The sequence below is a fragment of the Zwartia vadi genome (assembly GCF_030410375.1).
Taxonomy (GTDB): Bacteria; Pseudomonadota; Gammaproteobacteria; order Burkholderiales; family Burkholderiaceae_B; genus Zwartia; species Zwartia vadi.
Genome location: NZ_JAUHHE010000013.1, coordinates 1 through 57,671 on the forward strand (window position 1 = coordinate 1; position 57,671 = coordinate 57,671).

General features: G+C 52.7%; 45 protein-coding genes, 1 tRNA gene and 1 pseudogene (1 of these 47 running past the window's edge). 21 read left to right on the forward strand and 26 right to left on the reverse strand.

Features of this window, described 5'->3' with window-relative positions; all coding sequences use genetic code 11:
- Window positions 1–160: 160 nt before the first annotated feature.
- From typA to scpB, 8 genes and pseudogenes are all read right to left on the reverse strand, one after another.
- Window positions 161–1,981 carry a translational GTPase TypA gene (gene typA, locus QWY27_RS11700; RefSeq protein ID WP_290198553.1) on the reverse strand — a complete coding sequence of 607 codons (1,821 nt, stop codon included), beginning with the start codon at window positions 1,979–1,981 and terminating at the stop codon, window positions 161–163.
- A 9-nt stretch (window positions 1,982–1,990) separates the two neighbouring features.
- Entirely contained in the window at window positions 1,991–2,806 is an 816-nt protein-coding gene (gene truB, locus QWY27_RS11705) for a tRNA pseudouridine(55) synthase TruB (protein ID WP_290198554.1), read from the reverse strand.
- A 25-nt stretch (window positions 2,807–2,831) separates the two neighbouring features.
- Window positions 2,832–3,233: a 30S ribosome-binding factor RbfA gene (gene rbfA, locus QWY27_RS11710; RefSeq protein WP_290198555.1), complete on the reverse strand. Its 402-nt coding sequence runs from the start codon at window positions 3,231–3,233 to the stop codon at window positions 2,832–2,834.
- A 10-nt stretch (window positions 3,234–3,243) separates the two neighbouring features.
- The gene (infB, locus tag QWY27_RS11715) at window positions 3,244–6,339 is read right to left on the reverse strand and encodes a translation initiation factor IF-2 (protein WP_290198556.1); all 3,096 of its coding nucleotides are present in this window, start codon (window positions 6,337–6,339) and stop codon (window positions 3,244–3,246) included.
- An 80-nt stretch (window positions 6,340–6,419) separates the two neighbouring features.
- Window positions 6,420–7,898, reverse strand: coding sequence for a transcription termination factor NusA (gene nusA / locus QWY27_RS11720; RefSeq protein ID WP_290198557.1), 1,479 nt, complete (start codon window positions 7,896–7,898; stop codon window positions 6,420–6,422).
- Entirely contained in the window at window positions 7,895–8,389 is a 495-nt protein-coding gene (gene rimP, locus QWY27_RS11725) for a ribosome maturation factor RimP (RefSeq protein ID WP_290198558.1), read from the reverse strand. Before rimP ends, nusA begins: the two co-directional genes overlap by 4 nt.
- A gap of 270 nt (window positions 8,390–8,659) precedes the next feature.
- Complete coding sequence (locus tag QWY27_RS11730; protein ID WP_435433479.1) at window positions 8,660–10,441, reverse strand: pseudouridine synthase; 1,782 nt, start codon at window positions 10,439–10,441, stop codon at window positions 8,660–8,662.
- Between the two features lie 704 nt (window positions 10,442–11,145).
- Window positions 11,146–11,763, reverse strand: a pseudogene (scpB, locus tag QWY27_RS11735) (SMC-Scp complex subunit ScpB); the annotation flags it as partial.
- A gap of 319 nt (window positions 11,764–12,082) precedes the next feature.
- Between scpB and QWY27_RS11740 the strand changes: the two are divergent.
- Window positions 12,083–12,159, forward strand: a tRNA-Met gene (locus QWY27_RS11740).
- 462 nt (window positions 12,160–12,621) lie between these two features.
- Here the strand turns inward: QWY27_RS11740 and QWY27_RS11745 are convergent.
- The 3 genes from QWY27_RS11745 to QWY27_RS11755 are packed head-to-tail and all read right to left on the reverse strand — an operon-like array spanning window position 12,622 to window position 16,440.
- Window positions 12,622–13,296, reverse strand: a complete 675-nt coding sequence (locus QWY27_RS11745) for a P-loop NTPase family protein (RefSeq protein ID WP_290198559.1) — start codon at window positions 13,294–13,296, stop codon at window positions 12,622–12,624.
- Window positions 13,296–14,090 carry an enoyl-CoA hydratase/isomerase family protein gene (locus QWY27_RS11750; RefSeq protein WP_290198560.1) on the reverse strand — a complete coding sequence of 265 codons (795 nt, stop codon included), beginning with the start codon at window positions 14,088–14,090 and terminating at the stop codon, window positions 13,296–13,298. Before QWY27_RS11750 ends, QWY27_RS11745 begins: the two co-directional genes overlap by 1 nt.
- Before the next feature lie 34 nt (window positions 14,091–14,124).
- Entirely contained in the window at window positions 14,125–16,440 is a 2,316-nt protein-coding gene (locus QWY27_RS11755; protein ID WP_290198561.1) for an acyl-CoA dehydrogenase family protein, read from the reverse strand.
- A gap of 94 nt (window positions 16,441–16,534) precedes the next feature.
- Here QWY27_RS11755 and QWY27_RS11760 point away from each other — a divergent pair, with 94 nt between their 5' ends.
- Window positions 16,535–17,227, forward strand: coding sequence for a nitroreductase (locus tag QWY27_RS11760; RefSeq protein WP_290198562.1), 693 nt, complete (start codon window positions 16,535–16,537; stop codon window positions 17,225–17,227).
- Between the two features lie 21 nt (window positions 17,228–17,248).
- Here QWY27_RS11760 and QWY27_RS11765 read toward each other — a convergent pair whose 3' ends face one another.
- The 4 genes from QWY27_RS11765 to QWY27_RS11780 are packed head-to-tail and all read right to left on the reverse strand — an operon-like array spanning window position 17,249 to window position 20,936.
- Window positions 17,249–18,139, reverse strand: coding sequence for an isocitrate lyase/PEP mutase family protein (locus QWY27_RS11765; protein ID WP_290198563.1), 891 nt, complete (start codon window positions 18,137–18,139; stop codon window positions 17,249–17,251).
- A complete protein-coding gene (locus QWY27_RS11770) occupies window positions 18,136–18,648 on the reverse strand; it encodes a LeuD/DmdB family oxidoreductase small subunit (protein WP_290198564.1) in 513 nt (170 codons plus the stop codon). Before QWY27_RS11770 ends, QWY27_RS11765 begins: the two co-directional genes overlap by 4 nt.
- Complete coding sequence (locus QWY27_RS11775) at window positions 18,645–19,928, reverse strand: 3-isopropylmalate dehydratase large subunit (protein ID WP_290198565.1); 1,284 nt, start codon at window positions 19,926–19,928, stop codon at window positions 18,645–18,647. Before QWY27_RS11775 ends, QWY27_RS11770 begins: the two co-directional genes overlap by 4 nt.
- A 15-nt stretch (window positions 19,929–19,943) precedes the next feature.
- Window positions 19,944–20,936: a Bug family tripartite tricarboxylate transporter substrate binding protein gene (locus tag QWY27_RS11780; protein ID WP_290198566.1), complete on the reverse strand. Its 993-nt coding sequence runs from the start codon at window positions 20,934–20,936 to the stop codon at window positions 19,944–19,946.
- Window positions 20,937–21,114: 178 nt separating this feature from the next.
- On the opposite strand from QWY27_RS11780, the gene QWY27_RS11785 reads away from it, so the two are divergent.
- The 4 genes from QWY27_RS11785 to QWY27_RS11800 are packed head-to-tail and all read left to right on the forward strand — an operon-like array spanning window position 21,115 to window position 25,148.
- Window positions 21,115–21,990, forward strand: a complete 876-nt coding sequence (locus QWY27_RS11785) for an HpcH/HpaI aldolase/citrate lyase family protein (RefSeq protein ID WP_290198567.1) — start codon at window positions 21,115–21,117, stop codon at window positions 21,988–21,990.
- Window positions 21,991–22,036: 46 nt separating this feature from the next.
- The gene (locus QWY27_RS11790; RefSeq protein ID WP_290198568.1) at window positions 22,037–22,999 is read left to right on the forward strand and encodes a Bug family tripartite tricarboxylate transporter substrate binding protein; all 963 of its coding nucleotides are present in this window, start codon (window positions 22,037–22,039) and stop codon (window positions 22,997–22,999) included.
- Between the two features lie 7 nt (window positions 23,000–23,006).
- Window positions 23,007–24,227, forward strand: a complete 1,221-nt coding sequence (locus QWY27_RS11795) for a CaiB/BaiF CoA transferase family protein (protein WP_290198569.1) — start codon at window positions 23,007–23,009, stop codon at window positions 24,225–24,227.
- A 48-nt stretch (window positions 24,228–24,275) separates the two neighbouring features.
- Window positions 24,276–25,148, forward strand: coding sequence for an amidohydrolase family protein (locus tag QWY27_RS11800; RefSeq protein ID WP_290198570.1), 873 nt, complete (start codon window positions 24,276–24,278; stop codon window positions 25,146–25,148).
- Between the two features lie 21 nt (window positions 25,149–25,169).
- Here QWY27_RS11800 and QWY27_RS11805 read toward each other — a convergent pair whose 3' ends face one another.
- Window positions 25,170–26,243, reverse strand: coding sequence for a 3-deoxy-7-phosphoheptulonate synthase (locus QWY27_RS11805; RefSeq protein WP_290198571.1), 1,074 nt, complete (start codon window positions 26,241–26,243; stop codon window positions 25,170–25,172).
- A gap of 120 nt (window positions 26,244–26,363) precedes the next feature.
- Between QWY27_RS11805 and dinB the strand changes: the two genes are divergently transcribed.
- The 5 genes from dinB (at window position 26,364) to QWY27_RS11830 (ending at window position 31,615) form a co-directional block, all read left to right on the forward strand.
- Window positions 26,364–27,512 (forward strand): DNA polymerase IV, encoded by a 1,149-nt coding sequence (gene dinB, locus QWY27_RS11810; protein ID WP_290198572.1) that lies wholly within the window; start codon window positions 26,364–26,366, stop codon window positions 27,510–27,512.
- Between the two features lie 118 nt (window positions 27,513–27,630).
- The gene (locus tag QWY27_RS11815; RefSeq protein WP_290198573.1) at window positions 27,631–29,040 is read left to right on the forward strand and encodes an amidase; all 1,410 of its coding nucleotides are present in this window, start codon (window positions 27,631–27,633) and stop codon (window positions 29,038–29,040) included.
- 27 nt (window positions 29,041–29,067) lie between these two features.
- Complete coding sequence (locus QWY27_RS11820) at window positions 29,068–29,976, forward strand: TauD/TfdA dioxygenase family protein (protein WP_290198574.1); 909 nt, start codon at window positions 29,068–29,070, stop codon at window positions 29,974–29,976.
- Window positions 29,977–29,980: 4 nt separating this feature from the next.
- Window positions 29,981–30,955: a Bug family tripartite tricarboxylate transporter substrate binding protein gene (locus tag QWY27_RS11825; RefSeq protein ID WP_290198575.1), complete on the forward strand. Its 975-nt coding sequence runs from the start codon at window positions 29,981–29,983 to the stop codon at window positions 30,953–30,955.
- An 87-nt stretch (window positions 30,956–31,042) separates the two neighbouring features.
- Window positions 31,043–31,615, forward strand: a complete 573-nt coding sequence (locus QWY27_RS11830) for a carboxymuconolactone decarboxylase family protein (RefSeq protein ID WP_290198576.1) — start codon at window positions 31,043–31,045, stop codon at window positions 31,613–31,615.
- A gap of 11 nt (window positions 31,616–31,626) precedes the next feature.
- Here the strand turns inward: QWY27_RS11830 and QWY27_RS11835 are convergent, their stop codons facing one another.
- A complete protein-coding gene (locus QWY27_RS11835; protein ID WP_290198577.1) occupies window positions 31,627–33,663 on the reverse strand; it encodes an O-linked N-acetylglucosamine transferase, SPINDLY family protein in 2,037 nt (678 codons plus the stop codon).
- Window positions 33,664–33,908: 245 nt separating this feature from the next.
- Here QWY27_RS11835 and arfB point away from each other — a divergent pair, with 245 nt between their 5' ends.
- The gene (gene arfB / locus QWY27_RS11840) at window positions 33,909–34,313 is read left to right on the forward strand and encodes an alternative ribosome rescue aminoacyl-tRNA hydrolase ArfB (RefSeq protein ID WP_290198578.1); all 405 of its coding nucleotides are present in this window, start codon (window positions 33,909–33,911) and stop codon (window positions 34,311–34,313) included.
- 65 nt (window positions 34,314–34,378) lie between these two features.
- Window positions 34,379–35,002, forward strand: a complete 624-nt coding sequence (locus tag QWY27_RS11845; RefSeq protein WP_290198579.1) for an LON peptidase substrate-binding domain-containing protein — start codon at window positions 34,379–34,381, stop codon at window positions 35,000–35,002.
- Between the two features lie 15 nt (window positions 35,003–35,017).
- Here the strand turns inward: QWY27_RS11845 and QWY27_RS11850 are convergent, their stop codons facing one another.
- Window positions 35,018–36,229 (reverse strand): pyridoxal phosphate-dependent aminotransferase, encoded by a 1,212-nt coding sequence (locus QWY27_RS11850; protein WP_290198580.1) that lies wholly within the window; start codon window positions 36,227–36,229, stop codon window positions 35,018–35,020.
- A gap of 211 nt (window positions 36,230–36,440) precedes the next feature.
- On the opposite strand from QWY27_RS11850, the gene QWY27_RS11855 reads away from it, so the two are divergent.
- From QWY27_RS11855 to QWY27_RS11885, 7 genes are all read left to right on the forward strand, one after another.
- Window positions 36,441–37,424: a Bug family tripartite tricarboxylate transporter substrate binding protein gene (locus QWY27_RS11855; protein ID WP_290198581.1), complete on the forward strand. Its 984-nt coding sequence runs from the start codon at window positions 36,441–36,443 to the stop codon at window positions 37,422–37,424.
- 131 nt (window positions 37,425–37,555) lie between these two features.
- Entirely contained in the window at window positions 37,556–38,947 is a 1,392-nt protein-coding gene (locus tag QWY27_RS11860) for an MmgE/PrpD family protein (protein WP_290198582.1), read from the forward strand.
- Window positions 38,948–38,986: 39 nt separating this feature from the next.
- The gene (locus QWY27_RS11865; protein ID WP_290198583.1) at window positions 38,987–40,006 is read left to right on the forward strand and encodes an aldo/keto reductase; all 1,020 of its coding nucleotides are present in this window, start codon (window positions 38,987–38,989) and stop codon (window positions 40,004–40,006) included.
- Window positions 40,007–40,099: 93 nt separating this feature from the next.
- Complete coding sequence (locus tag QWY27_RS11870; RefSeq protein WP_435433478.1) at window positions 40,100–42,268, forward strand: cyanophycin synthetase; 2,169 nt, start codon at window positions 40,100–40,102, stop codon at window positions 42,266–42,268.
- 60 nt (window positions 42,269–42,328) lie between these two features.
- Complete coding sequence (locus QWY27_RS11875; RefSeq protein ID WP_290198584.1) at window positions 42,329–44,539, forward strand: malate synthase G; 2,211 nt, start codon at window positions 42,329–42,331, stop codon at window positions 44,537–44,539.
- Window positions 44,536–46,002 carry a M20/M25/M40 family metallo-hydrolase gene (locus QWY27_RS11880; RefSeq protein ID WP_290198585.1) on the forward strand — a complete coding sequence of 489 codons (1,467 nt, stop codon included), beginning with the start codon at window positions 44,536–44,538 and terminating at the stop codon, window positions 46,000–46,002. Before QWY27_RS11875 ends, QWY27_RS11880 begins: the two co-directional genes overlap by 4 nt.
- A 78-nt stretch (window positions 46,003–46,080) precedes the next feature.
- A complete protein-coding gene (locus tag QWY27_RS11885) occupies window positions 46,081–47,817 on the forward strand; it encodes an N-acyl-D-amino-acid deacylase family protein (protein WP_290198586.1) in 1,737 nt (578 codons plus the stop codon).
- Window positions 47,818–47,846: 29 nt separating this feature from the next.
- Here the strand turns inward: QWY27_RS11885 and QWY27_RS11890 are convergent, their stop codons facing one another.
- From QWY27_RS11890 to QWY27_RS11915, 6 genes are all read right to left on the reverse strand, one after another.
- The gene (locus QWY27_RS11890; protein ID WP_290198587.1) at window positions 47,847–48,659 is read right to left on the reverse strand and encodes a 2-keto-4-pentenoate hydratase; all 813 of its coding nucleotides are present in this window, start codon (window positions 48,657–48,659) and stop codon (window positions 47,847–47,849) included.
- A 6-nt stretch (window positions 48,660–48,665) separates the two neighbouring features.
- Entirely contained in the window at window positions 48,666–48,971 is a 306-nt protein-coding gene (locus QWY27_RS11895) for a ubiquitin family protein (protein ID WP_290198588.1), read from the reverse strand.
- The gene (locus tag QWY27_RS11900) at window positions 48,961–51,237 is read right to left on the reverse strand and encodes a xanthine dehydrogenase family protein molybdopterin-binding subunit (protein WP_290198589.1); all 2,277 of its coding nucleotides are present in this window, start codon (window positions 51,235–51,237) and stop codon (window positions 48,961–48,963) included. Before QWY27_RS11900 ends, QWY27_RS11895 begins: the two co-directional genes overlap by 11 nt.
- A 2-nt stretch (window positions 51,238–51,239) precedes the next feature.
- On the reverse strand, window positions 51,240–51,716 hold the full coding sequence (locus tag QWY27_RS11905; protein WP_290198590.1) for a (2Fe-2S)-binding protein: 477 nt from the start codon (window positions 51,714–51,716) through the stop codon (window positions 51,240–51,242).
- 3 nt (window positions 51,717–51,719) lie between these two features.
- Window positions 51,720–52,589, reverse strand: a complete 870-nt coding sequence (locus QWY27_RS11910) for an FAD binding domain-containing protein (RefSeq protein ID WP_290198592.1) — start codon at window positions 52,587–52,589, stop codon at window positions 51,720–51,722.
- Between the two features lie 201 nt (window positions 52,590–52,790).
- Window positions 52,791–53,855: a Bug family tripartite tricarboxylate transporter substrate binding protein gene (locus QWY27_RS11915; protein WP_290198593.1), complete on the reverse strand. Its 1,065-nt coding sequence runs from the start codon at window positions 53,853–53,855 to the stop codon at window positions 52,791–52,793.
- Window positions 53,856–54,027: 172 nt separating this feature from the next.
- Here QWY27_RS11915 and QWY27_RS11920 point away from each other — a divergent pair, with 172 nt between their 5' ends.
- Window positions 54,028–55,536 carry a class I adenylate-forming enzyme family protein gene (locus tag QWY27_RS11920; RefSeq protein WP_290198594.1) on the forward strand — a complete coding sequence of 503 codons (1,509 nt, stop codon included), beginning with the start codon at window positions 54,028–54,030 and terminating at the stop codon, window positions 55,534–55,536.
- Window positions 55,537–55,581: 45 nt separating this feature from the next.
- Here QWY27_RS11920 and QWY27_RS11925 read toward each other — a convergent pair whose 3' ends face one another.
- Entirely contained in the window at window positions 55,582–57,117 is a 1,536-nt protein-coding gene (locus tag QWY27_RS11925) for a M81 family metallopeptidase (RefSeq protein ID WP_290198595.1), read from the reverse strand.
- A 20-nt stretch (window positions 57,118–57,137) separates the two neighbouring features.
- A protein-coding gene (locus QWY27_RS11930) for an ABC transporter substrate-binding protein (protein ID WP_290198596.1) crosses the window boundary here: on the reverse strand, window positions 57,138–57,671 show its end. 1,065 nt of this gene lie beyond the right edge of the window; 534 of the gene's 1,599 nt are visible here — the last part of the coding sequence; its start codon lies off the right edge, out of view; the stop codon is at window positions 57,138–57,140.

Consider the following 57,671-nt stretch of genomic DNA (forward strand, 5'->3'; position numbering starts at 1 on the left):
CCTTTTGTAGCCTCCGCCACCTGCTAAGTAATCATGAACTACTGATCTTTTAAATTCCTTTTCGTACTTCGCCATGAAAAACACCCCAAGAGTTGGATGGGTGTCCAACTTTTGGGGTGCAGTTCATAGGCTGCGTTTTTTTTACGCAAACTTGTCGTAGTTATGCGCCTTCACGGGACATCTTGCGACGCTCGTGTTCTTTGAGAAAGCGTTTACGTAGACGAATGCTCTTGGGAGTGACCTCCACCAACTCATCATCACTGATGAATTCAACTGCGTACTCAAGACTCATATCGATTGGAGGAACCAGACGCACTGCCTCATCGGTACCCGATGCACGCACGTTGGTCAATTGCTTACCCTTGATTGGGTTCACGACCAGATCATTGTCTCGGCTGTGGATACCAATAATCATGCCTTCGTAAACGGGATCATTGTGCGATACAAACATGCGACCGCGATCCTGTAGCTTCCACAACGCGTACGCAACGGCTGCTCCATCATCCTGACTGATCAGCACACCATTGCGACGTTCGCCAAGCAAACCTTCCTTGACAGGGCCGTACGCATCAAAAGTATGGCTCATCAGACCATTACCGCGCGTCATAGTCATGAAGTCGCCCTGAAAGCCGATCAAGCCGCGAGCTGGCACGCGATACTCAAGTCGGGTTCGTCCGCGACCATCGCTGACCATATCCAGCAACTCTGCTTTGCGCATGCCGAGCTCTTCCATCACGGCGCCCTGGGTGTTGTCCTCAAGGTCGATACTGAGATTTTCGTATGGTTCGAGCTTAACGCCGTTTTCTTCTTTAAAGACAACTCGTGGACGCGATACAGCGAGCTCATAACCTTCACGACGCATCGTCTCAATCAAAATCGTCAAATGCAACTCGCCGCGACCCGCAACCTCGAAAACAGTATCATCATCTGTGTCGCGAACACGCAATGCCATATTCGACTTCAACTCGCGATCCAGTCGCTCACGCAACTGACGGCTGGTCACAAACTTACCCTCGCGGCCAGCCAACGGGCTGGTGTTCACCATGAAATTCATGGTCAGCGTGGGCTCGTCAATTTTAAGCATCGGCAGACCTTCGACTTTATCCGGCGAACACAAAGTCGTTCCGATCGCGATGTCTTCAATACCATTGACCAACACGATGTCGCCCGCAATCGCGCTGTCGACGATTTCGCGCTCAAGACCTTTGAACTTTAAAACCTGATTGACGCGACCTTTGAAGGTTGCGCCGTCCGGTCCATTCAGACAAACTACATCCATGCCGGTTTTGACACGACCGCGACGGATGCGGCCAATACCGATTTTGCCAACATAAGTACTGTAATCAATCGAGGTAATCTGCAATTGCAACGGCGCATCCGGATCATCCTCTCGCATCGGAACGTATTCAAGAATTGCGTTAAACAGCGGGCGCATATCGCCCTCCCGCACATCTTCGGTTAGACCGGCGTAACCGTTCAAACCTGAAGCGTAGATGACCGGAAAGTCGAGCTGCTCTTCGGTGGCGCCAAGTTTGTCGAACAACTCAAAGGTCGCATTGATCACAAAATCACACCGCGCACCAGGACGATCAACTTTGTTGATTACCACAATTGGCTTGAGGCCAAGCGCGAGCGCTTTTTTGGTCACAAAGCGGGTCTGCGGCATGGGGCCTTCGACAGCATCGACAAGCAATAAGACACCGTCTACCATCGACAGCACACGCTCAACTTCACCGCCAAAGTCAGCGTGACCGGGGGTATCGACGATATTGATATGCGTACCCTCATACTCGACAGCACAGTTCTTCGAAAGAATAGTAATGCCACGTTCTTTTTCAAGATCGTTGGAATCCATCACGCGCTCGGTCATGCGCTCGTTTGAGCGAAAGGTACCGGACTGGCGCAAAAGTTGGTCGACGAGTGTCGTTTTGCCGTGGTCGACGTGGGCAATAATGGCAACGTTACGCAATGCGCGTGACATACAAATCCTTTAGTGAGTCTGAGCGGACACATCGTCCGCAGGTGATACATGAATGGAACCAGACAAAACACCGTCCGGGGAAGCTGTGCTTTTTTTCGCTGGCACAAGCTCAGCGGGTAAATCTTCCAACGCGATCAAAACACTTTCGGGTGTTTCCATCGTCTGCAATGTTTCGAGTGCGATCGCACGATCGAGAAAAAATGGGCCGACTTGCGTGCGACGCAACGCCGAAAGGTGAGCAAAACAACCAAGCGAGCGACCGATGTCCTGCGCCAGGGTTCTGATATAGGTCCCTTTCGTACACAAGACCTGTACTTCAGCCGACATCGGTGTCAAGTTCAGGAGTTCGAGCTGCTTGATCGTGATCTCTCTGGGTTCGCGCTCCAGCACAATACCTTGACGCGCATATTCATATAGGGGCTTACCGTCGCGCTTCAGTGCGGAGACCATTGGAGGGATCTGCATTTGCGTACCCATAAAGCTTTTCAAGACCGCGCGCAGAGCTTGCTCGGTCACGCCCGAAAATCCCGCACCCGCCTCACTCACTACAATGCCAGTCAAATCGCCAGAGTCTGTCTCACTCCCAAAGGTAATCGTTGCGCGATAGCCTTTGTCGGCACCAAGCATGGCGGCTGAAATTTTGGTGGCACGCCCCATGCAACACACTAGTAAACCCGTCGCAAAAGGATCCAAGGTCCCTGTGTGACCAGCTTTCTGAGCATCCATCGCATGTTTAGCGCGTTGAAGCGCGTGGTTACTCGACAACCCTACCGGTTTGTCCAGCAACAACACACCATCGAGCACGCGCCCGCGTCTTTTAGCCATCGTCTGTTTCCAAAAACGACAGCCCTTAAGGCTTGTCTTCAGGCTCGTCAGGGACGCCTGCGTATTGACCTGGCAAATTCGCCTGGTCAATCAGTGCAGACATCTCGATTCCACGCTTGAGACGTGGATCATGGAAGAAGTGAAGCGTAGGTACCGTGTGGATATGCAGCAACTTGTAAAGCTGGGAGTGAAACCATCCTGCTTTTTCGTTTAGCAAGGCTTGCGCATGTTCAGGTTCAGCACCAAGAACCGTAAAGTAAACCTTGGCGTGCGCATAGTCTGTCGTCAACTCTATCCCGGAAAGCGTGATCAATCCAGCGCGACTCATATCGATTTCGCGCTGAATAATGATGGCCAGATCTTTTTGGATCTGGTCAGCGAGCCTTAAATTACGGCCGGGAGAGGATTTTTGTTTATGACGACTCATTTAGTGGGCATTAAAGCGAGCGTGCCACTTCCTTAATTTCAAAAATTTCAAGTTGATCGCCAACTTGCAAGTCGTTATTACCACGCAAAGTGATACCGCAGTCAAAGCCAGATTTGACTTCCTTGGCGTCATCTTTGAAGCGACGCAAGGAATCGAGCCAACCAGTCCAGTGCACCACGTTGTTACGCAGCAAGCGAACCTGTGAATCGCGACGCACCACACCATCGGTTACCATGCAGCCTGCGACAGTACCTATTCGGGAAATCGTATAGACCTCGCGAATTTCAACCATGCCGATGACTTCTTCACGCTTTTCAGGAGCAAGCATGCCTGACATGGCCAACTTGATCTCATCGACAGCGTCATAAATGATGTTGTAGTAGCGGATATCGACACCGTTGGACTCCGCAAGCTTTTTAGAGCTGGCATCGGCGCGCACATTAAAGCCAATGATCACTGCACCCGAGGCAATCGCCAAATTGACGTCGCTTTCAGATACGCCGCCGACCGCAGCATGAACAACTTGGACACGCACTTCTTCGGTAGAAAGCTTGAGCAAGGATGCAACCAATGCCTCCTGGGAACCTTGAACGTCTGTTTTGACGATCAGTGACAAGGTCTGTGAACCCTCGGCAATATTTTCGAACATCGACTCGAGTTTTGCTGCCTGCTGGCGCGCCAGCTTAACGTCACGGAACTTACCCTGACGGAACAAGGCGATCTCGCGGGCACGACGCTCGTCAGCTAAAGACATCATCTCGTCACCAGCAGAAGGCACTTCGGTCAAACCTTGAATCTCGACTGGAATCGAAGGCCCGGCCGACTGAATAGGTTTGCCATTTTCATCCAACATGGCACGCACACGGCCATAGCTGGCACCAGCAAGGACCACATCACCGCGATTAAGCGTTCCGCTTTGAACCAGAATCGTCGCAACCGGACCGCGGCCTTTGTCGAGTCGCGCTTCGATCACGATGCCCTTGGCAGGCGCGTCAATCGCAGCTTTCAATTCAAGTACTTCTGCTTGCAGCAACACGTTTTCAAGCAGCTCATCAATACCCTGCCCAGTTTTGGCGGACACTGAAATAAAAGGCACATCTCCGCCGTACTCTTCCGGTACGACTTCTTCAACGACCAGCTCTTGTTTAACACGCTCAGGATTAGCGTCAGGCTTATCAATCTTGTTGACAGCAACGACAAGCGGCACACCTGCAGCTTTTGCATGATGAATCGCTTCTTTGGTCTGAGGCATCACGCCATCGTCAGCGGCCACAACCAAAATCACGATGTCCGTTGCCTTGGCACCACGGGCACGCATCGCGGTAAACGCCTCGTGTCCAGGCGTGTCGAGGAAAGTCACCATGCCACGCTCAGTTTGAACGTGATAAGCACCAATATGTTGTGTGATGCCACCAGCCTCACCCGAAGCCACTTTGGCGCGACGGATATAGTCCAGCAGTGAGGTTTTACCGTGATCAACGTGTCCCATTACTGTCACAACAGGGGCACGAGGAAATGACTGCACATCCTCGTGGGGTGCATTTTCATCAAGGAAAGCTTCGGGATCGTCCAGTTTGGCGGCAATCGCTTTGTGCCCTAACTCTTCGACAACAATCATTGCCGTCTCTTGATCGAGCACCTGATTGATCGTGACCATCTGACCGAGCTTCATCAGATGCTTGATGACCTCGCCAGCCTTAACCGACATTTTGTGCGCCAGATCGGCAACACTAATTGTTTCGGGCACATGAATTTCACGAGCAATAAATTCTACCGGGGCGGGCTCACGACGCTCAGGTGCCACATTGTTTGCACCACGTGCACCTTTTTTACCACCAGCTTTACTCTTTCCACCCGCACGCCAGCCTTCGCGACCAGGTGCGGCAGGCGCATCACGCTTTTCAGCAGGCTTTTTACGCGAGGCATCATCTGTCCATGTCGAGGCAATTTCGCCGGACTTGAGGACTTTTTTGCCTGGAGCGTCCACAGCACCATCTTTCTTGGCGCCTTTGGCGGCAGTGCCTGCAGCAGGCTTGTGCAAGGTGCCTGACAGTGCGGCAGCCTCGGGCTCGGGACGCACGACTTTACGCGGACGGTTCAGCATGTCTCGCAAGGCGGCAGCCTCAGCCTCGGATGCTCGACGCGCCTCATCCCGGGCATCGCTGTCAACAGGCATTGCAACATGAGCAGGTGGAACAGCACGCCCGCGCATTGACTTAACTGACTTGGCTGGCTCAACTTGCTTTTGTTGCACAGGCGCTGCGTGATCTGCGGCCTTGGCTGGCTGCACTTCGCTAGTTGAAGACGCTTCTGATCCGGTCAGCTTGGGTGAGGAAACCTCGTCAGTTGGGATCGATGGCTCAGCTACAGCCTTTGTACGGTCTGATGATGGCGCGGCATCAACGTGCTCGGCTACCGGTGCATCGGTCTTGGAAGGAGAGGTCTCGACTGCATTGGAAGATGTGACCTGAGCAGATGCGGGAACAGAATCCTCAACCGCTGCGGTCACGACTGGAGAGGAATCAACCGCGGGTGAAACTGTTCCAACAGGCTCAACGGCTTGCTCAGCAACAGCAGGCTCCGACTGGGCAGTTGGCTTGTCAGTTGCGGCAGAAGTCGAGAGCGTGTCACCAGCGGGCTCAGCACTTTGCACTGAAGTATCGACAGTCGCGGACGATGCGGCAGAAGTGCTTGTAACAGGCGTCGCAGCTGACAGCTCAGACGCACCAGTAGGCTGAGCGGTCTGAGGCGCCTCGCTCTGCGCAAGCCCCGCCGGTGAGGGCGTTGCAGTTGTTTCACCTAATTCAGGGGTGTCACGCTTGACGAATACACGTTTTTTACGCACCTCAACTTGAATCGTGCGCGAACGACCCGAGCCGTCAGCCTGGCGAATTTCAGATGTTTGGCGTCTGGTCAACGTGATCTTCTTGCCTTCGGTCGCACCATGCGAGCGACGCAACGACTCAAGCAAGCGAGCCTTGTCGCCATCAGTGACATTATCGTCCACTGAGTTGAGATCGACACCCGCAGCACGTAACTGATCTAACAGCACGTTGGCAGGCATTTTCAGCTCGATTGCGAACTGGGCGACAGTGTTACTCGACATTAGACTCTCTCTTACCTTTTTACAGCGTGACAACTTCAAGTGCGGGGTCGGCCAATGCCGCCCGACTGACTTTTAACTTTCTACTGATCTTCAAACCAATGTGCACGAGCAGCCATAATGAAATCACTGGCGGCCTTTTCTTCAAGTCCCGACATTTCAATCAACTCATCTGTCGCAAGCTCAGCGAGATCATCACGGGTTGTGACACCACCAGCAGCCAATTTGGCCACTAGCTCAGGCGTCATGCCCTCGAGAGACAGCAAATCCTGAGCCGTCTCGACACGCTCTTCCTGAGCAATCGCCTCAGTCAACAGCGCGTTGCGGGCACGCGTACGCAACTCGTTAATCGTATCCTCGTCAAACGACTCAATCTCGAGAAGTTCCTGCATCGGCACATAGGCTATTTCTTCGAGACCGGTGAAGCCTTCATCGATCAAGATGTCTGCAACCTCTTCGTCGACATCAAGACGGGACATGAACGTATTACGCAACTGCGCACGCTCAATTTCCTGTCTGTTATGGCTTTCTTCTGGTGTCATGATGTTGATCTGCCAGCCAGTCAGCTCGGATGCCAGACGGACGTTTTGACCTTTTGAGCCAATGGCTTTGGGGAGGTTTTCTTCGTCAACTACAACATCCATTGCGTGACGATCTTCGTCCACCACAATCGACTCGACGTTAGCTGGCGCCAGCGCACCAATCACAAACTCAGCAGGATCCTCGGACCACAACACAATATCGACCTGCTCGCCACCCAGCTCATTACGAACAGCGGTGACACGTGAGCCACGCATCCCCACGCAGGTACCGATAGGATCAATACGCTTGTCATAGGCTACGACCGCGATCTTGGCGCGCACGCCTGGATCTCGGGCCGCACCTTTAATCTCAAGCAATCCCTGTTCGATCTCGGGGACTTCATTTTCAAATAGCTGGCGAATAAAATCCGGAGCGGTCCGCGACAAGATAACCTGCTGTCCACGGGCAGTACGATCGACTTTCAATACCCAAGCGCGCACACGGTCGCCCACGCGCAGATTTTCCTTAGGAATCATTTCGCTACGCGGCAAGCGGGCTTCGATTTTGCCTGTCTCGACGATGACGTCGCCTTTATCCATGCGCTTAATGGAACCTGAGACGATCATTTCGCCACGATCCAAGAAGTCGTTCAGAATCTGCTCGCGCTCAGCATCACGGATCCGCTGCAAGATCGCCTGCTTGGCAGCCTGAGCGCCAATGCGACCAAACTCAATGGGCTCGAGGGGCTCTTCGATATACTCGCCAACCTCAATATCGGAGACAATTTCACGCGCATCAGACAACATTTCCTGTTGATCCGGCTCCTGAAGACCTTGTTCGTCAGGCACAACCAACCAGCGACGAAAGCCTTCGTGATCTCCGGTCGAGCGATTGACAGACACGCGAATGTCAGCATCCTCTTTGAAGCGCTTTTTCATGGCCGAAGCCAAAGCACCCTCGAGCGCATCGAATACGACGTCCCGCGTCACGTTTTTTTCACGCGCCAACGCGTCTACTAACAGAAGAATTTCGCGACTCATCGCTTTTTGCCCTTGAAATCCAGAACAGGATTCAACTTGGCGCGCTCTACATCCGTAAATGCAAAAGCCACCTGTCGAATCTCGCCTTTTTTAGCCTCAAACTCTATACCGAAAGGCAACACTGCCTCGGTACCCGCAGCACTGGATGTCCCACTCAGGTCAACCAGTTCACCAGAAAAAATCTTTTGATTGTCAACTGCCTCGCGCAGCTTGACCTCAACACGCTCACCGATGAAACGCTTGAAATCCGCCTCAGTCTTAAGAGGACGATCAACGCCAGGCGAACCGACCTCGAGTCTTCGATAGTCGATATTTTCAACCTCGAACACGCGCGACAAATGCTTGGAAACCAGTTCGCAGTCCTCGATCCGAATACCCTCGGGTCGATCAATCGTGACACGCAAAAGACCAAGCGCAGCGCGCTCAATGTCGATGAACTCGACATCCATGGAGGCTAAAGCCTGCTGCGTGATTGTAAAAAGATCTGCCATACGTCCAAAAAAAAAGGGCTGAAAACAGCCCATATACAACAAATTAGTCAACCTGTGCCCGAGGGCGCTGCAACCAGAGCCAGGCCAAGGGAGTATTTAAAAGAGAACATTTAAAGTGTCATTTGAAATGCCATTCAAAAATATTCTTGGAAATACTCGTTAGCCCTAAATTCTAGCATGTTTAGTGAAAAAAGTCTTGTCACACCAACCATTTACGTTGAATGCGCCTTCAAAAAACATGCTCGAATACAAAATATTTCTTAATAAATATTAGCGACCACCACGCGATGATTTGGTAAATCCAAGTCTAGACTCATGCGCAGAAGCCCCGCGCGGTTGCCAATCATCGCCCTTAGGCGCGGACCGACCCGCTGAGTTGCCGGGGTTTGGCTTGGCTCGACCGCCTGGTTTACCAGGACCGCGTCCGCCCTGTTTGGGAGGACGACCTTGTCCGCCCGGCCCTCCTGAGCCACTTGACCCGCCTGGACCTCCGGGCCCGCGCGGACGCCCTTGACCAGGCTCGCGATTGGGCCGAAATCCAGGCTCGCCAGACAAGCCTGGGATTACATCCCGCGACATTGCTCCCTGGCCTGCCTGCGCGCCCGGTCCCTGGGGCCCACGGCCGCCCGGACGCGGACCACGCGGGGGACGAGAAGCTCCTTTTGGACCGCCAGGCTTATTGGCGCCACCAAAGCCAGGTCCGCGCGCTCCCGCACCCGCAGGCCCCATCGGCTTGCCACGACCGCCTCTTGCCGGACCTTGGCCACCTTGGGGATGACCATTCGCGAAACCACCTCCCACGGTTAACACTGCTGCAACGTGTTCAGTCGGGTGTAAAAAGGGGCCAGGCTTTCCGGATCTGCCACCCTGGACTTTTCCGCGACGACCCATTTTGGCACCGTGAGTCCCATTACGTTCGAGTGTGCCAAAGCCCGGAGGCAAAGCGCTATCATGCGAGACGGGCTGTCTTGGTGCGCGAGAGCGACCATCCGTCGAGTCGTCATCACGCAGCAAGCCCACTTGTACCATCAACGCCGAAACAAGTTTGGAATCCAGCTCCTCCCAACGGCCACGGCGTAATGTTGTAGGCAGAACAATGTCACCAAAGCGGGTTCTGATCAAGCGACTCACTGTCAGGCCAACAGATTCGAACATGCGACGCACCTCGCGGTTCCGCCCTTCGTTCAAGGTGACGCGGTACCAGCGGTTGCTACCCTCACCCCCAATAAACTCGATCATGCCGAAACTTGCAGGACCATCGTCAAGCATGACGCCATCCAGCAATGACTGCCGCTGCTCCGGACCCAACTCGCCCAGCACACGCACTGCGTATTCGCGCTCATTACCGTAGCGGGGATGCAAGAGTCGATTGGACAGATCGCCCGAAGTTGTGAAAATAAGCAGACCTTCCGTGTTGAGGTCCAGACGGCCAATCGACAACCACTTACCCACTTTCATTTTAGGCAGTCGAGAAAACACATTCGCACGACCATTGGGATCATCGTGACTCACAATTTCGCCGGCAGGCTTGTGATAAAGAATCACACGTGGTGGCTTTTTGGCATTGGTTCGAGTGATGGGTCGACCATTCACGCGCACAGCGTCGTTCGCGCCCACGCGCTGACCAATGTGTGCGGGTTCGCCGTTCACCGATACGCGACCAGCAATAATGAGCTCTTCCATTTCGCGTCGCGACCCAATCCCCGCATCGGCGAGTACCTTGTGCAACTTTGGCATCAGAACATCACTGTTCAGATATTTATTCAGACGCTGCTCAATCCGCTCGGCTTGACTCAAATACGAAAGCGCCTGCTCGGCTTCTTTTTCAGCCGCAACCGGATCACCAAAATCGACGACATCACGGACATCCTCGTCAAAGGACACAAAGTCGGCTGGCAAGCGTGCCGCAGGTCCAACTTGCTCGGGGAAACCGCCAGTTTCAGGCGCATCGCTACGACGACGGCGAAAGGGTGTACGTAATTTACGGCCACGCGACTTAGGCGAGGATGCAGCCAAATCAGACGGACTAACGGTTTCAAACTGAGGACGAATCTGACCACTAATTTCTGATCCGGAAACCGAGGGTGTGAATGGCTCATTTGGCACGAATGCTGCGGATGGCTCTTGCTGGGTAAATACCTGAGTCGGCGCAGGCATTGCTGGAGCAGAGGTTTCAGCAGCGTTGCTTGAATGAAGGGCTGAGGTGTCTGCATCCTCCTGCTGCAATGATTGTGCCTGTTTGGTTTGTTTGGTCGCGCGAGGCTGTCTTGGTGCACGCGCAGCTTTGGGTGCTGGCTCAGACTGTGATGACTCAGTGGCCGGTGCCACCTCTTCGCGTGCAGTCACACTGGCGACTGAGTTAGCAACTGAGGTCGCGTCTGCGTCGGCTGGTGCAAGCTTGGACGCGGTCTTGCGAGGGGTTGTTTTACGTGCAGCAGCTTTGCGAGGAGCCGAAGGGGCATCACCAGAAGCATCCGTAAGATGATCAGCGATCGCGACGACATTTGGCTCAGCTTCGGATTGAGCAGCAACAGAAGGTTTTACCGCAGTTTTACGTGCTGGCGTTTTGCGCACAGCTTTTTTAACAGCCTTCGCCACAGTCTCCTGTGAATTCAAGACTAATTCATCGGTATTTGTTTTAGTCACTTGGACTCCAGATTTGGGTAATGTGTATGTTGTGCTTCGGCAGACTCTGGAGGCTCAGCGCAAGCGAGCTTCATTTCGTCCTGTTGATTGTGTTCGATGTTTTCTTGTTCTTCTCTGATGATTTCTGCTTCTTGGTCCTCAACGATCGCTTGCTCGACGAATGGCGTCGCCTCTAAATCAAGCTCCTGAGTGGAAGGATCCGTCGCATCTGTCGCAGATGCTGCAGAAAGCGCCGCAGCCTCAAGCGTCAAAGACTGCAAAGCCTCTGTCATCTCGGCCGCGCCCAGTGCGGGCAACTCGTCTAACGCACGTAAACCCAAGTCATCCAGAAACTGTTTGGTTGTCCCCAACAAACCAGGGCGACCAGGACCGTCGCGATGACCGATCACTTCGACCCAACCGCGGTCCTCTAGTGTTTTAACAATCTGGGAGGAAACCGTCACACCCCTGATATCCTCGATATCCCCTCGGGTAACAGGCTGACGCCAAGCAATGATCGCCAAGGTCTCCATCACTGCGCGAGAATACTTTGGCACACGCTCGGGGCTCAGTCTTTCGAGATAACGCTGCATCGACGCACGGCTCTGGAACCGCCAACCTGAGGCAAGCTCAACCAATTCCATGCCACGATCCAGCCAGTCTTGTTGAATCGACTCCAGCAACTCTGTTAGCCGGGCCGCTGACTGGGACTCTTCCTCAAAAAGCTTGCGCAGCTCGGACAGAGGCATTGGGCTCGAAGCACACAGCAAAGCTGTTTCAACCACACGTTTAGCTAACGCAAACTCAACAATCTCATCCGCATCTGTTGTGCCAGCAACGGCTGGCGTATCTACCACTGGCACACCTACCACTGCAATGTCTTGAAGAGAGCCTTCTGCGTGCGGCAACTCATCATTAAATTGTTGCGTGTCAGATGGTTGCGAATCAGAATCATCAGGCGCATTAAATTGCTTGTCTTGCTGATCGTTCATGAAAGTTCATTTTCCTATGCTCGCCTAAAGGCAACTTGTCCCAATCCGGGAACTACGCTATACTTCATTCTTCAGACGCGGGGTGGAGCAGTCTGGCAGCTCGTCGGGCTCATAACCCGAAGGTCGTAGGTTCAAATCCTGCCCCCGCAACCAAATACAACTGGTCGATCGCCTTGGCGCTCGGCCAGTTTTTTTGTGCACAGCTGAATAACAAATCATTTGCGCCAACTTCATCACTTACAGTTAATAAAATAATCTCAGCCATTGACAATGGCGACAAACTGACTGGCCAGCAACATGGCACCTAGGACAACACTAGAACGAATGCTGTCCAACGCTCAAAAAACAAAGTAAGAGCCAATGCAGTAGGGCATGACGATTTCGTAGCCGGGGGCATCAAATACCGCTCGCGACACAGCGCTCGGATATAAAACCGAAGATTACGCGTACAAAAAATTGTTTTTCGCAATCTGACTAGCGCTGAGCCGGTCAATCAACGCCATGAAAATCAAGGTCTTAGATGATGTTGCCTGGATCGACTATCCAAGATATCTTTCGATTCTAACGCATACCCACTCTCAACTTCAAGCTTTTGAACAAATATTTGCATTCTCATCACAAACCCAAGCTCTGATGCAATGAATCGTGCCCCAAACGCAACACTTGCCGATAAGGAAGCGTACGCTCGATGTCTGTTCGCCAAGCATCAAACTGAGACTCGGAAGCGAATTGACGCTGACTGTCATTTTTATCAACAACAGGCCCAAATTGCTCTGGGGGCGGAGCGATAATTAAAAACTGTTGAGCCCGATCGTTGACTGTGTCCAACCCCTTTAAAACCTCTATCCCCTTTGAAAGCAGTTCGGACTCAGTCGTCACCCGAAAGGTCAGCTGATGGAAATAACGCTGCCCCAAAAAAGGGGTGTGCCTGAGGGTAAAAGCCAGTTGAGCTGTGTTGATGGAGGTGGACTCGATCATGACACGATCCAAACCCTTGCCACGAAGAGTCAATGCTTCGAAAAACAGTTTGCGCAACGCATCGCCCAAGGCACTATGCATGCCACAACATAAACACGCTTGCTGCGCACTGCTGTCCAATACCGGCAGTTCAATGATTCGGTCGCAGTTCAACTGCGCGCGTCCATTGCGCGCAGTTGAAAAGATAACCGTATTGGCAAGCGCCGTGTGTTTTAAAAGCGTATTGATCCATGCAGTCGTGCTTGATTCGCACGTGCCGACAATCAGCAGAAGCGGGATTCGACCCGTCTGCCGGGAGCTTTCAAACAACATCAATCAAGAGTTCCCGGCCATTGAAAAGCAGAAGGCTTTTTGTTCAAAAACCGCTGTACGGCATCGGTATGCCATTGACTGGTTCGGGCAACTGCCTGAGCATCTGCTTCAATGTCCATCATGACATCCAAAGAACTATTCAGAGAGGCGTTCATCGCACGCTTGGTCATTGCCAAGGCAGCAGGTGCGGCAAGAGCAAAACAACGTGCCATTTGTTGCGCACGCTCCATCACGCGTCCTTGCGGCAGAACCTCCAGCACAATACCGAGAGCATGAGCTTGCTCGGCACTGAGTTCTCGAGCAGAGAAAGCCAGCTCTTTGGCGCGCTGTATGCCAACAATCCTTGGCAAGGTATAGAAAGCGGCACAGTCCGGAACCAGTCCCAGTCGCATAAATGACATACAAAAGCGGCTAGTCGAATCGGCCAGAACAATATCTGCAGTCAAAGCCAAACTGAAACCCGCACCAAAGGCTGGCCCTTCTACCGCTGAAATCACTGGAACTTCAAGTCGAAGCAAAGCCTCGATCCAGGCGAGATAGTCGTGACGCATGCGATGGCGCCCCTCCTCGGGGGACAATGTGCCAGCACCCATCACGCTGATATCGCCTCCCGCGCAAAACGAACCACCCGCCCCTGTAATGATCAAGGCGCGCAAATCGCGGTTTTGGGCAAGTGAAAAAACAAGAGATTTGAGCTCTTCACGCATCACAGCATCGATTGCGTTCTTGCGAGTGGGTCGGTTCAATGTCAAGGTACCCACACCTTCTTGCAAGTCAAATTTAATTGTTTCCAAAGTCTGAACTCCGCTTAGATTGTTACCGATCGCTTTAGTCGGGAAGTTTTAATACTTGTTTGGCAATGATTTCTTTTTGAACTTCAGAACTGCCACCGTAGATTGTCGAAGGTATCGAATTAAACATGATAGCGGGAACATTCATGCCCTCGGCCCCAAAGTCCGTAGTCTGGCCCGTCGCACCATGCTCTTGGGCATATTCGACCATCGTCATACAGATTCTTTGATAAGTATCTGTTCCCCATATTTTCAGTAAAGAGACGCTCGGGGGCAGTTGTTCGCCACGCTTAACCATTTCAGCGTAATGCGAATAGGCACTTACCTGATCGGCCACATCCAAACTGAGTTCAGCGTAGCGTGCGACGAAAACAGGATCATCCATCAGATGCAAATGCTCAGCAAGGGCTGTCAACTGCGCCAAGGCATAACGGGACTGTTTGGGACTACCCAGAAAAATTCTTTCAAAGCCAAGCAACGCCTTGGCGATCGTCCAGCCTTGATTAAGCTCTCCAACCAGATTTTCAGCAGGTACGCGGACATTGTCAAAAAACACTTCGCAGAACTCTTCATATCCAACGATGTCTTTGATGGGTCGAATCGTGATGCCTGGCGTACTGAGGTCAATCAATAAAAAACTGATACCCGCTTGTTTCTTGGCTTCCTTGTCCGTGCGCACCAGTGCAAACATATGGGTTGCGTCCTGTGCCAGAGTCGTCCATATTTTCTGACCATTCACGACGAACTCATCTCCTTGACGAATAGCTTCCGTGCGCAGCGCGGCAAGATCTGAACCCGCACCGGGCTCTGAGTACCCTTGGCACCATACATGCTCTCCAGCAAGGATTTTAGGAAGAAATTTTTGTTGCTGCTCCGGACTGCCACGCTGAATCAGCAAAGGCCCAATCATCACAATACCCATGTCCGGCGCACGCGCCACGCCGTACTGCTCTTGCTCCTCAACGTAGGCGATCATCTTTTCAGGTGACAGCCCCATTCCACCAAACTTCTTCGGCCAAGCTGGCGCAACCCAACCTTGGGCGGACAGAGTCAAATACCAGCTCTTGATCTCAGACCAATGCAGGCGACGCGGGACGTTACGTAAATGAGCGGGATAGTTTTTAGCGTAAAAGGCGCGCAGCATGTTTCGAAACTCAGCCTCGGACATATTGTCCCAATCTGCGTCGCTTGGAAACTGCGCCAAAGAGCTCTCCTCAACAGCCTCGTTACCTTCGACCGCGGAAGATTTGAGATAGCGCCGTCGATGAGCGGTTTGATTGCCGAGCCATGCAGCATTGAACATTGCGCGTTTGAAATACAAACCTACGTCGCATTCATCAGTAAAGCCCATCGCCCCGTGAAACTGAATCGCCATGCGTGTCACAAGCAACGCAGCATACGCGCAACGCGCTTTAGCTCGACTTGCCAAGACACTTAAGGCGAGTCCATTCGTCCTGCCCTCCTCGACCTGCCGTACGACATCCTCGACGCAGGCGCTGGCGAGCTCGACTTGAACATACCCATCGACTGCACGATGTTTGAGTGCCTGGAAACTTCCGATCGGCTTGCCAAACTGTTGGCGAGTGTTCAGATAGTCGATCGTGATGGATAAGGTCTTACGCATCAGTCCGACGAGCTCTGAGGATTGGACGATACGCGCAAGATCATTTGCCTCGTTCACCATCGCTAAAACTTCAGGTCCTGCTAAAAGAATATGCGAACGTGCGACCTCTGCCTCGTTCAAGCAGAGCTTTGTGAACCATGTACCGTCTACACAACGAATCCGTTCAAGTTTGACTCCATGCGTGTTTGCCGGTAACCAGACGATAGCGGGCTGATTGCCAATGCTCAAGACAATCAACCAACCATCCGCACCCGCTGCCGGAGTCACAAACTGCTTGGTCCCGTTTATGACCAGCATTTGATTTTGCAGAGAACCATGGGCTGCGCTATCAACAGAACACTCCAACTGACCAAGGGAGTCTTGCCATGCCAAACCGGCGACAAGCTCACCGGCGATCAATTGCTCAAGCAAGACTGAACGCAGGGCACTCTTCGGACATCGACTAAGCACCAAGGCTGCCTGAACCGCAGAAGGAATCACAGGCTCTGGGAGCAAATGCTGTCCCATCTCATGTGCGATCGCCGAGATCTCAGGTAAGCCTAAACCAAGACCCCCATCCTCTTCGGGGACAAGAATGCCAAACCAGCCAGCATGGGCAAGCGCCTGCCAAGACTGTCGATCAAAACCAGTCTCTGAATCGCGCAAACTTCGAATTCTCGCAATCGTATTCTGGCGACTAAGCAGATCCCGTGCACTGTCCCGAAAAGCCTCTATTGCATCGTTAGCCATGCCTTGCCTCTCACCGATTGATTAAACGATAGTTGTTTGTATTCAAAAATGTACTACAGTAATGAAAGCCAATTCCCTTTCAGAGACATAGACGATGATTCAGAGTAACGAACAAAAAATAGTCGATCAAGCGATCACCTCACGCCACTCCATGCGCGCTTTTTTACCGACCCCTGTTTCTCGAGAAGATATTGAACAAATGCTGGAGGTTGCTGCACGCGCGCCATCTGGCTCCAACACACAGCCCTGGAAAGTGTATGTGCTGACGGGTGAAATCAAGCAACGCGTTTCAGATGAAGTCCTTAAGGTTTACAACGATCAGGCTAAATTTGAGGCCCTGACTGAAGACTACAAATACTACCCCACACAATGGAACTCGCCATACATTGAGCGCCGTCGCAAGGTAGGACTTGATCTATACAAATTACTGGGCCTGGGTCGTGAAGACAAAGCCGGCATGCACGCGCAGCATGGACGCAACTACTCATTTTTCGATGCGCCTGTCGGCATGTTTTTTACGATCGATCGCAGCATGAACACCGGGTCATGGCTGGATTTCGGTTGCTTTTTGCAAAGCTTGATGATCGCGGCACGTGGTCGCGGTCTCGATACCTGCGCACAGGCTGCTTTTAACCGCTTTCACAACACGATTCGCGCCGTTACTGGCATACCTGAAAGCGAAGTGTTGATGTGCGGGATGGCCTTAGGATATGCAGACATGTCGAAAATCGAAAACACCTTGATTAGCGAGCGGGAGCCTGTTGCTGGATTTACCAAATTCCTGTAATGGCCCCCGTCGCAACAGACTTCAATCGAAGCGCTTTTCCCAGGCTTCGATTTCGCTCAAACCCAAGGCTTCGTTGTACTGAGCGGACGTAAACATATTGCTTTCGAAACCAGCCATGTTTCCAGCCTGCTTCAGATGCGAGAGTGCCGCGCTCATCGCGCATCCAAACACACCACGAGCCATCCCGGGATAAATAGCCAAATCAACACCAGCCTGTTTAAGCTCTGCTCCCTTTAAATTGCGCAAAGCTTGAGCGCTGTCCACGTTGACGACTACAGGAACGGAGACGGCCGCTTTGATTGCCAGAATGTCTTGCAAGATATTTGGATTAGACTTGAGTTCGACAAACACCGCATCGGCGCCCGCCTGTGCAAAGGCCTGCGTACGACGGATCGCTTCGGCAAGCCCCAGAGCCCCGGCGGAGTCTGTGCGAGCAATCAGAACGAAATCCGGATCTGAGCGTGCGGCGCTCGCTGCGGCAACCTTTGAAACAGCCTCATTAAAATCCAGAACTGTTCGGTCACCTGGCATTTGTGCGCAACGCTTGGGAGAAACCTGGTCTTCCATATGAATCGCTGCGACGCCAGCGGCCTCAAATTCCATGATAGTGCGTCGTACATTGACGACATTTCCATAACCCGTGTCGGCATCGCAGATGAGAGGAATTTGAACACTAGAGGCAACACGACGTGCATGATCGGCCATCAATGTCAGATCAACCAAGCCAACGTCTGGCCGACCCAATAGAGTTGCCGACACACCATTGCCCGTCATGTAAACAGCTGAAAATCCCGCCTGTTCCACTAATCGGGCACCATATCCATCATAGATACCAGGTGCGCGCACAGTGTCTGAACCTTGTAATAACTGGCGCAGCGCGCGCCGTTTCTGGGTTGCGGAGACCATACTCATGAGAAGTTCCAATCAGGGTATTTTTTTAAAAAAGGGATCAAACCGCCCATCGACAAGATCGCGAGAATCTCTTTTGGCAATGGATGTGTTTGTTGCAAGAGACGCCCGTCGCAGCGCAAGGCTCCTTTCGAAAGGTCAAGTTCCAGAGACTGGCCAGCAGTAATCGCCCCAGTATCGCATTCAAAAACGGGAAGACCGTTATTGATGGCGTTACGAAAGAATTGCCGACCGAAAGACTTTGCAACGATCGCTCTCACTTTCATATGGTGCAAGACGTGCGTAGCCTGCTCACGCGACGAGTTGATACCAAAATGCTCTCCCGCAACAAGAATCCCGCCACCACTACCCAGGATTCTGGAGGCGATACCCGGCGACAGCTGCTCAAAAGCATGCTGCGCAACGTAAGCGACATCTTTGCCAGGCAAATATTTATTCGAGCAATTGATGTCTGTGTTGACGTCGTCACCCAGAAGAAAAGCCGACCCTGAAATCAATAGTGTCTCGCTCATGCTGCGGACCTCCATGTGCCGCCTTCAACCAGTCGCGGATCTGTGATGTAACCGGTTAACGCAGACGCTGCAACAGTCGCGGCGGAGCCCAGCCAAATATCTGCATTCTTATTGCTTAATCGACCTTTAAAGTTGCGATTGGCGGTTGAAATGACGGTATCACCATCCCCGGGGACCAGACGATTAGTGATGCCTACGCATGTTCCGCAGCCTGCCGATTCAAAAGATGCACCGGCAGTCGTCAAAATCTCAATCAAACCTTCTCTGAGAGCGCCCAAATAGATTTCTCTGGAAGCAGGCGTCACAATCATGCGTACACCGGGCGCGAGTTTGCGACCTTTCAGAATGGCGGCGGCCTGACGGATATCGTCCAAACGACCGTTGGTACAGGTACCAATCAATGCAAACTGAATTTTCTGTTTTTCAATCTGATCGACACCAACAATGTCATCAACCTCGTGCTTGCGCGCCAGCTGTGGAGCAAGATTACCGACATCAATTGCAAAGCGCTCTGAATACCTTGCATCTGCGTCCGCGAAAGTGGGCTGAGGAGGCTTGGCACCATGGGCAGCCAGCCACGTAAGTGTCTTTTCATCCGCTTCAAGTATGGCGGCTTTGGCGCCAAGCTCGGCAGCGTGGTTGCACAATGTCATCCGATCGTCGATGGCCATCGCACGCACCGCCTCACCCACATACTCAATCGCCCGATAATTCAAGCCTTCGGCGCCAAACTTGCCCAGCATGGCCAAAGTAATATCTTTGGCCCAGACGCCAGGCGCGAGCGTACCTTGCAAATCGATGCGAACAGTCTCGGGCACTCTGAACCACAGCTTGCTACTCATCATGACAGCGGAAACATCGGTGCCCTCGATGCCGGTTCCAAAAGCATTGAATGCGCCATAGGTGACAGAGTGCGTATCAGTACCCACAATCAAATCGCCACAGGTCAAGTGCCCACCTTCAGGCAGAACCTGATGACAAATTCCGTCACCGATGTCATAAAGACCCGTTCCGCGCGCGCTGGCAAATGCACGCATCTGAGAGTGAATATCTGCAGCCTCCTGGTTAGGCGGCGGAGAATAATGATCCAATACCAGTGAAGTCTTTTTGGCAAACTGCAATGGCTGATCACCGAAACGATCAATCATTTTGATAGTATTCACTGCACGGGTATCAGTAACCATGGCATAGTCGACCTCTGCCACCACGACCTGTCCTGCCTGCACGCGATCCCGGCCAGAGTGTCTGGCCAAGATTTTTTCAACTATGGTTGAGCCCAAGATTTTTCCTGACATTTAAAATTTAAGTGTTCGGGCAACTTTGCCCCATGTATCGTATTCCTTCGTGACAAAAGCACGCATTTCCTCTGAGGTGGAAGGATCGGGCTCCATCGCTTGTGCACTCAAGCGAGCAAGTGTTGCAGGATCACGAATCGCCTCGACAATCGCCGCGTTTAATTTTTTGACAATCGCTTCAGGCGTGCTGGCAGGTGCAATAAAGCTGTACCAATTGGTGGCAAGATATCCCGGAAAACCCAGCTCGGCAATCGTGGGAACATCCGGCAATGACTCAGCACGTTTAGCGCCGGTGACGGCCAGTGCGCGAATTTTTCCTGCCTTGATCAATGGAATAGCTGTGGGTGCACTTGCAAAGATCGCCTGGATCTCACCGCCCAATAAACCATTCATTGCAGGTCCACCGCCCTTGTAGTTGATGTGCTGAGCCGTAGTATCAGCACGCTGCTTGAGCAACTCTCCAGATAGGTGGCCCGCACTGCCAAAGCCAGAGGATCCGTAAAACAAAGGCTTATCCGTGCTTTTTGCGGCGACAAGATAGTCAGCAAACGTTTTGATGTTCGAATCAGCCCGAACAACCAGGACATTACCAAAGCTCACGCCATTACCAAGCATCGCAAAGTCTTTTAGGGTGTCGTAAGGGGTCCCGTTTGGCATGTGCGGGTTGACTGCGAGGGAGCCGATGTTGGCCAATCCAATCGTGTAACCATCACCAGGGGCTTTGGCCACCATATCGGCAGCGATGTTGCCCCCTGCTCCCGGTTTATTATCCACCACGACTGTCTGTCCAAGGATTTCTCCAAGTTTGATGGCAATGGTTCGGGCGGCAGCATCAGTGCCGCCACCAGGAGCGAATCCCACTAACAACTTGATAGGCTTGTTGGGAAAGTTTGCAGCGGCATTGGACTGAGCAAACGCAAGGCTAGGGATACTTGCGCTCAATCCAGCAAGAATTGAGCTTGCCAGCAGCATTTTTACTTTGGTCGAGAACATGTGGGTTCCTCAAAAAATTTTTGTCTGTTCAATTTATACAAGTTGTCAGGTGACGTACAGATGTTCAGATGTTGCGACGCAACAGGCAAGAACATCTAGATATCAGCTTCAATGTATTCTATAAGGACAACAGGCCGCCCGAGCGCCTCTCATCTTCACTTTTGGACCGCAACTCTCTATGCGCAGCAAACTCTTTGTTCCCGGATCACGTCCTGAACTTTTTGACAAAGCCTTGGCCAGTGAGGCGGACGGACTGTCCTTTGATCTCGAGGATGCGGTTGCCGAATCAAAGAAAGCTGACGCCCGTGAGACCTTGAGCGCCTGGCTCGACACCGAACACGCACGCAACAGCAATAAAACAATCATCGTGCGCGTCAACGCAATGGAAACCCCTTATTTTGAGCAAGATATCGCTCAAGTCGTGCGCGCAGGCTTGGATATGGTCAATCTCCCCAAGCCAGACAGTCCCGAGGCCGTCCGCCAAGCGATCGGCTTGATCGAACAGGCTGAGCGCGCCAATGGCGTCAATCAGGACGGCATGCGACCAATCAAATTGCTTTTGAACATCGAAACACCCAAGGCCTTGCGGACAGCTTATGAGCTTGCTTGCGCGCACACTCGTGTGGCAGGTTTGCAGCTAGGCCTGGGAGATTTATTTGAACCAATTTCTGTCTCACGCAAAGAGCCCTTTGCAGTGAAATTCTCCATGATGCAAGTTAAATTTGCAGCAGCTGAAGCGGGTATCGATGCTTTTGACGGCGCATTTGCAGACATCAAAAATACTGAAGGATTCATGGAGGAAGCCCGCTTTGCTGCCAGACTTGGCTATGTGGGCAAAAGCTGCATACACCCCAGTCAAGTCGCCATGTCTAACGAAGCCTTTCGTCCGAGCGACGAAGCGATCGCGCATGCTTTGCGCATTTTGGAAGCGGCCAAGGATGCTCAAGCCAGAGGGGTGGGTGCCTACGTTGTTGACGGAAAGATGATCGATCCGCCCTTTTACAACAGCGCGGTCGCACTAATAGATAAAGCCAAGCGCCTCGGATTGATTTAATTTCACCATCACTGTTTCGATCACTAAGCTCATACGGAAAGCACACATGAAATCACTCTTTAAGTTACTCTGCATTGCAAGCCTTATACCTGCTGCGGCAATCGCTCAAACAAACTTCCCCACAAAGCCCATCACCCTTTTAGTTGGAAGCGCACCTGGCGGCTCGAATGATATCTTTGCCCGAACAATTGGCAAACAAATGCAAGATGAGCTGGGCGTTTCCGTTGTCGTTGAAAACAAACCTGCGTCTGGCGGCGTGCTTGCAAACACGCTCGTTGCCAAGGCTCCAGCTGATGGCTATACACTTGTTGTCTTGTCCTCCACCTTTACAACAGGCGCTGCAGTCAGAACAAATCTGCAATATGACGCGGTCAAAAGTTTTGCTCCGATCTCGATGTTGGCCAAAGGCCCCTTGCTTATTACGGTCGGAAACAACACCCCCTTTAAAACGCTTCCTGAACTTGTCAAATTTGCACAAAGCAATCCGGGCAAGCTGAATTTTGGCACGTCAGGGGTTGGCAGCATCAATCAGTTTGCCTCCGAAATTTTTTCTGACGTCGCAAAAATTAAAATGACACATGTTCCTTACAAGGGAATGGGTCCAGCCGTGAATGACCTCATGAGTGGTCAGATCGACATGATCATCGCAAGCGCTCCATCGCTGTTGAACCACGTTAAAAATGAAAAAATCCGTGCGTTGTCTGTCACGACCGAGAAACGCTCCGTGATCGCTCCTCAAATTCCCTCACTCGGCGATTATGGTTATGCAGCCGCTGCCGTCGACTTATGGTGGGGCATCCTCGCGCCAGCCGGAACGCCAGCAGATGTTGTGCAAAAACTCAACAGTACGATTAATAAAATTATCGTTTCCGAACAAATGAAGGAATTCTTTTTAAAACAGGGTGCCAGCCCAGTCGCGATGACACCGACTGAGTTCAGCAGCTATATTTCAAATGAACTTGCTCGCTGGAAACGAGTGGCTGCCTCAGCAAATATTCAGGCGGAATAATCAGAACATGAAAGGTCACTCAGCGAATCCAGACTCTTCGCACGCAGAGGTATCGTACTTGCCCCCCCGATCTGGCGCGCAAGGCCCGCTTACCGGTGTGCGTGTCATTGACATGTCAGCCTATATTGCAGGTCCCTACGCTTGCTCTTTGCTCGCAGACCAGGGTGCGGAAATCATCAAGATCGAACCGCCGGCTGGGGATAACTTACGCAAGTATCCTTCGACGCTTGAGGCAGAGAGTCGGGCGTTCTTGGGGGTCAACCGAAGCAAACTGGCTGCGGTCTTGGATATTAAAAATCCTGAGGATCTCGAGACACTTCTGAACTTGATTCAAGGCGCGGATGTGCTTGTCCATAATTTCAGACCTACGGTCGCTCCGCGCATTGGAATTGGCTATGAACAATTAAAAGCCCTCAATCCAAGATTGATCTACTGTGCAGTCAGTGGATATGGTGAAACAGGTCCACTCAAGGACAAAGCGGGTTTTGATCAAGTTTTACAGACAATGACCGGCATGGCGGCCCTGCAGGGCAAAAAAGAAGGACCTCCCGAACTTCTCTATGGATCGATCGTAGACTTTTATGCTTCGGCCCTCGTGGCCGGAGCCGTATCGTCTGCGCTCTATGAGCGCGAACGCTCTGGTCTAGGCCAGTTTGTTGGCGTCTCTCTTTTGGCTGCGGCGATGACCTTACAGTCCGGACGACTAGTCTGGGCGGAAAATGAGGGAAGAGACGTTTGGCGAGATATGCGTTCTGGCGGCATTACTGGGATTCATCCTACCAAAGAGGGCTACCTCTACATTTCTGCCAACACCCCTCATTTCTGGGAGGCTTTATGCAAAAAAACCGGGATGAGCGAGTTTTTAAATAATGAGCGCTACGACACGGTTCGCAAGCGCGCGCTTCATCAGCCTGAAATCGTCCCCAGACTGCATCAGGCGCTTGCAGCCAAGTCAGCCCTTGAATGGGAGGCCTTATTCGGAGAAGAGGTGCCCTGCGCAGCGGCACGAACAGTGGAAGACATGTTTGATCACCCTCAGGTACTCAGTCAAGACATGATCTCCACCTACCATCACCCTGTTGTTGGCCAATATCGCGGTCTTAAGCGCTCCATTCGTTTTGAACGCACACCAGGTCCGGATCCTTTTGCTGCGCCGACTCTTGGACAACACACTGACCTGATCAAAGAAGAAGCGAAAAGATTGAAAGAAATTAAGAAGAAATCGTGAAACACGCGTGATACGAGTTTCAACAAGCATCATCCAACTGAGCACACAATGATCGTACCGAACTCTGCTGGTTCGCAGCGCCCCTCTTTAATCGTTCCTGATTACGCCTGTGATGCACACCTGCATATTTATGATCCTAGGTTTCCTGAAGTCGCTGATGCGGCATCCGCGCTCGACCGGGCAACGGTGGCGCAATATCGGCTGTTGCAACAAAGACTTGGTACGCGTCGCGCAGTGATTGTGACGCCACGTAGTTACGGTACGGACAATCGTGTGACAGTCGATGCCATTGCACAACTTGGTCAGGATCATGCACGCGGCGTAGCCGTGTTGAGTAGCAACATCTCGGATGAAGCGATGGACGAGCTTGATCGCGCAGGCATTCGTGGCGTGCGTTTTTCTCTCTATACACCCAAAAATGCTGCTGTCAGTTTCGAGATGGTTGAACCGCTAGCGAAACGCATCATGCGACTGGGCTGGCATCTTCAGCTCCATTGGACAGCTGATCAGTTTGTTGAATATGGGGAGATGCTTAAGCGACTGCCCTGCCCCTTGGTGATCGACCACATGGGTCGACTGCCACAGCCACTGGGACTGAAACATGCCGCGGTGGGGTTGATTGAGCACTTGCTGGAGCGTGGCAATACCTGGATCAAGCTTTCCGGTGCCTACTTGGACAGCCAGATTGATGAAAGCCAAGGATTCAGTGATGTCGATGCAGTCGTCTGTCACTGGATCGCCTGTGCCCCAGACCGTCTAGTCTGGGGAAGCGACTGGCCACATCCAACTGAAAAGCATAAACCCGATGATGCGAAGATGCTGGATCGCTTGGGCATTTGGACCAAGGATCAGACAATCATTGAAAAGATTCTCGTGCATAATCCTGCAAAACTGTACGGGTTTGCGCCGATCAGCAGATAACAGTTTTCAGGCGGTGGGTGCTTAACCGAGCACGGGTCTCAATCGACGCGCTGCGTCTTGGATCATGCCTTCGGTCGTCTCCCAGTTCACACAACCATCCGTCACAGAGCAACCATAAATCATTTTGCTGTGGTCAGACTGGATGGGCTGGTTTCCGGCGACCAAGTTCGATTCGATCATGACACCTACGATTGAGCGATTGCCTGCAACGATCTGACTGACGACATCCGCCATCACGAGGGGCTGCAACTCAGGTTTTTTAAAGCTGTTTGCGTGGGAGCAATCCACCACTATGTTTGGGCGAATCTTGGCCTTGTTCATCGCTTGCTCAGCCAGTGAAATAGAAACCGTGTCGTAGTTGGGTCGACCATCGCCTCCGCGTAAAACCAGATGACCATAGGGGTTGCCTGTTGTGTGAACAATCGACACTTGGCCCTCGCCGCTGATGCCTAGAAAACGATGGGGCCTCGCCGCCGACAAAATAGCATTGACCGCGACAGTCGTATCGCCGTTGGTGGCGTTTTTAAACCCAACCGGAGTCGAGAGGCCTGAGGACATCTCGCGATGAGTTTGCGACTCGGTTGTGCGCGCGCCAATCGCGCTCCAAGCAATCAAATCCCCAAGGTACTGAGGTGAAATAGGATCGAGCGCCTCAGAACCTGCGGGTAAACCTAGTTCATTGACTTCCAGCAAGAACTGTCTGGCCAACCTCATCCCTTCATCAATGCGGAAGGAGTCATCCATATGCGGATCATTGATATAGCCTTTCCAGCCCACTGTGGTGCGAGGCTTTTCAAAATATACACGCATCACAATCAGCAAAACATCGGAGACCTCATCGGATAAAGCCTTGAGGCGACGTGCATATTCCATGCCGGCAACAGGATCGTGGATGGAGCAAGGCCCCACAACCACGAATTTTCGCTTGTCTTCGCCACGCAAGATACGGTTGAGGGACTCACGGCCGGCTTTGATGGTGTTTGCGGCGCGTTCTGTCAGCGCAAGCTCCTGATGAAGCTGCTGTGGGGTCGGCATAGCCAGAAAAGCGGCAACATGGAGGTTTTCGGTCGAGGCGTCTGAGGATACAGAGTTCATGGTGAGTAAGATAACCAGGTAAAGCGCACGATCTGTGCACGAGTTTAGATAAGCCTAGTGTAAAACATCTGCTCCATTCACTCCTCTCACAAGCGCTCAAGTTTCAAATACACTGAATCCATGACACCCAACCGCAGAATCGCTCATTTGGACATGGACGCTTTTTTTGCATCCGTGGAATTATTGAGCTACCCAGAGCTCAAGGGACAACCCGTTGTTGTGGGCGGTCGCAGCACAGCTCAGCCAACAATGGATTCGCAGGGGATCAGGCGCTTTGCGCGCTTGCGCGATTATGTGGGGCGAGGCGTCATTACAACTTCCACTTATGAAGCGCGTGCCCTTGGGGTCTTTTCCGGCATGGGTCTCATGAAATCAGCCGCCCTGGCACCCGATGCCATCCTGTTGCCAGCCAATTTCGACGCGTATCGACATTACTCCCGACTGTTTAAAGAAGCTGTCGCCAGCGTTGCCCCCTTGATTGAAGATCGCGGAATCGATGAAATCTATATCGACCTCACAGATCTCGACACGGATACGGAAAGGCTTTCCAAACGAATCAAGCAAGCGGTGAATGAGGCGACCGGCTTGAGCTGCTCGATCGGCGTGAGTCCCAACAAATTACTATCGAAAATTTGCTCTGATTTGGATAAACCGGATGGCATCACGATTTTAAAAGACTCAGAATTACAGACGCGGATATGGCCCTTACCCGCAAAAAAAATTAACGGTATCGGACCCAAAGCCAATGAAAAGCTCGCCACGCTGAATATTCATACGATCGGCGATCTAGCAAGGGCTGCACCGGAAATGTTGATCGCCCATTTTGGTCGGTCAACCGGACAATGGCTACATCAGGCCGCCCATGGTGTTGATCACCGACCAGTCGTCACCTCTTCTGAACCCAAATCACTCAGCCGGGAAACGACCTTTGAGCGTGACTTGCATGTCAGACAAGATCGGGCGCAACTCTCTGAGATTTTTACTAATCTGTGCGCGCGTCTAGGTGATGATCTGGTGAGAAAGGGGTATGCGACAAAAACCATCGGCATCAAAATTAAGTATGCTGATTTTCAGGTTGTCACGCGTGACTTCACACTTCCAATGGCCGTGTATGAAGGTTCTGTGATCAGGCGAGCGGCAAGTGAGTGTTTACGACGCGTACCCCTTGATCAGAGGATCAGGCTACTTGGCGTACGGGCAAGCAGTCTGATGCCGATCGACACAATCTTTCAGGCTCCTCAGAGCCATCAGCCCGATCTCCCTTTTTGAATAATTCCAAGGACTGACCACATAGAGGAAATTTCGTCCTCATGTCCAAGATTCGGCGTTATGCTAGAGACCAAAAAATGTTCTGCTTTTCATTCAAACATGCCACAGGATGGAATCAATGAGTCAATTCGAGCATCTCGACCTCGTCAGCGCAGCAGAAGGCGTTGCGAAAAAGGAATTTTCCTCCAAAGAGCTGACCGCTTGGTCACTTAACCGCCTGGAAACGATAGGCAAAAAATTCAATGCCGTTTTTCGAATCGATCATGAGCAAGCCCTGGCGCGTGCAAGTGCGCTGGATAGCCTTCAGGCTAGCGGCATGCTTCTTGGTCCACTGCACGGTGTACCGCTTGCGCACAAAGATTTGATCGAAGTGGCTGGGCGCGAAATGCATGTTGGTTCGAAAATCCTGAAAGGCAATATTCCTAAAAAGAACGCTTGGGTGATTGATGATCTTGATGCGGCCGGGCAAGTCAATCTGGGCGCTCTGCATATGGCCGAGTTCGCGATGAGTCCGACCGGTTTTAATGGCCATTACGGTCATGGCCTCAACCCATGGAACCCAGAGTATCCCTGCGGCGGCTCCTCAAGCGGTTCCGGTATCGCCGTGGCCGCCCGCCTCGTTTTTGGTTCTTTGGGTAGTGATACAGGAGGCTCGATTCGCCAGCCTGCATTCATGTGTGGTGTGACCGGTATCAAGCCAACCTCCAAACGCGTCAGCATCGACGGAGTCTTTCCCCTATCCCATACTCTTGACTGCGTCGGGCCCTTGGCACAAACAGCACGGGATTGTGCCCGCCTGCTCACGCACATTAGCCGCCCGAATCCGAACGACCCCTGGTGCACCAACGTACCCAATGAAGACTATGAAAAACAATTGACAGGCGATCTCAAAGGAATGCGTATCGGCGTTCCTAAAGATTTCTATCGTGAAAACCTGGATCCCGAGATGGCAGCAGCGCTTGAAACCAGCTTGGAGGTTTTGCGCGGACGAGGCGCCGAGCTTGTCGAAGTCAAAGTCCCCGACATGCTGCGTATCCATGAAATGACGGCAATCGTTCTAACAGCCGAAGCTGCGCAAGTGCATCGAGCATGGGTTGAAAAGAGACCGCAAGACTATAGCGACCAAGTTCTTGCGCGCATTAAACCGGGCTTTACCCAAACGGGTGTTGATTATGTTGAAGCCTTACGCGCAAGAGACTCTTTTATTAAAGAATATTTACAAACTAGCCTGGGTGATTGCGACGCCTTGCACATTCCCGTCGCGAAACTTCACACGCCGACGATTGCCGCGACCACCTCAGGAAATTTAAACGATGTACTGCAATCGATTAGTCAACTTACATTTACAAATCGGGCCATTAATTATCTCGGTTTGCCTGCGATGAGTGTTCCAGCTGGGTTTTCATCGAAAAAAATGCCGCTGGCTTTTCAGCTAGTGGGTAAACCCTTTGCGGAGAGCACAATTTTAAAAATCGCAGATGCCTATCAGCGCGACACCTCTTGGCACAATGCGCGCCCATCTGTTTGAAGAAAAGATGAAGGCTATGGAAAGACGATGAACATCACACCTCTCTCTGAAACACTGGGTGCGCGAGTAGAAGGCATTGATTTATCAATACCTTTAAACGACAAGCAAATCGACGCGATTCTCATTGCATTGGGTCGTTACGGGGTTTTGGAATTTCCAAAACAAACGTTGACAACATTACAACTCAAGGGATTCAGCCAGAATTTTGGCGAGCTTTATATTAGTCCTGGTGGGCGTGCGCAAGTGCCCGGATTTCCGGAGGTCATGATCCTCTCGAACATGGTGGTGGATGGTCAGGCGGTTGGGCTCAAGGATGCAGGTCAATCTTGGCATACGGATATGTCTTATGCATCGGTCATTGCCCTTGCAAACATTTTATATGGCACCACTATTCCGCATCGCGATGGAAAACCATTGGGTGCAACGCAGTTTAGAAATATGCACGCAGTCTATGAGGACCTCTCCGAGGATCTTAAGACAATACTCTCCAACAAAACCATCACACATGATTTCAACAAATTTTGGGACATGATGCGCGCCCGACCAGGGAGTACGCGCCCCCCTCTGAGTGAGAAAGAGAGAAATGCGCGCCCGCCGGTCAGTCATCCCGCATGCTTGACTCACCCGTTGACCGGCAAAAAAGTCTTGTACGCAAATCCTGGGTACGCAATCGCGATCAATGATCTTCCGAAAGCGCAAAGCGATGAGATTCTTGAGGAGCTTTTTGAGCGTCAACTCGATGACAAGTATCTCTACTCCCACCAGTGGAGCAAGGATTCTGTCTTGATGTGGGACAACATCGGCACTACCCACAACGCAGTGGCGGACTACGCGCCGCACGAACACCGCTACATGCAGCGCTGTCAGGTGATGGCTGATCGCTTATTCGGGCCTGCAGGCACGCGTGAGCCAATTCTTTTCAAAGCAAGGGCATAAAAAAATGAATAAGAGACAAATACTTAAACTCGTGCTGACTGCATGTTGTCTGACCAGCGGAGCCGTTTCAGCACAAAATCAACAAGTGTTTCCTGACAAACCCATACGGCTGATCGTTGCCTACGCACCAGGAGGTGCGACGGATATTGTGGCACGTATGCTTGCTCAGGAACTCACTCCCCTGATGGGACAGTCTGTCATCGTAGAAAATCGCGCGGGTGGCGGAACCCTCGTGGGTACAGAATCCATCAAGCGTGCGAACCCAGACGGTTACAGCCTGCTGTTTGGAACCAACGCCTTTGTCATCACGCCACTGCTACACAATACGCCTACGTATGATCCAGTCAAAGACTTTTCTCCAGTATCGCTGACCACGATCCAACCCCTTGGATTACTTGTCACACCAGGATTAAAGATTAAAACAGTTGAACAACTGATCGACTATGCGAAGAAAAATCCTGGCAAACTGAACTTTGCTTCCTCTGGCAATGGTTCAGCCCAACATTTGGCCGGAGAATCCTTTCGAGTCGCTGCGGGTATCGATTTAGTTCATGTTCCTTACAAGGGAGCAGGTCCGGCCTTGGTGGATCTTCTGGCTGGCCGTGTGGACATGATGTTTACTTCTTTAGTGGGTAATACAGAACATATCAAGGAAGGTCGACTGGAGTTGGTTGCGACCTCGGGCGTCAAACGCGGTTCTGCAACACCAGGGGTGGCAACTGTCGCGGAAACCCTGCCAGGTTTTGAAGCCTTCACTTGGCAAGGGGTCATCGCGCCAGCTCAAACACCCGCGAACGTCATCGACCAGCTCAATACTGCAATTAAGAAAGTAGCGGCGACACCTAAGTTCTACGAAAAACTTGCAGCGCAAGGCATGGAAGTCCAGACCTCCACCTCCACTGAATTCAGGGAAAGACTTGCCAATGATGCAGCCAAATACAAAGAATTGCTGCAGCGCACGCAGACAACGATTCGCTAAATCTAGGCTATAAAACCTTTGGCGCTAGTTAGTATTCTAAAAAAATAGCATTGCTCAACCCATGCCTCTCACCATCACGGATTAAATATGTCGAACCCTCAGCAAAAACGATTTCCGCAAGTCACTCTCGAAACGCTTCCACAAGAGTCGCGCGGGCTTGCGCAAGAGATTCTGGATATTTCTAGTCTTGGGCTTGCGGGCCCCTACAACGTCATGCTGCGCAGCCCTATTTTTGCCGATCGCATGAAGCGTTTGCTCGACTACTTGCGATTCAACAATTCACTCCCTATGCGCTTGAGTGAATTCGCCATTCTGATTCAGGCTCGTCTGTGGAGTTCGCAAGTGGAGTGGGTCGCGCACTATCCTATCGCCTTGCGCAATGACTTACCAGCCCATGTGGCGGATGATCTCAAGCAAAACATCCGTCCGCGCAACATGCAACCTGATGAAGAAGCCGTCTACGACGTTTGCATGAATATGAGTAAAAATCACAAAATCAGTGAAGAGCTCTTTCAGCACGCTAAAAAAGTGTTGGGTGAACAACAGCTCGTCGATCTGATCGCAGTCAGCGGAACATATGTGACGATCGCAATGTTGTTGAGTCTGGGTGAAGAGCCTATCCCCGAAGGCAAAACACTGCCCTTCCCCGAAGCGCTGTAAAGACTAATCCGCTAGGCTTGGTCAGCAATACGTATCGCTGAGGGAGGCTGACCAGCCAATCGACGAGCGTGAACCTGCATGAAACCGTCTTCAATCGCGCGTGCCAGACGATCGATATCGAACAATGGCGCGCGCAGCCGATTTTCATGCAGGCGCTCACGCAAAGACTTCAACTGCGCTCGATTTGTTGCGAGCTCAATGGCCTTGGCCTCAAAGGCGTTGCCATCCAGTGTGATCAACTCAGGCAAATCGATCGCATTGAGCAAGCTCGCGGCAACGCGACTGGCAAAAGCCGACCCCATGCACGTCAGCACCGGCAAGCCAACCCACAGCGCATCGCTGGTAGTCGTGTGCGCGTTGTAAGGTAGCGTATCAAGAAACAAATCGGCGAACTGTTGTCTGGCCAGATGCTGGTCAGTCGGAAGCTTGGGCGCAAAGATCAGTCGTTCAGGATTGACGCCACGGTCTTTTGCTTCGCTACGCAGATTATGAGCGGTTTGCTCGCTGGCCTGTAACAGCCACAAAACACTATCAGGCACTGCGCGCAAAATTGCCATCCAATGATCAAAAGTCTCTGGAGTAATTTTGTAGTTGTTATTGAAACAACAAAATACGAAAGCATCCTCCGGCAAGCCAAGCTCAGTACGTGTGGAAAAAACCGTCGACACAGCGCGACTTTTATCATTAGGCTGATAGCTGTTTGGTAAGTAAATAACTTTTTCCGTGTAAAACGCTTCAGTTTCAGGTGTGATCAACACCTTATCCGCGAGGATGTAATCCATATAAGGCACACCTAGGGTGCCGGGGTAGCCCAGGTAGTTGATCTGAACCGGCGCTACTCTGGCGGCGAACACCCTAGGTCGACAACCTATTGTCCAACCGCTCAGGTCCACCGCAATGTCGAGTTCGAGCGCTCTCGCACGCGCGACGAGTTCTTCGTCTGAATCGGCCCTGACATCAATAAAGTGTTCAAAACCCTGTTTAAGACGCTGCCTCATCGCATCGCCCGTGTCTGGACCGGAAGAAAAAGCATACACCTCGAAGGCTGATCGATCATGCGCCTCGAAGAGTCCCGCAATGAGCTGTGAAACGGGATGATGATGAAAATCAGCTGAGAAATAACCCACGCGTATGCGTGCATGCGGCGGACGCTTTTTGAAGGGTAACGACTGTTTGAGGGTCGGGTGTTTCTCGCGAATCCAAGTCTGCGCAGCGCGAAGCTGCAAACCAGGATCAGAGGTCAGTGCCAGAAGTGGAAAAGGCAATGTCGCTGGCTGCTCGTGGCGGACCGCCTCGAGTAGCTCAGATAGACGCTCTTGATAGCGCTTCCAGTCACACATCTGCATGTTGACGTGTAGGCGCGTCCCCAGCAAATACGGAATATTCGGTGAAAGCGCGATTGCGCGGTCAAAGCTTTCAACCGCCTCGGCATGTCTGCGCAGTTCATTGAGAGCATTGCCACAGTTCATAAAGGCGGAAGCGTGATCGGGCGCAAGAGAGGTCACCATTCGAAAACTGGCAACCGCGTCCTCAAAACGACCCATCATGCCAAACGCATTGGCGCGATTGAAATAGGCCTCCGCGTAATTTGGGGCGATTGCGATCGCACGATCGTAGCTCTCGATCGCGTCCGCCCAGCGACCCATGTGCTGAAGCAAGTCACCGCGATTATTGTGCGCCTCGACATATTCTGGATCAAGTGCAATCGCTTTGTCATAATGCGCCAAAGCCGACTTGTACTTTTTTAAATCCTGAAGAAGGTTGGCAAAATTATTATGTATTGAAGCGACGTCAGAATCGATCTTAAGCGCTTTGATAAAGAGAGTCTCAGCGCGTTCGAGCTGTCCGGTTTGATATGACAACGTGGCCAACATATTGAGCGCGTCAAAATGATCGGGTTGCCATTTCAATGCCCGCTCGTACATCACACGGGCTTCTTTGAGCTCTCCTCGATGATGTAACGCCAATCCCTCCTGCAGCCTGTTGTGCGCCTTCATCGCATCGACAGCAGACACGACCTTACCCGATTGAGCAATATTTCTACCCACAGTTCACCCCGAAAATACTCACAAAACCTATAACTATCAACGATCTTTTTGCTTAATCTTGGTGAAAACAGTATTGACCACTGTCGCGCGCATAGGCTCGCTCAGCCCGGAGGCTGACTTGGGCGTTGAGGTGTCTTTTTTAGGCTTTTTTGTTTCTTTATTGGATTTTTGCTGACCTTTTGCCACGATAATGCCCCAGTAGATTGACGATAAACTAGTGTACAGGTCTATCGACAAAAAACCCAATGCTCAACACTCTGCGCGTCCCCGAATCTGAAGTTGAAATTTGCGCCATGCGCTCGCAGGGCGCGGGAGGGCAGAACGTCAATAAAGTATCAAGTGCGATTCATCTGCGCTTTCACATCCCCAATTCAAGCCTGCCTGCCGATGTAAAAGTACGTTTACTCGCGCTGAAAGACTCCCGCATCAATCGGGACGGAGCGATTGTGATCAAAGCGCAAACCCATCGCAGTCAAGAACTCAACCGGGTCGATGCCTTCAACCGCCTCAACGCACTGGTCAACAGCGTGGCGCGTCCGCCTAAAACGCGTCATGCGACCAAACCCACTTTCAGCTCGAGGCAACGTCGACTGGAAACCAAGCGCAAGCATTCCGAGACAAAGGCCTTGCGTGGAAAATCCGCGCTATAACGTTATAAATACATTTCAAACGAAGCACATGTCCCAAGTACTGCCTATAGCGACGACTCCAGCACATGAACATTCCTCTCTTTCCACTTGGCTCGACGCTTTTTCCAGACGGTTTACTGGCACTTAAAATTTTCGAAGTGCGCTATCTGGATATGACAAAGGCCTGTTTTAAGCAACAGTCGCCCTTCGGCGTTGTCACATTAACAACCGGTCCTGAGGTACGCATGCCCGGACAGGAGGTTGAATTTGCCGAGATCGGCACGCTCTCACATATCGTCGAGTTTGATGCTGTACAGCCAAGTCTTTACCTGCTGCGCTGCAAAGGGGGTCAACGCTTTAGGATTCTTTCGCGGTCCTTGGCTCCCAACGGCGCTTGGTCCGCCGAGGTCGAACTGATCGCAGAAGACCTTGAAATAGAAATTCCGCCCGAACTCACCCCATCCTCTCAGGCCCTTGCCCGACTGATCGAGTCATTTGACGAGCAAAATATCCCGCCCGATGAACGCCCCTTTTATGGACCGTATCGTCTGAATGACTGCGGTTGGGTCGCGAACCGCTGGGCCGAACTACTCAACATCCCCGCCACGCAAAAGCAGCATTTGCTCGCGATGGATCATCCCCGCCTGCGACTGGACCTTGTCCAGGAAACGCTCGAAGAAATGGGGGCATTTAAGCCCCCACGCGCATAAACAGGTGTTTTTTGATCAAGCGCGCAAGGATGCGCAAAACGCCTTGATCCTTTCGCAGGCGTCTTTCAGAATAGCATCCGATGTTGCGTAGGAGATCCGGAAGTATGGTGCCAAGCCAAACGCAGAGCCCGGCACCACCGCGACCAGCTTCTCATCGAGGAGCGCATTGGCAAAATCAAAGTCATTATTGATCTTGACGCCTTTGGGAGTGGTTTTGCCAAGCACGCCTGCGCAGCTTGGATAAACGTAGAAGGCACCCTGGGGTTTTAGGCAAGTAATGCCCTCGCATTCATTGAGCATGCGCACAACCATATCCCGGCGGCGTTCAAAAATCACATTATGATCGGCAATAAAATCTTGAGGGCCATCCAGGGCTTCGAGGGCTGCGGCCTGACTGATCGAGGAAGGGTTGGAGGTCGACTGGGACTGAATGGCCGACATCGCACCAATCAACCAGCTCGGTCCATGTCCGTATCCAATACGCCAACCAGTCATGCAATATGCTTTTGACACTCCGTTGACAGTCAACACACGGTCTGCGATCTCCGGTGCGACTTGTGCCAACGTCGCGAACTTTGCACCATCAAACAGGAGCTTTTCGTACATGTCGTCCACCATCACCAACACATTTGGATGCGCCTTGAGAACTTTTCCAAGCGCTTTCAAATCTTCGGCTGAATAGACCGCACCAGTAGGATTGGAAGGAGAGTTAAGAATCAGCCATTTGGTGCGGGGCGTGATAGCCTTTTCGAGCAGTTCGGGGGTCAGTTTGAAATTCACTGAGGCATCACACACCACCGGCACAGCCGTGCCGCCAGCCAAGACAACCATGTCCGGGTAGCTGACCCAATATGGCGCAGGAATCAATACCTCATCGCCCTCGCCGATCGTCGACACCAGCGCATTAAACAAAACCTGTTTGCCGCCCGTGCAGACAATCACATCATCAGGATTGATCGTCATCCCATGATCGCGTAAAAACTTTCTGGCAATGGCGCGCTTAAGTTCGACTGTTCCGTTTACAGCCGTGTAACGCGTCTGCCCACCCTTGATTGCCTTGATCGCTGCTTCGCAAATGTTGGCAGGAGTATCCATGTCGGGCTCGCCCTGAGCCAAAGCAATGACGTCCATTCCCTTGGCTTTCATCGCCTTGGCATTGTCAGTGATCGCCAACGTGGGTGAAGGTTTAACCAAAGACATACGGGGCGAAAGTAATGCTGCACTCATTTATTTCTCCAGAGAAAGGGGGCGGCGCATGGAGTCACACATACCGAAATTGCATGCCAAGCCAACAAATATAACCCAAGCCGCTCAGCAAATTCATGCCAAGTTGAGATGATCCCGCACAAGTTCTGCGACATTGCCTTTTTACCTTTGAAAACTCTCGAAATCAGCCTCGCAGCATGGTATCGTGCGAAAAAATTCCGGAGGATTCAACATGAATTTCGCAACCAAACTCACTCGTCGCGCTTTGCTTGGCGCTCTGGTTCTAACAACCGGTTTTGGATTAAGCGCAACTGCGCAGGCCAAATACCCTGACAAACCGATCAAAATCATTGTTGGCTTTGCCGCTGGCGGTCCAACCGACATTGTCGCCAGACTGGTTGCCAATCGTCTGGACAAAATTCTCGGTCAACCCGTGATCGTCGAAAACAAGCCTGGTGGCGGATCCAACATTGCCTCGGCAGAAGCCGCGCGCGCCAAACCAGATGGCTACACGCTGTTTTTAGGAACCATTGCGAACGCGACCAACATGTCGGTTTATAAAAATTTGAGCTATGACACTGAACGCGATTTTGTGCCGATCACCCAACTCGTATCCTCGCCAAGCGTTTTAGTTGTCAATAATGACTTACCTGTCAAAACGCTTGCTGAGTTGATCGCCTACGCAAAAGCCAACCCAGGCAAACTTTCCTATGCCTCGTCGGGTGCCGGTGGCTCCCCTCACCTTGCCGGGGAAATGCTTAAACAGCGCGCAGGTATTGACGCACTACATGTGCCCTACAAAGGCGCTGCGCCCGCAATGAATGACGTGATGGGCGGTACCGTTTCGATGGGTTTCAAAACAGCCTCTGGTGTGACAAGCACGATTCAGGCTGGCCGTCTCAGAGCGATCGCGATCGCGAGCGGAACACGCCTGCCACAACTGCCTGATGTGCCTACGCTTGCTGAACTCGGATTCAAGGATTTTGAAGTGAGTTCATGGAGCGGTCTGTTCGCTCCGAAAGGCACGCCGCCTGAGATCATCAATACGATCGCCAAAGCAACCATCGAAATTCTGAACAACCCCGATGTACGTAAACAACTCGAAGCAATGGGTGCCATTCCTGTTGGCAGTACCCCGGCTGAGTTTCAAAAATACGTCCGCTCCGAAATCGAAAAATGGGCGGTTGTTGCCAAGGCTGCAAACATTCAACTTTGATTCGTGAACTCTATTTGCTTTAATCTATTCAACATTTGACACCCACGCGCCTCAGATCGCTGTTCTTCGGTCTGGGGCGCGTTGTTTTAGTAGCGCCTTCTCATCACAGCTTGTTGGCCAAGGAATCAGGAATGACGCAAGTGTCAGTTTCAGCCACGATTCTTGAGAGAATTGCCGAAAATATTTGTTCATTTGATATGAATGCCATCGGACCGGATGCCTACACGCTCGCCCGGACTGCTGTGATCGACACGCTGGGCGTCACGCTCGCGGGTATTTCTGAACCTTGCACCACTCTACTTCTTAAGACACCGGGCATCGCAACGGCGCCAGGTCACTGCTCCATATTTGGCCTGAACCGCAAGACCTCGGCTCTGGACGCTACTTTTATCAATGGAACGGCATCACATGCTCTGGACTACGATGACTTTAGCCAACCGATGGGCGGGCACCAGTCTGCACCACTCGTTGCGCCGTTAATGGCACTGGCCGAAGAAAAAGGACTCACAGGTCTGGCTTTGCTTCAGTCTTACATCGTCGGCATCGAAACTGAGATCCGCCTTGCGCGTGCCGTGAATTTTTATCATTACGACAAAGGCTGGCACCCAACAGCCACGCTGGGTGTATTTGGCGCTGCCGCTGCAAGCGCACATCTGCTGGGTCTGACACCACCGCAAGTGACGACTGCGCTCGCGATTGCCGCATCATTTGCCTCAGGGCTGAAAGCGAATTTCGGCACAATGGTCAAACCCCTGCATGTCGGCCAGTGTGCGCGAAATGGTCTGCTTGCCGCGCTCATGGCGCAGTCCGGTTATGAAGCGAACGCGGCGGCGCTCGAGCACAAACAAGGATTTTTCAATGCCTTTAACGGTCCTGGAAACTTCAATGCGGAATTGATTTTTGAAAACTGGGCGAATCCTCTTGAAGTACTCAGTCCGAGCATGGGGCTTAAGCAATTCGCTTGCTGTGGCAGCGCCATTCCCGCCGTCGCCATGGCGTTGAAATTGCGTCAAGAAGAGAATCTCGATATTAATCAGATCGAAAAAATTGAAATTTTGCCGCACAAGCGCAGACTGCCGCACACGAACAATCCCGACCCACAGAGCCCGCTTGCTGCAAAGTTTTCAGTTCAATATGCTGTATGTCTGGCTATCGTGAAAGGTGCGCTGAAACTTGGCGACTTTGAAGGAGAGGCCCATTTTGATCCGCAGATCCGACAACTGATGGCAAAAACGATCGCACGGGAACATCCTGACATGCCCGAGGACTCACCTGACCAGTTTGGTGCGGAGGTCATCGTCACGCTCAAATCGGGTCGCACACTCGCACGTCGCGTAAACAGTTTGATTGGTCGCGGCGGTGATAACCCTCTTTCCGCAAATGAACTTTGGGAAAAATTTTCTGACTGTGCGCATCGCGTCATCGAGCCTGTCGCCGTCAAGCGACTATTCGAGTCTTTACAACAACTTGAAACCATCAAGGATATTCGCTTGATCACTCAGCATATGAAAGCGCCGCATTAAGCGCCCCCTAAAAATCTCAATCAAACGGACACATCACTCATGACACAAAATGCTCCGCAGTACAGCCCGCTCGGTCACAGCGGCTTATTAGTGCCCCGCCTATGGCTCGGCTCCATGATGTTTGGCGATCAGACAGATGAAACTGTCGCGCGCGAAATGGTCGCTGTCACACGTGACGCAGGACTTAATGCCATCGATAGCGCCGATAACTACGCGGGAGGTGAGTCAGAACGCATCGTGGGCAAACTGATTGCCCAGGACCGTTCACGCTGGGTGCTTGCCACCAAAGTGGCCAATCCGATTGGTAAGGAGCCAAACGACAAAGGACTCTCCCGTCGCTGGGTCATGCAAGAGGTGGACAACAGTCTTAAACGTCTGAATACTGACTGGATCGATGTGTATTACATGCACAAGGATGATGAGACGACGCCGATCGAAGAAACATTGTCGAGTTTTGCTCGACTGATTGAGTTGGGCAAAATCCGTTACTACGGTATTTCAAATTTCAGGGGATGGCGCGTGGCGCGCATGGTTGAAACAGCTCGTCGCATGGGTATTCCCCAGCCCATCGTCTGTCAGCCGCCCTATAGCGCAGTCACCCGCCTGATTGAAACAGAGGTGATTCCGGCTTGCGCGCATTATGGAGTGGGCGTGGTGGCGTACAGTCCGCTTGCACGCGGCGTTTTGACCGGCAAGTACGACCCGAACATCAAACCGGATCCGAATAGCCGCGCGGGACGGGGTGACCGGCGCATGCATCAGACTGAATTTCGAACAGAATCGCTCGAAATCGCCAACGCCCTTAAAGCCCACGCACAAAGCCGCGGACTGAGTCCCACACAATTTGCAATCGCCTGGGCACTCAACAATCGGCTCATCAGTGGTGTGATTGGTGGACCACGGACACTGGAACAATGGAAAGACTACGTTGCCGCTCTGTCCGTTGAGCTTCTGCCAGAGGACGAAAAGCTGGTCGACGGACTGGTCCCGCCCGGCTATGCGTCCACCCACGGTTTCGTTGATCCGCAATACCCGATTAAGGGTCGCAAACCCTTCTGAATACTCTCAAGCACCGAAGTCACAGACGTCAGGGGCACTCTGGCGCCTGTTTTGGGGCGATAATAAGCGCCTAGTCATCTACGTTTTCTGCAAATGAACAAGCGCGACATTGTCATCAAAAGCACGACCTATTTACGCGGCCCAAATATCTGGACCTACTGCGCCATCATCGAGGCGCTTGTGGACATCGGCGATCTTGAAGACAGCCCCTCAAATACAGTTCCCGGCCTCTACGAACGACTGACCGCCTGGCTGCCTAGTTTAGTTGAGCATCGCTGCAGTCCCGGAGTGCATGGCGGATTTTTAATGCGCCTCAAGGAAGGCACCTGGCCCTGCCATATTCTGGAGCACGTCACCCTGGCGCTACAGGATCTGGCCGGTGTTCCCGGCTACGGCTTTGGTCGGGCACGTGAAACTGAAGCGCGCGGCGTATACAAAGTCATGGTCAGTGGATGGGAAGAAAAAGTCACTCTTGCCGCGCTTTACATGGGTCGAGATCTCGTCATGGCCGCCATTGACGACAAGCCCTATGATCTCGAAGGCGAACTGGAAAAGTTGCGTGATCTCGCGCAAGAGCTGTGTTTGGGACCCAGTACCGCCTCAATGGTGCTTGCGGCAGATGAACGCACGATTCCAGCGATCCGGCTCAGTGAAGGCAATCTCGTACAGTTCGGATATGGCGCGAAACAGCGACGCATCTGGACTGCTGAAACGGATCAGACCAGTGCGATTGCCGAAACGATTTCACGTGACAAGGGACTGACCAAACAGCTTCTTGAAACCTGCGGTGTCCCGATCCCCAATGGTCGTGCAGTGGACAGCGCGGCCGACGCTTGGGAAGCGGCCCAAGACTTGGGCCTGCCTGTCGTCGTCAAGCCAGTCGATGGTAATCATGGGCGTGGTGTGTTCATTAATCTCGAGACACGCGCTGAAATTGAAGCGGCTTATGATGTGGCAGTCGATGAGGGTTCGGGCGTTTTAGTCGAACGCTTTATCCGCGGTAATGAGCATCGCCTTCTCATTGTTGGCGGCAAGCTGGCCGCTGCAGCCAAAGGCCAAACGGCCAGTGTTGTGGGCGATGGCCAGCACACCGTTCAGGAACTCATCACCCTTCAGATTAACTCGGACCCCAGGCGCGGTCGCGGTGAAGATCAGCCTCTCAATCCAGTGCGCATCGACTCGGCCGCACGACTTGAATTAACGCGTCAGGGATTTCATGCTGACAGCATCATCCCAGTCGGACGAGAGGTTCTCATTCAACGTAATGGCAACGTCGCCTTTGACTGCACCGATGATGTGCATCCTGAAGTCGCGGCGATGGCGGCGCTTGCCGCCAAAACAGTTGGTCTGGACATAGCGGGCATCGATCTGGTCGCAGAGGATATCTCCAAGCCTTTGCATGCTCAGGGTGGTGCCATTGTTGAGGTCAATGCGGGCCCAGGTCTACTGATGCACCTTAAACCTGCCGAAGGTCAGTCCAGACCTGTCGGTCACGCCATCATCGATCATATTTTTCCCGGTGAGGAAAATGGCAGCATTCCCTTAGTGGGGGTGACCGGAAGTCATGGAACGAGCCTGATTGCTCGACTGACCTACGATCTTCTCAATGCACACGGCTGGCGGACAGGCCTAGCGAACACGGACGGCTTGTATGTGGGCGATCGGCGACTTTTCGCCGGCGACGCTGCGAACTGGGACCAAGCGCGACGTTTATTACTCAATCGAGAAGTCGAAGCGGCAGTCATTGAAAACAATGGCATGGAGATTCTCACCAAAGGGCTCGCTTACGACCGTTGCTCTGTCGGAATCGTCACGGACATTGCCTACTCTGACTCGTTCAAGCAACCTGAAGTCGCTTATCACGCTTTTGAAACTGCTGAAGACTTGATCAAAGTCTACCGGACGCAAGTAGATGTTGTGTGGCCGCACGGTGCGGGCATTTTGAATGCCGACGACCCGAATGTTCTATCCATGGCTCAGTATTGTGACGGCGCCATCATTCTATTTAGCGCGCAGAGTGACTCCGCTGCGATCGCCGTTCATCGCGAAGCAGGCAAACGAGCCGTTTTTATCGACCAAGCGCACATCGCGATTGCGGATGGTGCGTCGCAACAAATCGTCTTATCTCTCTCGGAACTCTCTACCAAAGGTCTCGGCCAGAGTGCTCGGACTTTGCCACAGGTGCTAGCGGCCATCGGCGCAGCGTGGGCGTTAGGCGTTTCTACAGATGTCATGAGGCGTGTTTTACGATCTTTTGAGTAAGAAGTCGGTAAACTATGTTGGCATTTTTCCCATTCCGAACAACTCTTAGGTCCAGCCAACATGACTGCTCGAACAACTTGTCATCGCCTTCAGGTCGCAACGCCTCTTTACCAATTCATCGAAAATGAGGTTCTGCCTGGCTCCGGGGTCGATCATGCGAGCTTTTGGAAAGGTTTCGATGCGCTTGTACACGACCTAACACCCACGAATAAAGCGCTGCTTGGTGAGCGGGATCGATTGCAAACAGCGATGGATGCCTGGCATCGCAGTCATCCTGGACCGATTCAGGATATGCAGGCCTACCGGGCCTTTCTGACTGAGATCGGATATCTAGCACCCGTTCCAGCACAGGCCAAAGCAACCACCACAAATGTTGACGCTGAACTCGCCTTGCAGGCTGGACCACAGCTTGTTGTACCCGTCCTCAATGCCCGCTACGCTCTAAATGCCGCCAATGCGCGCTGGGGTTCTTTGTACGACGCACTCTATGGGACAGATGCCATTCCCGAAACAGATGGAGCGACCAGAGCGGGCGGCTACAATCCGGTGCGTGGAGCCAAAGTGATCGCCTTTGGACGTCAGTTTCTCGATCAATCCGCCAAGCTTTCAAAAGGTTCGCATGCGCAGGCTCAGTCCTATGCTGTTAAAGATGGACAACTGATTGTCACCCTCCAAGACGGCTCAATCACTGGTTTGGAATCCCCGACAAAGTTTGTCGGCTATCAGGGTGATGCAAACCGTCCGACATCGATTCTTTTGCTCAACAACGGTTTGCACATCGACATCCAGATTGATCAAAGCAAGGGGATCGGAAAAGACGATCCTGCCGGCATCAACGACATCGTCCTCGAAGCCGCCTTGTCCACTATTCTCGACCTGGAAGACTCTGTTGCCGTCGTGGACGCGGACGACAAGGTGCTCGCCTATCGCAATTGGCTGGGTATTTTGAAAGGCACACTGGTCGAGCGTGTCACCAAAGGGGGGCAAACATTCGACCGGGCCCTCAATCAAGATCGCCACTACACTGCGGCGGCAGGTGCCAAGCATGCCAAAAACGGTGTGATCACACTGCATGGCCGCTCGTTACTTTTTTTGCGCAACGTCGGTCACCTGATGACCAATCCCGCCATTCTCGATGGCAACGGTCATGAAATTTTTGAAGGTATTCTTGATGCGGTCGTGACTGTCACGATTGCATTGCACGACCTCAAGCGCGACCAGGCGCACAAGTTTGGAAACTCGCGCACAGGATCGGTCTATATAGTCAAACCTAAAATGCATGGTCCCGCCGAAGTCGCGTTTGCCAACCAGCTCTTTGGACGCGTTGAGGCCATGCTTGGGCTGGCCCCCAATACGGTCAAGCTTGGCATCATGGACGAAGAGCGTCGAACCAGTGTCAACCTTAAAGCCTGCATCAATGAAGCCCCTGCACGCGTGGCCTTCATCAACACAGGCTTCCTGGACCGTACGGGCGACGAAATGCACACGGCCATGCACGCAGGGCCCATGATCCGCAAAGGCGACATGAAGTCGAGTGCTTGGCTGTCTGCCTACGAGCGTAGCAATGTGTTGACTGGGTTAGCCTGCGGCTTGCGTGGACGTGCGCAGATCGGCAAAGGCATGTGGGCTATGCCAGACTTGATGGCCGCTATGCTTGAGCAAAAGATTGCCCATCCCAAGGCCGGTGCGAATACTGCTTGGGTCCCCTCCCCAACAGCTGCAACTTTACATGCCCTGCACTACCACCAAGTCAGCGTTGCGGACATACAATCCGAGCTTGAAAAAATCGATGCTCCCAAAGAAATCGATCGACTCCTCAATGAGATTCTTGAGGTCCCCGTTGCCGTCCAACCAAAATGGACGCCAGCAGAAATACAGCAAGAACTGGACAACAATGCTCAAGGCATTTTGGGTTACGTCGTGCGCTGGATCGATCAAGGAGTGGGCTGCTCCAAAGTGCCCGATATTCATAACGTCGGATTGATGGAAGACCGCGCGACCTTGCGCATTTCCAGCCAGCACATTGCAAACTGGCTCCTGCATGGCATTGTGACTGAAGCACAAGTGCACGAAACGCTGCAGCGCATGGCTAAGGTTGTCGATGGTCAAAACGCCGGCGATCCACTTTATCAACCCATGGCACCAGATTTCGAAGCCTCCTACGCCTACCGCGCCGCACGCGACCTCGTTTTCAAAGGCCTCGAGCAACCCAGCGGTTACACAGAGCCTCTATTACATGCCTGGCGCCTCAAGGTTAAGGAAAAACAATGAACGCCCCCGTCCCGAAGCTCGACACCGCACAAGTGCTCTCCTCGGTCAGTCAGACCTGGGATGATGATCTGATTGGTCAACTGAGCGACTATATCGAGATCCCGGCCAAGTCCCCTGCTTTTGATGCGAACTGGGCACAGGCTGGTTATTTGAATCAAGTTGTGGAGCGAACGGCCGCCTGGATCCAGGCACAAAAAGTTGCAGGTCTGACTCTGGAAATTATTCGCCTGCCCGGGCGAACCCCGGTTTTATTTTTTGATGTGGCCTCCACGCGTCCACAAAGCGCAAACAGTCAAACTGTGTTGATGTATGGCCATCTTGATAAGCAACCCGAATTTGATGGATGGCGCAATGGACTCGGACCTTGGACGCCAAAGTACTTGGACGGCAAGCTCTATGGTCGCGGCGGTGCGGATGACGGATACGCAGCGTATGCTGCGATCACTGCCATTCAGGCCCTGAAAGAGCAAAAAGTCCCACACCCCCGTATCGTCGGTCTGATCGAGACCTGCGAAGAAAGCGGCTCGCCTGACTTGCTTCCCTATATCGATGTACTGAAAACACGCCTTGGAGACGTTGGGCTGGTCATTTGCCTGGATAGTGGAGCGGGCAATTACGATCAGCTGTGGCTGACAACGAGTCTGCGTGGGATGGCCGCGGGTGTGCTGAAAGTCGAGATCCTGACCGAAGGCGTGCACTCAGGCGATGCGTCCGGCCTGGTGCCCTCTAGCTTTCGCATCATGCGCCATGTACTCGATCGTCTCGAAGACAGTGAGACAGGCAGACTGTTGCCTAAAAGTTTCCATTGCGAGATCCCGGCCGAGCGACTTGCTCAAGCGCAGGCAACGGCGGCTATTTTGGGTGACGCCATCTACAAACGCTTTCCTTGGGCTCATCATGACTGCGCTGGATCGAGTCTGGTGGCCTTGCCTACGACCCTTGACCCTGTTGAAGCCTTGATCCGGCGAACCTGGAAGCCCACGCTGAGCGTGACGGGTGCCGAGGGATTTCCAGCCCTGAAGGATGCGGGCAATGTCTTACGCCCCTACACAGCCTTTAAGCTGAGCTTGCGGCTGCCTCCCTTGATTGATGCAGCCGCGGCTGTGGCTGAGCTTAAAACCCTTCTCGAAGACAATGCCCCCTATCAAGCCAAGGTGACCTTCCACTCCGAGAGCACCTCAAGCGGCTGGAATGCTCCGACGACAGCCCCCTGGTTCGAACAAGCGCTCAACAATGCCAGCCTGGCGCATTTTCAAGCCCCCGTCGGCTTTATTGGTCAAGGTGGCACGATTCCCCTTATGAAGCTGCTTAGCACAGGCTTTCCCAAGGCCCAAATGATGGTTTGCGGCGTCCTCGGACCTCAGTCCAATGCCCACGGTCCGAATGAATTCCTGCATGTGCCCTACGCTAAAAAACTAACCGCCGCAGTAGCTCAAGTCATTGCGCAAGTACCGGAGCAGTAGCGATGCCGCGGCTAGCTTGACACACCCGCGCATGGTGAGTACAACAGTGTTTTGTCTCACCTCCAAGCGCTCTCTGACATGGCACATACCGGTTCACTCATTATTCGCAATGGCACAATCGTCGATGGCACTGGGTCCAAGCCCTACGTCGGCGATATCAAAATCGTCGATGGCTTGATTAAAGAAGTCGGTCAGGTGACCGGATCTTCGGATCAGGAAATCGATGCAAAAGGCTTGCTCGTCACCCCGGGATTTGTAGACATCCATACGCACTACGACGGTCAAGTCACCTGGAGTAACAAGGTTGCCTCCTCATCACAGCTTGGTGTCACCACTGTCGTTATGGGTAATTGCGGTGTCGGCTTTGCACCTTGCAAACAAGAGCATCGCGACATCACCATGAAACTGATGGAAGGTGTCGAGGACATTCCCGGCGTGGTGCTGGATGAAGGCTTGCCTTGGAACTGGAGCACCTTTCCAGAGTATTTGGATGCCCTCGAAGCCCGTCAGTTTGATATCGATGTTGCAGCCCAAATCGGTCATGCCCCGCTTCGGATCAACGTAATGGGTGACCGAGGAGCCAAGCGCGAACCCTCGACTGACGAGGATCGCGCTCAAATGGCGGCTCTCGCCGTCGAAGCAGTTAAAGCTGGTGCGCTCGGTTTTTCAACTTCAAGAACCATCCTGCATCGCAGTAGTGATGGCAATCCCACACCCTCGCTCGGCGCTGCAGAAGGTGAATTGACCGCCATCGCCAAAGGCTTAGGCGAAGCGGGTCTTGGTGTGTTGCAGTTGGTGACGGATTTCGATGATGTGGACGAAGAGTTCGCAATGTTGCGCAGAATTGTCGAAACCTCTGGCCGCCCTCTCTCCTTGACACTCCTGCAACACGAGCACTTGCCCGACCGCTGGCGGCGCGTGATGGAACACATGCATGCGGCGACCGATGCGGGCTTAAAAATGAAAGCACAAGTGGGTGCGCGTCCTGTGGCCCTGATTCTCAGCTTTGCTCTTTCTCTGTGTCCATTCACGCAGCTTCCGAGCTTTGAAGCTTTACGCAGCCTGAGCCCCGAGGAACGGCTCAAGAAATTGCGAGACCCTGACGTGCGTGCAAAGATTTTGTCCGAAGAGCACAGTGAGGCGATGTATAAACGCCGCGTGGCGAACTTTGACAACTTGTATCCACTTGGTGATCCACCTGACTACGAACCAAAACCTGAGGACAGCATTGCAGCACGTGCCGCACGCGCTGGTGTGGATCCTGCTGCTTTTGCGTATGACTACCTGCTCGAAAAAGATGGCACAGCAATGCTCTATCGTCCACTTTATAACTATGCCGATCGCGACCATGAGGTTCTGCGTGAAATGCTGATGGATCGTGACACTGTCCCGGGTCTGAGTGATGGAGGTGCGCATTATGGTTTTATCTGTGATGCGAGCTTTCCAACCTATCTGTTAACCCACTGGGCTCGAGACCGTAGCCGTGGCCAGAAGATACCGCTTGAAATGCTTGTGAAATGGCAGACGCAAGACACCGCAGCCACGGTTGGCCTGCATGACCGCGGAATTTTGCGACCCGGCTACAAAGGCGACGTCAACATCATCGACTTTGAAGGCCTCAAACTTCATGCGCCAAAAATCGTTTATGACCTGCCTGCTGGCGGTCGCAGACTCGGTCAGGCGGCCGAAGGATATCGCGCCACGATCGTATCAGGTGTGGTGACTTATCGGGATGGTGCTGCGACAGGCGAATTACCAGGGAAACTGATCCGAGGCGCTCAACCAGCGCCTGCAAAGGCTAGCATGGCAGCCTGATTGATCGGTGGGGCTTAGACAAGATTGTTCTAAGCCTTGAAGCGTGCGCGCACCTGGCCAAAGGTTCCAAAATCTGCTGTCATCTCGTCGCCAACAGAAACAGGCACTGGTACCACGCAAGTGCCCGTCATCACCACTTCACCAGCCTTGAGTTGTTGGCCTTGAGACAACAACTCATTGGCAAGCCAGGTCAACCCTATCCGTGGATCACCCAAGACATTGAAGCCCTTGCCTGTCGCAACAGTCTCGCGACCACGCCGGACACTGACAGCGTGTTGGCTCAAGTCCGTTTCTCTCCAGTGATCGGGCACGCGCGGCCCGAGAATCACATAGCATGCACAGGCAAAATCGGCGATAAGCTGAGCTTCGCCAGCCCCAACAAAATCTATGTAGCGAGAGTTGGGGACTTCAATGGCGACATGCAAGCCTGACACACAATCCATCACTTGAGACACCGTAAGCGGGGACCCAGAATCGGCAGCGCCGCTCACTGATGCGTAACCGACATCTCGTCCGATCAAAAAGGCAAACTCAGCCTCGATGACAGACATGTGATTGTGCGCAAGCGACAACTCCGTGTTGTCTGCCAGGCAACGGGAGGCCGAAAGCCGCCCAGCCAAGGGCCCGCTGACTCCGATATGTTGCTGGCCGGCTTGACTCGTTGCAGCGATCTTCCAGCCTAAAGCCGGCTCTCCTGTCGCCTCAAAGAGCGCATGCTGGATCATATAAGCCTCTGTTCGACTTTTCGGGCGACACTCTGGAGTGAGCCCTTCAATCCGTGCGTGCGACTTCCAGGCGGGCAATAATTGAGCCACAGCCTGCTTGATGGACTCTGCGTTCATGGGGAATTAACCGCCCTCGATACGAGGAATAAAAAAGACTTCGGCGTTAGCGGGGATGATCTGTGTGTAAACCACTTCGTGAATGACACCATTCACAGCGAGGGAGGTCTCCTCTTCGAGATGCTCTCCCAAGCCCGGAAACAAACGATCCATGGCGCTGATCACACCACGAACCGTTTTGGCTTCGATTTCAAACTCCCGCACGCCATTGGTGTAACGACGACTAAAACCGCCGGTCAACATGACCCGTACGGTTTGAGCCGCAGTACCTGAAGCGTCAGACTGCGCTTGAGGTTGAGAGCTAGCCTGCATCAATCGCTGCCAAGACTCTCGGTGGAGACATGGGTAGCTCAGTGAGTCGCTTACCCGTGGCGCGCTGAATAGCGTTGGCAACGGCCGCCATGGGAGGCACGATATTGGCTTCGCCGACACCCTTGACACCATAGGGGTGATTAGGATTCGGAACCTCAACCAATATTGCCTCGATCATGGGAAGATCCGATGCAACAGGAATACGATAATCAAGGAAACCAGCATTCGCCAGACGACCTTGTTTGTCATAGATGTATTCCTCATTCAGTGCCCAGCCAATCCCTTGCACGACACCACCGTGAATTTGCCCTTCACAGTACTTTGGATGAATGGCGCGACCCACGTCCTGGGCAGCGACAAAGCGCAAGATTTTGACTGCCCCTGTCTCTGGATCGACTTCGACATCGCAAAACTGTGTCGAGAAACCAGGTGCCTGACCGCCCGCGTTCACTGCCGCTTCGGTGACAATCGGTCCGCCTGTCACAGCTCGCTTGGCTGCGATGGCTTTGAGCGACAAGGGCTCAAAATCACCCACGCTCTTGTCGGCGGGTTTGGCAAAACCGTCTTCCCAGACGACGCCTTTGACATCTACATCCCACATGATGGAGGCGCGCAAACGCAACTGCTCAATGATCTTGTTGCAGGCTTCCACAACAGCCAGACCTGTCGCATAGGTAACGCGTGAACCACCTGTCACATGGTTGTAGCCAATCGAAGCGGTATCCGCGACTGTTGAGCGCACGGACTCGTAAGGCACACCAAGGGTCTCGGCAGCCATCAACGCCATAGAGGCACGTGAACCACCTACGTCCATACTGCCTGTGGCCAAGACAACCGTACCATCCTCGTTAATATGAATAGAAGCGGTGGATTCACCGCCACCGTTAAACCAGAAACCCGAGGCCACACCGCGCCCCTGATTTTTTCCAAGAGGTTTGTTGTACTCAGGATGGTTGAGCAGCGCCTGAATCGTCTCGGCATATCCGTCGTGAGAATGCTTGGGACCGTAAGCCGTGGGAGAACCCGCTTTCGCCGCGTTTTTCAAACGCATCTTTAAAGGATCCATACCGATTTTCTGTGCCAACACATCCAGCACGCTTTCCACAGCAAAGGCGGAAATCGGGGAACCTGGGGCACGATACGCGGCAGATTTGGGACGATTGCTCACAACGTCGTAACCCACCGTATGAACGTTCGGAATCACATACGGTGCGAAGGCGCACATCGTGGCATTCATGACGGGAGAGCCAGGAAAAGCACCAGCCTGAAACTTGAACAGTCCTTGGGCCGCAACAATCGTGCCATCTTTCTTGACGCCAATTTTGACAGTCATCGATGAACCCGAAGTTGGACCTGTCGCCTTGAAAACCTCTTCACGCGACATCATGATCTTGACTGGATGACCCGTCTTGCGAGAGAGCGCCACAGCGATCGGCTCGACATACACCACTGTCTTGCCACCAAAGCCCCCGCCGATTTCTGCTGGGTGCACAACCAGATTGCCTATCTCCATCCCGAGCAACTTGGCGGTGTAGGCACGCACGACAAAGTGTCCCTGGCTCGAAGACCAAAGTTCACACTGACCATCAGCGCCAAAACGTGCGAGGCATGAGTGCGGCTCGATATACCCTTGGTGAACAGGGGCAGTCTTGAAACTCATTTCAACGACTTCGTCTGCGCTGGCAAAACCAGCCTCGAGGTCGCCTACTTTGAATTTGAGACGCTTGCTGACGTTGGAGGCCTTGGCTGGTGCAGGCTCGATTCCCCGAGTGATCATGTCTTCGAACAGCAAAGGCGCATCTGGCTGCATCGCCTCGTCGACATCAATCACGTGAGGCAGAACCTCGTAATCGATCTCGATCAAACTGATTGCCTCTGCAGCAATCGCGGCAGTCGTCGCGGCTACAGCTGCGATTGCATGACCTTCGTATAAAGCCTTCTCGCGAGCGAGAATGTTGCGTGTCATGTGCCAATAGTTCACGGCCACACGTTCAGGTCCGACATAATCAAACGGCTGATTGGGCAAATCCGCTGAGGTCAATACTGCTTTGACTCCAGGCAATGCCTCGGCCTTGGCGGTATTGATCGAACGAATGCGCGCATGGGCGTGAGGCGAACGCAGGATCTTGGCCCACAACATGCCAGGTAGTGAGTAATCAGCGCCGTACTGCGCAATGCCCGTGACCTTTGGCACGCCGTCGGGACGAATCGGACTTGTGCCGACAGACTTAAAGGCTTGTTCAGTATTTTTAGTGTTCGTCAACATGCTCAAGCTCCCCGCAATTGGCGTGCTGCATCCATCACAGCCTCGATGATTTTGTTGTAGCCCGTGCAACGGCAAAGGTTACCGGCGAGCCAGAAGCGAACTTCCTCCTCAGTCGGATCCGGGTTGCGTTCGAGCAACGAACGGGCTGCGACCAGAAAACCCGGCGTACAAATGCCGCATTGCAACGCGGCATGTTCAAGAAACTTTTGTTGCAAGACATGCAGGTGCTCGCCATTAGCCATGCCTTCGATCGTTTCGATGGACTTGCCTTCTGCTTCGACACCCAAAACCAGACAGGAACAAACCAAACGACCATCCAAAGTCACGCTGCACGCGCCACAATCACCCGTGCCACAGCCTTCTTTGGTACCGGTCATATTTAAATCATTGCGCAGCACATCAAGAAGTGATTGATTCGCTGCGCAGAGAAACTCAACTGGATTTCCATTAATTACCGTTGTTACGTGATGCTTAGACATTGCTTAATTCCCCTTCGCTCTGCTGAGCGCTTTTTCTGCCGCGCGTCGAGCCAGCACACCTGCCAATTTGATACGAAACACCTTTGTTCCACGTTTGTCATCGATGGGACGCGCAGCGGCGCTTGCCGCGGCAGCGAGCTTGGCAAGAGCAGGCTCATCGACTTTGGTGCCAATCAACGCTGCAGCCGCCTCTGGAACCAGCAACGCGCGCTCTGCCACCGCACCGAGGCTAACCCGAGCATCCGTACATGTACCGCTTGCATCAAGTGTCAGACTTAAACCAACTCCCACGACTGCGATGTCCATTTCCGAGCGAGGCGTGAAGCGCAAGTAGGCGTCACCAGAGTGCGGAGCGCGTTTGGGTAAGAAAAACGAAACAATCAGTTCGCCTTTTGACAAAGTCGTTTTACCCGGTCCGGCAGGAATGTCCTCAACAGGCACCTCGCGTCGACCATTCGGGCCGACGACGCGGGCGATGGCACCGGCCGCGATCATCGCGGGCACGGTATCCGCGGCAGGCGAGGCATTGCATAAATTGCCCGCTACCGTCGCGCGCCCACGAACCTGAATCGAACCCACCAGATTCGCACCGTCAATCACTCCCGGCCATGTTTTGGCAAATGCCTCGTTTTCGAGAAGCTGCATACAGGAAACGGCCGCCCCAAAACGATAACCGCCGTCTTCAACGGCGATCGTGTTCATCTCTGCTATACCTTTCACATCGAGAACCAGCTCTGGTTTCACATTGCCATTACGCATGTGAATCATCAGGTCGGTCCCGCCAGATAAAACTTTAGCCAAACCTTGGGTGCCGGCTAACAACGCAGCGGCAGCCTCGGCTGTTTTTGGCTGTTCAAAACGCATTTCACTCATCTCGCTTCCCCGGTCATTTGTCTGAACCTTTTTCAGTGATTTAGTGGACTCATTCTATTCTATTCGTCGTCGTTTTAGTCAAAGCGCATACCCTGAGTTTATCTAGAACTAAAGGAGCCATTTATATGCTGCGACGCACAAAAAAATACCTCTCCAGCACGCTTGCCGGAGAGGCTGGATACAAATATATCCGGATAGTTTTTATGCCGGATCGATTTTGATATTGTTTTGCTTGATCACATTTTCAAACTGAACCCGAGTGCTTTCAAGGTACTTCGCAAAGGCAGCCCCTTCTCGGAAATCAACCTCAAGCGAAATACGACTGAAAACCTCAAGAGTTTCTGGCGAGGTCATAATTTCTCTCATCGCCTTTTCCAGAGTGTCCAGGACATTTTTGGGCATCCCAGCGGGCCCCACCAATCCGATCCAAGCACCCAGATTGAAACCGGGGATGCCGACAGTAGAGGCCAGCGCGGGCACGCCTGGCGTGACTGCGCTACCCTTTTCCAAGGATACGCCCAACGCGCGCAGTCTTCCGTCACGCACAAAGGGCATCGTTGCCGCGGCAGTTTCCAGGCAGTAATCCACGCGCCCAGCAAGCACGTCAGCCAGCGCGGGTGAAGAGCCTTTGTAAGGAACATGGACAGCTTTCAAACCCAATGCGGCATTGAAAGCCTCTGCGACGAGGTGAGCGGTCGCCCCGGTTCCGGAAGAAGCAAAGGTGTATTTGCCGGGATTCGCTTTCACCAGAGCAACAAACTCTTTGGCATCTTTGGCAGGGAACTTGGGATTCACCACCAACACATAGGGTGACAAGCCAGCCATGGCGATATATGTGAAGTCTTTTTGTGTGTCGTAAGGGGTCTTTTGCAGGAGCGGAGCAACGGAAAGTGGACCACTCGACCCTGCCAACAGCGTGTAACCATCCGCCGCGGATTTGGCCACGTTGTCGGTACCAATCATGCCACCCGCACCAGCCTTGTTATCGGCCACGACTGTTTGACCCAGCAATTTGGTCAAACCCATCGCCATGGCACGTCCGGCCAAATCGGTCGCCTGTCCCGGGGGCCATGGAATGACGATCTTCAGAGGCTTGCTTGGATATGCGGCTTGAGCCATCGCACCTGTCGACCAACCCAGGGAACCACCCACGATGGAAAGACCCGCCATGCCTAAGATTGACCGACGCAACGAGTTGTGATGATCAACTTCCTGATTTTTTTCTTGATCCTGCTTTTGCGCGCTGATGTTTGATTTGTTTTTCATTCAAGACTCCTTAAAACCGCGTTAGTTGACGATACCTCGTGCTTGATACTTTTTCATTGGAGCATAATATCTCTCATTATTAGACATACTTCAACTGTTCTTGACAGTGCATATCGTATTCCCCAACAAAATGACCCCCAATTCCAGTCCGCCTATCTCTTGGTCCAGCAGCTTGCACACACTCGCCCGGCGTTTTGGCGAGTCGATCGCAGCGATGGATAGTGAACAAAATACTCTGACCTACGTTGAACTTAGCCGTCGCGCGCATGCGCTCGCAGTGCTCTTAATCAACCAAGGCATTTCCAAGGGCACCCCGATTGCCACGCTCATGCCCAACAGCATCGATGCTGTCTGGGTCTCATACGGCATACGCATCGCAGGTGCATGTGAAACTCCGCTGAGCTGGAGCTACACCCAAGACGAAATCGCCTGGTGCGCACAGTTAGCCAAGTTCAAGCTGGTCGTCACGCTCAGCAGTCGGGCCGAGCAAGCACAATCTCTAGGACTCTCACCGATTGATGCGCATCAGGACATCCTTTCATGCATGAGTTCTCTGGAGACAAACAGTACGCATCTTGATGCAGTGCCTCCCGAAACACCAGGCAGGATTCTGTTTACATCCGGAACGACTGGTAAGCCCAAGGGCGTGCTCTATACGCATGGTGCGCGCTGGCAAGGCGAACAGTTGCTGAAAGCCTCATTCCCTTTTGTCCCGGCACGAGGCGCGCGTATTTTGCTCATGACACCCTTTGTGCATGGCTCTTCGTTATTGACCTATGCTTGGCTCGATCACGGCGGAACAATCGTCTTGCATGATGGTGTCAATATCGAACGCATCCGTCCCTTGCTTGAAAGTGCATCGCTCGACGCAATCTTTGCCCCTCCTACTGTGCTGGCGAAAATCACTGGCGCGTTCGCCCCTCGTCAATTTCCAACTGTGCAGTGCATTTTTACAGGCACGCAGCCTCTTACCCATGCGCTTTATGAACGTGCGCACGCGATGTTTGGTCCCAACGTTCGCATCACCTTCGGCAAATCTGAGTGCGTCAACCCCATTACGATTCTGGATCGGTCAGACACACACGAATATTTCAGTCAACCAAACATCCCGCCCGGCGCATGCGTAGGCTGGCCGGCCACAGGGGTAGATCTCAAAATCGAAGCCCCGTCCTCGGCGGATGAACCACATGGCGAGGTATGGTTACGCGCACCACACATGTCGGCCGGACTCATCGACATCAATGGTTTCAGACCCCACACACCTGATGGATGGCATAACACTGGTGATCTCGGCTATATCGATCGTGCCGGACGTCTGATCCTGACAGGCCGGGTAGCGGATGTCATCAAGACGGGAGGCTATCGAGTGAATCCCGATGAAATCGAGGCTGAACTTGCTTCGAACACACAGTGCGGACAAATTTGTGTGACCGCCCTGCCCTCAGACTACTGGGGTGAAATCATCATTGCCGTAGCGGAAGGCGCACAATTAGGATGGCAGCAAGAATGTGAAACCCTGGTTGCCGGGATGTCCAAACATAAACGGCCCCGGATGTACGTCGCTGTCGAGGCGCTACCTCGCAACCCACAAGGAAAAATCAGTCGCCGCCAAGTCAGTCGCATGGTCTTGGACACTCATCTGTTGACTGATGGGCCGTATCCGACGCTAAGTGTGAAGTAGAAGGAGAATGTCTGCGAGGCCCTCTTTTTTAAGCGTCCTCAGTCGCTAAATACCCCTTGCCCAGGTCGGCTCTGTCCATGTCGCCTCTTGATCAATCGGGAAAACAGGTCTTGGCAATCTTTTGAAGTCGACATTCTTTAAGTTTGGTGTCGTCAGCCCGGGACTATCAACGTCGAAAATTTGAGTTTCAGGAAAATACTCATCAAATCCGGCCCTGTAGTGACCGCGACTTTTAACAATCAAGATTCGCACTGTAGAGATATCGATTCCATGCATCTCAAGCATCGCTGGATCGCAAAGCTGGCGGCGTAAACTTGCGACCACCACACGTGTTCCGGAGTCGACGAGCTCCAGCAATGCAGAGGGTCCGAGTGAAAACTTTTTTCCACGCAAAATGCCACGGCGTCCCAAACCCTCGCCATCTGTGAGCTTGATGACACGCGCACGCGCTGAATATCGTTTTGAAAACTGACTTTCAGTTGCATTAAAAACTGCGTCGAACTCCCCCCCCTCGCCTGTCAAGTGTGCATGCTCTGCAAGTGCGGGATCAATAAAGACACCAAGCAACACACCCTTGATCCGGGCCTCATTGAAGGCAGTCAACATCCAAGATGTATTGCCACGACCGCCACCGCCGGGGTTATCGGCGACATCTGCAAACAAAAGAGGCAAGTTCGTCTGTCTGGCTTTTTCAACAGCCTCGGGGATTTCAAGCATATCCGGAACATAACGTGCACGGTCGGCCCACGCTGCACGCGCAAGCTTGATCGCACAGCGTTGCGCGGCCAACAAGTCGCCGCGTGAAGTCACGACGATCGTGATTCCGCATTTAGGCAAATCGGAAAAAACAAAGCCCGCTGAAACTGAGATGTTGGCAATCGGTCCTTGATCGGGTGTTTGCATCATGGCCGTCGCCATGTTGACCAAGTCAGCATACGGTCCACGCGCAGTCAGCAAAGTGACAGATGGCGGCGTGATTGGCATTCGAATAAACACTTTCTGCGTTTTCATGCCATTGAGCATTTCAATCAGCAGGTCGGCAGCTTCTGCCGCCCGCTCGCGTTGATCAACATGCGGGTTAGTGCGATAACTGATCAGTGCATCAAGAGCCTCCACGGTGCGCTCGGACACATTGCAATGCAGATCGTGTGTGGCAACAACTGGCACATCCGGCCCCACGATGGAACGAATTAACGTCATCATGTCACCCTCTGTGTCATCGAGATGCTCAGCGCTGGATGCACCGTGATTTGCGACATATACGGCATCAACAGGCATGGCGGCGCGTAAACTTTTTTCAAGCTTTTGCATGAATTCAGTCCACACTTTTTCGACGACAGGTCCCCCTGGAGGAGCACCAATCACGATCGTTGGTGCCGCCGTCCAAGGACCCTTTTCATCCATCCGAGCATAAAACCCCGTCACTTCGGCAGGTAGATTACTTGTCTGGCGCGCAAGCTGGGTAATGATTTCACCCTCGTGCCAGCAAGACTTTTCAAAATCTTCTCTAGTCGACACAGGAGAAAAGCTGTTTGCTTCCAGAGCAAAACCTGTAATGGCGATTTTGGGGTTCTTTTTCATTCTCGGTGCCACTCCAACAATTAGACTTTACGCAAGGTATAGAACAAAGGCATTTGGGGCTGAAAATCTACCCATTCTTTACGAATAGCAGAAACAGGATACGTTGCACCCAAAGGAATGTAAGGAACATCCTCAAAGACCTGGATCTGCAATTCACGACAGATACGCTTTTGCTCCTCAAGGGATTTGGCGTCAAACCAATCCAATCGAAGCTGCTCAATGCGTTCACTTGTCGGCCAGCCAAACCATGCTTTCAGACCTGTGCCACGAATGGCCAGATGACCTGCCGGATCAAGATTGTTGGGTCCAGTCGTCGCAGTGAAGGCGATATTCCACCCCCCCGCAGAGGGAGGCTCTTGGCTATTTCGCCGCTGCATCAGTGTGCCCCAATTCATCGCCTGCACATCTGTCTTGATACCGAGTTGCTTGAACAGGTCGGCGGTGACGAGGGCAGCCGTGTGAAATGCAGGGTAATCAACGGGGTCAAGGATCACAACCGTCTCGCCTTTGTAGCCCGCCTCTTTGATCATCGCTTTGGCTTTATTGAAATCGCG

What these genes read in the sequence shown, in the direction of transcription:
- QWY27_RS11895 (WP_290198588.1), bottom strand. Translation starts at nt 48,971, where the DNA reads ATGCAGGCTAGCTCTCAACCTCAAGCGCAGTCTGACGCTTCAGGTACT.
- QWY27_RS11850 (WP_290198580.1), bottom strand. Translation starts at nt 36,229, where the DNA reads ATGAGTGCAGCATTACTTTCGCCCCGTATGTCTTTGGTTAAACCTTCA.
- QWY27_RS11845 (WP_290198579.1), top strand. Translation starts at nt 34,379, where the DNA reads ATGAACATTCCTCTCTTTCCACTTGGCTCGACGCTTTTTCCAGACGGT.
- nusA (WP_290198557.1), bottom strand. Translation starts at nt 7,898, where the DNA reads ATGAGTCGCGAAATTCTTCTGTTAGTAGACGCGTTGGCGCGTGAAAAA.
- rimP (WP_290198558.1), bottom strand. Translation starts at nt 8,389, where the DNA reads ATGGCAGATCTTTTTACAATCACGCAGCAGGCTTTAGCCTCCATGGAT.
- QWY27_RS11790 (WP_290198568.1), top strand. Translation starts at nt 22,037, where the DNA reads ATGAAATCACTCTTTAAGTTACTCTGCATTGCAAGCCTTATACCTGCT.
- QWY27_RS11890 (WP_290198587.1), bottom strand. Translation starts at nt 48,659, where the DNA reads ATGAACGCAGAGTCCATCAAGCAGGCTGTGGCTCAATTATTGCCCGCC.
- arfB (WP_290198578.1), top strand. Translation starts at nt 33,909, where the DNA reads ATGCTCAACACTCTGCGCGTCCCCGAATCTGAAGTTGAAATTTGCGCC.
- QWY27_RS11875 (WP_290198584.1), top strand. Translation starts at nt 42,329, where the DNA reads ATGACTGCTCGAACAACTTGTCATCGCCTTCAGGTCGCAACGCCTCTT.
- QWY27_RS11765 (WP_290198563.1), bottom strand. Translation starts at nt 18,139, where the DNA reads ATGAGTATGGTCTCCGCAACCCAGAAACGGCGCGCGCTGCGCCAGTTA.
- QWY27_RS11870 (WP_435433478.1), top strand. Translation starts at nt 40,100, where the DNA reads ATGAACAAGCGCGACATTGTCATCAAAAGCACGACCTATTTACGCGGC.
- QWY27_RS11745 (WP_290198559.1), bottom strand. Translation starts at nt 13,296, where the DNA reads ATGTTGTTTGAAAGCTCCCGGCAGACGGGTCGAATCCCGCTTCTGCTG.
- QWY27_RS11910 (WP_290198592.1), bottom strand. Translation starts at nt 52,589, where the DNA reads ATGAGTGAAATGCGTTTTGAACAGCCAAAAACAGCCGAGGCTGCCGCT.
- truB (WP_290198554.1), bottom strand. Translation starts at nt 2,806, where the DNA reads ATGGCTAAAAGACGCGGGCGCGTGCTCGATGGTGTGTTGTTGCTGGAC.
- QWY27_RS11915 (WP_290198593.1), bottom strand. Translation starts at nt 53,855, where the DNA reads ATGAAAAACAAATCAAACATCAGCGCGCAAAAGCAGGATCAAGAAAAA.
- QWY27_RS11780 (WP_290198566.1), bottom strand. Translation starts at nt 20,936, where the DNA reads ATGTTCTCGACCAAAGTAAAAATGCTGCTGGCAAGCTCAATTCTTGCT.
- QWY27_RS11900 (WP_290198589.1), bottom strand. Translation starts at nt 51,237, where the DNA reads ATGTTGACGAACACTAAAAATACTGAACAAGCCTTTAAGTCTGTCGGC.
- QWY27_RS11755 (WP_290198561.1), bottom strand. Translation starts at nt 16,440, where the DNA reads ATGGCTAACGATGCAATAGAGGCTTTTCGGGACAGTGCACGGGATCTG.
- QWY27_RS11785 (WP_290198567.1), top strand. Translation starts at nt 21,115, where the DNA reads ATGCGCAGCAAACTCTTTGTTCCCGGATCACGTCCTGAACTTTTTGAC.
- QWY27_RS11885 (WP_290198586.1), top strand. Translation starts at nt 46,081, where the DNA reads ATGGCACATACCGGTTCACTCATTATTCGCAATGGCACAATCGTCGAT.
- QWY27_RS11805 (WP_290198571.1), bottom strand. Translation starts at nt 26,243, where the DNA reads ATGAACTCTGTATCCTCAGACGCCTCGACCGAAAACCTCCATGTTGCC.
- QWY27_RS11815 (WP_290198573.1), top strand. Translation starts at nt 27,631, where the DNA reads ATGAGTCAATTCGAGCATCTCGACCTCGTCAGCGCAGCAGAAGGCGTT.
- QWY27_RS11880 (WP_290198585.1), top strand. Translation starts at nt 44,536, where the DNA reads ATGAACGCCCCCGTCCCGAAGCTCGACACCGCACAAGTGCTCTCCTCG.
- QWY27_RS11860 (WP_290198582.1), top strand. Translation starts at nt 37,556, where the DNA reads ATGACGCAAGTGTCAGTTTCAGCCACGATTCTTGAGAGAATTGCCGAA.
- rbfA (WP_290198555.1), bottom strand. Translation starts at nt 3,233, where the DNA reads ATGAGTCGTCATAAACAAAAATCCTCTCCCGGCCGTAATTTAAGGCTC.
- QWY27_RS11820 (WP_290198574.1), top strand. Translation starts at nt 29,068, where the DNA reads ATGAACATCACACCTCTCTCTGAAACACTGGGTGCGCGAGTAGAAGGC.
- QWY27_RS11795 (WP_290198569.1), top strand. Translation starts at nt 23,007, where the DNA reads ATGAAAGGTCACTCAGCGAATCCAGACTCTTCGCACGCAGAGGTATCG.
- QWY27_RS11825 (WP_290198575.1), top strand. Translation starts at nt 29,981, where the DNA reads ATGAATAAGAGACAAATACTTAAACTCGTGCTGACTGCATGTTGTCTG.
- infB (WP_290198556.1), bottom strand. Translation starts at nt 6,339, where the DNA reads ATGTCGAGTAACACTGTCGCCCAGTTCGCAATCGAGCTGAAAATGCCT.
- QWY27_RS11830 (WP_290198576.1), top strand. Translation starts at nt 31,043, where the DNA reads ATGTCGAACCCTCAGCAAAAACGATTTCCGCAAGTCACTCTCGAAACG.
- QWY27_RS11865 (WP_290198583.1), top strand. Translation starts at nt 38,987, where the DNA reads ATGACACAAAATGCTCCGCAGTACAGCCCGCTCGGTCACAGCGGCTTA.
- QWY27_RS11800 (WP_290198570.1), top strand. Translation starts at nt 24,276, where the DNA reads ATGATCGTACCGAACTCTGCTGGTTCGCAGCGCCCCTCTTTAATCGTT.
- QWY27_RS11770 (WP_290198564.1), bottom strand. Translation starts at nt 18,648, where the DNA reads ATGAGCGAGACACTATTGATTTCAGGGTCGGCTTTTCTTCTGGGTGAC.
- typA (WP_290198553.1), bottom strand. Translation starts at nt 1,981, where the DNA reads ATGTCACGCGCATTGCGTAACGTTGCCATTATTGCCCACGTCGACCAC.
- QWY27_RS11760 (WP_290198562.1), top strand. Translation starts at nt 16,535, where the DNA reads ATGATTCAGAGTAACGAACAAAAAATAGTCGATCAAGCGATCACCTCA.
- QWY27_RS11925 (WP_290198595.1), bottom strand. Translation starts at nt 57,117, where the DNA reads ATGAAAAAGAACCCCAAAATCGCCATTACAGGTTTTGCTCTGGAAGCA.
- QWY27_RS11905 (WP_290198590.1), bottom strand. Translation starts at nt 51,716, where the DNA reads ATGTCTAAGCATCACGTAACAACGGTAATTAATGGAAATCCAGTTGAG.
- QWY27_RS11855 (WP_290198581.1), top strand. Translation starts at nt 36,441, where the DNA reads ATGAATTTCGCAACCAAACTCACTCGTCGCGCTTTGCTTGGCGCTCTG.
- dinB (WP_290198572.1), top strand. Translation starts at nt 26,364, where the DNA reads ATGACACCCAACCGCAGAATCGCTCATTTGGACATGGACGCTTTTTTT.